General features: G+C 69.1%; 15 protein-coding genes and 1 tRNA gene. 7 read left to right on the top strand and 9 right to left on the bottom strand.

Annotated features, from left to right (window positions below):
• Window positions 1–1,281, bottom strand: a 1,281-nt coding sequence (locus D7V77_RS10675; RefSeq protein ID WP_233596800.1) for a gamma-glutamyl-gamma-aminobutyrate hydrolase family protein, incomplete at its 3' end; no start/stop codon positions are given.
• Window positions 1,282–1,436: 155 nt separating this feature from the next.
• Between D7V77_RS10675 and D7V77_RS10680 the strand changes: the two genes are divergently transcribed.
• Window positions 1,437–1,522 (top strand) — tRNA-Leu (locus tag D7V77_RS10680).
• A 1-nt stretch (window position 1,523) separates the two neighbouring features.
• Here the strand turns inward: D7V77_RS10680 and D7V77_RS10685 are convergent.
• From D7V77_RS10685 to D7V77_RS10700, 4 genes are read right to left on the bottom strand one after another with little or no spacing between them, the layout of a single operon-like run.
• Window positions 1,524–2,096, bottom strand: a complete 573-nt coding sequence (locus D7V77_RS10685; protein WP_120576163.1) for a hypothetical protein — start codon at window positions 2,094–2,096, stop codon at window positions 1,524–1,526.
• A 2-nt stretch (window positions 2,097–2,098) separates the two neighbouring features.
• Window positions 2,099–2,920 (bottom strand): hypothetical protein, encoded by an 822-nt coding sequence (locus D7V77_RS10690; protein WP_120576164.1) that lies wholly within the window; start codon window positions 2,918–2,920, stop codon window positions 2,099–2,101.
• 21 nt (window positions 2,921–2,941) lie between these two features.
• Window positions 2,942–5,674: an AAA family ATPase gene (locus D7V77_RS10695; RefSeq protein ID WP_120576165.1), complete on the bottom strand. Its 2,733-nt coding sequence runs from the start codon at window positions 5,672–5,674 to the stop codon at window positions 2,942–2,944.
• Complete coding sequence (locus D7V77_RS10700) at window positions 5,671–6,801, bottom strand: DNA repair exonuclease (protein ID WP_120576166.1); 1,131 nt, start codon at window positions 6,799–6,801, stop codon at window positions 5,671–5,673. The genes D7V77_RS10695 and D7V77_RS10700 overlap by 4 nt, the downstream gene beginning before the upstream one ends.
• A gap of 178 nt (window positions 6,802–6,979) precedes the next feature.
• On the opposite strand from D7V77_RS10700, the gene D7V77_RS10705 reads away from it, so the two are divergent.
• Window positions 6,980–7,285, top strand: coding sequence for a hypothetical protein (locus D7V77_RS10705; RefSeq protein ID WP_120576167.1), 306 nt, complete (start codon window positions 6,980–6,982; stop codon window positions 7,283–7,285).
• Window positions 7,286–7,288: 3 nt separating this feature from the next.
• On the opposite strand, the gene D7V77_RS10710 is transcribed toward D7V77_RS10705, so the two are convergent.
• Window positions 7,289–8,263 (bottom strand): NADP-dependent oxidoreductase, encoded by a 975-nt coding sequence (locus D7V77_RS10710; RefSeq protein ID WP_172810281.1) that lies wholly within the window; start codon window positions 8,261–8,263, stop codon window positions 7,289–7,291.
• A gap of 134 nt (window positions 8,264–8,397) precedes the next feature.
• Complete coding sequence (locus D7V77_RS10715) at window positions 8,398–11,394, bottom strand: DEAD/DEAH box helicase (protein WP_120576169.1); 2,997 nt, start codon at window positions 11,392–11,394, stop codon at window positions 8,398–8,400.
• A gap of 322 nt (window positions 11,395–11,716) precedes the next feature.
• Here D7V77_RS10715 and D7V77_RS10720 point away from each other — a divergent pair, with 322 nt between their 5' ends.
• The 5 genes from D7V77_RS10720 (at window position 11,717) to D7V77_RS10740 (ending at window position 17,663) form a co-directional block, all read left to right on the top strand.
• The gene (locus tag D7V77_RS10720) at window positions 11,717–12,505 is read left to right on the top strand and encodes a hypothetical protein (RefSeq protein WP_233596801.1); all 789 of its coding nucleotides are present in this window, start codon (window positions 11,717–11,719) and stop codon (window positions 12,503–12,505) included.
• 84 nt (window positions 12,506–12,589) lie between these two features.
• Entirely contained in the window at window positions 12,590–13,972 is a 1,383-nt protein-coding gene (locus D7V77_RS10725) for a di-heme oxidoredictase family protein (RefSeq protein WP_120576171.1), read from the top strand.
• A gap of 130 nt (window positions 13,973–14,102) precedes the next feature.
• Window positions 14,103–15,551: a UbiA family prenyltransferase gene (locus tag D7V77_RS10730; protein ID WP_120576172.1), complete on the top strand. Its 1,449-nt coding sequence runs from the start codon at window positions 14,103–14,105 to the stop codon at window positions 15,549–15,551.
• 13 nt (window positions 15,552–15,564) lie between these two features.
• A complete protein-coding gene (locus tag D7V77_RS10735; RefSeq protein ID WP_120576173.1) occupies window positions 15,565–16,929 on the top strand; it encodes an FAD-binding oxidoreductase in 1,365 nt (454 codons plus the stop codon).
• A complete protein-coding gene (locus D7V77_RS10740; protein ID WP_120576174.1) occupies window positions 16,926–17,663 on the top strand; it encodes an SDR family oxidoreductase in 738 nt (245 codons plus the stop codon). Before D7V77_RS10735 ends, D7V77_RS10740 begins: the two co-directional genes overlap by 4 nt.
• On the opposite strand, the gene D7V77_RS10745 is transcribed toward D7V77_RS10740, so the two are convergent.
• Window positions 17,660–18,583 (bottom strand): hypothetical protein, encoded by a 924-nt coding sequence (locus D7V77_RS10745; RefSeq protein ID WP_120576175.1) that lies wholly within the window; start codon window positions 18,581–18,583, stop codon window positions 17,660–17,662. The genes D7V77_RS10740 and D7V77_RS10745 overlap by 4 nt on opposite strands.
• A 61-nt stretch (window positions 18,584–18,644) precedes the next feature.
• Window positions 18,645–42,947 (bottom strand): non-ribosomal peptide synthase/polyketide synthase, encoded by a 24,303-nt coding sequence (locus D7V77_RS10750; protein WP_120576176.1) that lies wholly within the window; start codon window positions 42,945–42,947, stop codon window positions 18,645–18,647.
• Between the last annotated feature and the right edge of the window lie 2 nt (window positions 42,948–42,949).

Raw genomic sequence — 42,949 nt, forward strand, 5'->3', positions numbered from 1 at the left:
GTGCTGGATGTCGGCCAGGTAGGTCTCGCGGTCCCTGGCGAGGCGGACTGGGAAGGGGGCTCCGGAACGGGGCTCGAGGGGCGCCAGCGGGGGCAGGGCGCGCAGGCTGGATTCCGTGGCGTCGAACCAGGACTGGACCTCGGCCGCCTCGTGTTCGGGGGCGAGCGCGACGAGATACACCGTGCGTTCCAGGTGGTCCCATGCCAGCAGGCGGTCCGCCAGGATGAGGCTGGCGTCTGGATCCGGTGAGGCATGCGGGGTGCTCGCGCCGCAGTCGTGCTTCAGCTCGTAGCCGAGGGAGCCCACGAAACCGCCCTGGAAGTCGAAGGGCAGCCCGGACGGGGCCACTCGCAGCCGTGTCAGCTCCTGCTGGAGGAACTCGAACAGCTCGGTGGTGTGTTCCTCTGTTCCCTGACTCCGGCGCACGGTGAGCCGGCGTGGGTTCACCTGGTAGTGGATGACGGCGCTGTGTGGGCCGGTTGCGTCCCCCATGAAGGAGAAGCGTGACAGGCCGGCCTCGACGCGGCTGCTGTCCAACCAGAAGGCGTGGTCCCTGCCTCCGAGGAGCGCGACGAAGGCCTGCTCCGGGTCGGCATCGAGCCGCAGCTTCCGGTGATGGACCCGGAAGATTCCCGGCGGAGGGAGGGGCGCTCTCTCCTCGGTCGCTTCAGGGCGGCGACTGGGACGAGGGGTGTGATGCTCGCGGCTCAGGCGGACGAAGTTGGCGAGGAGCTGGCGGCCGTGGGTGGTGGCGATGGACTCCGGATGGAACTGGACGCCCCAGCGGGGGAGGGAAGCGTGGCGCAGGGCCATGAGGACGCCGTCGGGGGACCAGGCGGTCTCCACCAGGTCCTCGGGCAGTGGCCGGGCGAGGCAGAGCGAGTGGTAGCGCACCACCTGGAAGTCCTGCGGAAGGCCCTGGAAGAGGTCTGTCCCCGTGTGGCGCACCGGGCTCAGCCGTCCGTGCATGACTTCCGGTGCGTGCTGGATCCGTGCTCCGTGGACGTGGCCCAGGCCCTGGTGGCCCAGGCATACGCCGAGGATGGGGACGTCCGCTTCGAGGAGCGCGTCGCGGCAGACGCCGAAGTCCGCCGGATGGTCGGGACGCCCGGGGCCCGGGGAGATGACGATGTTGTCGAACGCGAGTTCGCGCAGCTCCCGCCACGGCCGCTCGTCGTTGCGCACGACGAGGGGCTCGGTCCCTCCGACCTCCGCCAGCAGCTGGAAGAGGTTGAACGTGAACGAGTCGTGGTTGTCGATGATGAGCGTCCGCTGCCGCACGGCGCGCACCTTACCGTGGGAGGCGCGACACGGAGACGGGTCGAGCACGGCTGCCGGGCGGCCGTACTTGGCGGTCCAAGGATGACGGTGCCGCGCGCCCTGGCGTGAGCGGATGCCTCGCTCGGGCTGCCGGGTCTGCTATCTTTCCTGCCATCGCACGAGTGGCGGAACTGGCAGACGCAGCGGACTTAAAATCCGCTGACTCGTAAGGGTCGTCCGGGTTCGATCCCCGGCTCGTGCATTCACCTGGATTGTGGGGATGCCCATTCGCGCAGTCGCGAGATGAGATGGTGCTCGAGGGCACTCTCATCCGTGATGTCTGTCAGGGGCCAGGACTTGAGCTTCAGCTCGTCCGCGAGGGGGAGGTGCCTGGGATGCTCCGCCCGCCCGCCTCGCCATTCGTTCGGACCAGGAGAAGGCTGGACCAGCAGGTCTTCCAGCCACTCTCCGTCGCGGTATTGCCGGGTGAGCGCTTGCGGTGTGGCTTCCCCGGAGGCTTCGGCGTAGGCGAGCACCAGCAGGGCGTGGGTCGCGCTTCGGGGGCGCAAATGAACCTCCACGGCGACGAAGGCTTTCAATCCCTTTCCGTCGGGCTGCCTTGGCACGTAGACGCGGCCCACAGCCCGTTGGCTCCAGGCCTCCACCGCGTAGAGGTTCCGGGCCCGGTGGAGCTCGACTTCATTTCCGTTGGCGGGCACGAGCCCGGCTCGATCGAAGGCGGCATCACAGGCCAGGAGGAGAATCTGCACCTGCTGGTAGATGTCGTTGATGAAGCATGACGCCTCGTAGATCTTCTCTCCCAGATTCTCTTCCACGTTCAGGCTCCTCGCTGCGGTGGGCTGTGCCAGAAGGTCTTGTCCGTCGGCAGGCTTGGGGCTGTCATTCCGGCAAGGAAGGTCCGCTTCCTGGTGGAGCGGAAGAATTGTTCCTGCGAGGGACGGCGCCACCGGGGCGCGGTGTCCGTCCAGCCCGTGAAGGTGGCGAGCTTCCGGCGCTTGAGCACCTGCCGGAGCTCCGCGAGCAGGCGTGGCAGGCCATGGGCCCGGTTGTCTTTGGGCAGCAGCGGCGTCAGCTCACGCCAGGGCAACCAATGGAGGTCGATGGCGGAGTGCTCGCGACGCGCCTTCAAGCTGGCTTCCAGGTCGTCTCGCGGCATCGTGGCGTGCGCCGTCAGGTAGAGCAGACTGCGACGGTGGACCTCCTCGGGCCTGTACGGGCTGGAAGGCAGGGCATCCGCCGCGAGCGCGTCCATGTAATAGGCGAGCTGGTCGCTGCTCCCCGCGGCGTCCTTCTCACCGTCTCCAGTGTCATCCTCAGGCCTGTTGCTCTTGTCCCATTCGTATTTGCATTCAACGCCAATGACATGCAGTCCCCGCGGTCCGCGCAGCAGGACCAGTACATCCAGTTCCCGGGTGCGGACACGTGGCCAGAAATGGATGTCGGCTGAATGGACGGGTCCGGTCACCAGGCGGCTGTCGCCATCGACGGCGGGACGTGACTCTCCAAGCCAGGTGACGAGCAGGTCCGGGGACTCCATGCAGCGCAGGAGTCCAAAGACATTGGATGTGAGGACGTCCTCCTTCCGGTCCTTGGCGTTCGTCCCGTCTCCCAGCTTTCCGTGAAGCTCCGCGGCGAGCATGTCGACTCCCAGGTTGTCTGTTCAGGATGCCTGTGCAAGGGCCTTCAAATCAAAAGACTTCATGTTCTGAAGGGTCCGGTAGCGCTCCGGGAAGGCGGTCAGGATGAGGACCTGCAGTTTCTCTCCCGCGGATTCAATCAGCTCCAGTGCCCGACGGTGCCGGCCCGCGTCCGTGTTGACCAGGGCATCATCCAGCACGACGAGCTGCGGCTCTGGCCTGGGGCCCTGTGTGGACAGCAGGTCGCCAATGGCCAGCCGGAGCGCGAACAGGGTCTGCTCCTGGGTGCCCCATGAGAAGGACTCGAGGGGTTTCGATCCGGTATCGGTCCGCATCTGCGCTTCCCCGAAATCGGCGTCCAGTTGGATGCGCCCGGGTGCGTCCTCCCCCCGGATGAACTTCAGCCGGTGATGGACCGCTTCCTCGATGGGGCTCACGAAGGAGTGGCTCACCTGTTCTTGCCAGGCGGTCGTCAGTGCCCGCAGCGCCTTGGCGGCCTCGGCTCGCTGGTGTGCCCGGTTGTACCGTTGCTGCTCCTGCTCCAGTTCCTCCTCGGCTACGCAGAGTTGCGTGTAGAGGTCCTCGTTCACCGCCTGTTCGATCATCGTCTCCGCGCGGGTGATCCGCGTCTGGGTGGCCTGCTCTTCGTCCTGGATGCGCCCGAGGGCCTGCTGGAGCTTGCCCCGCTGGGTCGTCGCGCGTTGTTCGGGGACGGGCAGCGCGGCCTCCAGCTTCCGGACCTTGGCCTCATGGCGCTGGACCTCGGCTTCCGCGCGTTCGACCTGGGTGTCGAACTCGTCGAGCGACCAGCCCATCCCTTCCAACTGGGATTGCAGGGTCTGCCGAAGGGTCCTCGCGCTCTGGCCCGCGCGCTCCTGTTCAAGGGTGAGGGTCCGGTGCTGCTGGTCCATCAGCCGGAACCGCGAGTCCGTCTCGTCCCGCATCTTCTCCCGGAGCTTCACCTCGCGCCGAGCCTGCTTCAGCGCTTCGGAGAGCGCTTCGATGTCGGCTGCCTGCTGGGGCGCGAGCGCCTCGACGGCGATGCCGAGCTGCGTTGCCAGGCTCCCCAGCTCTCCCGCCAACGTTCGCTGTCGCTCCCTCAATGCGTCGATGTCCGTGACACCCACCGTATCCAGGAAGGACTGGAGCGCTTCCTGATGGTGGAGGTGGACCTGGGCCGCGGCCCGCTGCTCCTCCCAGGCCTTTCGCAGGCCAGCAAGGTCCTTGGCGCCGTGCTCGTGCAGACGGCGCGCGAACTCCTTGCGGCACTTGTCGACATCCGATTGAAGCTTGCCCAGCTCGTCCGCGCCCGTGCGGACGTTCAAGGTTCCCACGCCCTTGATGCGCAGCTCTCCCGAGGTCACACCGGAGAAGCGCTTCTGCTCGGCCTTGGCGAGCTTGTGTTCGCGGGCCGTCCCGTGCTCCTCCCACTCGATGACCCGGGGGCTCTCCGCCGTGAAGCAGACTTCAATGGCCTGGGCGTCCAGCTTGCTCTGGGCCAGCAGCAGCTTCTTCTCCAGCTCCTCCGCGCGCTTCACGCTGGCTTCGGACAGCGTGCTTCCCGCGGTCTTCTTGAGACTGCCCTGAAGCGCGGCCTCCAGGCGCAGTCCCTGCTTGAGGTGTCCCTCCGCCTGGCTGTGCCCTTCGCGGACCTCCAGGGCCTTCTCCAGCAGGCGTCCTCGCTCCAGCCGCTGCTCGGCTTTGTCCGCGGCGGCCTGCGCTCCCCGAAGGTGCTCCCGGGCCGCTTGCGATGCGGCTTCCGCGGCCTTGAGCGCGTCCTGCGCCTGTTGGACGGCCGGCTGCTTCTGGGCCACGAGCGCTTCCTGCTTCACCGCCTTGCCCTGCATCTCCTGCAGGGCGCGCTGCTTCTGGTCCAGGTCCTGCCACCGCTGTCGGTGGCGCTCGACATCCTTGCGGCACAGGGAGAGGGCCTGCTCCTGCCGCTCCTCTTCCTGGATGCGTTCCTGGAGTTCGGTGAGCTGCTTCGCGTAGCCGTCCTTCTCCTCCAAGAGCCGCGTCTGTTGCAGGCGGTTTTCGGTGATGTCGTCCGCGTTGCGGCTGGTCTCCTCCTTGCGCTGCATCAGCCTGGTGACGGTCGCCTTCAGGTTCCTGATCTTCTCCTCGTGCTGGATGAGCTCGCTGCCCGCGACAGGCTTCTGGGTCTTCGGCGTGAAGAACTGGCCGTAGGTGGTCTCCACCGCCTTGATCAGGGCTTGCTCCTCGGTGCTCAGGGCCGCGACGCCCATGGTCTCCAGGAGCCGCGCCTTCAGGGATCCATCCAGGCCCGGCAGTTCGTGTCGCTCCGGAACCTGGTTCAGCCACAGGAGGCGTGCCACGCCCCAATGCCCGACCTTCGTGGCGCCGCTTCCCGGCCCGGTGGCGGTGAGGAAGCCGCGCACGCGGTCGTCCGCGTCTTGCGAGTCGGCGAGGTGCTCGAAACGGGTCCCGGTCCACTCGCTGAGCTGGCTGGAGGCGTTGCCCAGGAAGGACTTCTCCAACCGATAGCGCTTCCCTCCGGTTTCGAGCTCCAGCGTGACGCGAGGGGACAGCTCGGTCGACCAGGGCTGGAGTTGAATGATGGCCCGGTCCTTGGACGAGTAGCGATCGAAAAGCGCCCGGGCGATGGCCAGGATGAGACTGGACTTGCCGGTCTCGTTGGGGGCGTGGATGACATGGACGCCCAGCCCGAGGCCGGACAGCTCGATGGGATTGCGGAAGCAGCGGACGTTCTGGATGCGAAGGCGCCGGATGATCATTTCCAGACCTCCATGACGAGCTCGGACAGCAGCTGCCGGGCCGCGGGGTGAATGCCTTCGGGTGTGACGGACACCCCAGGCACGGGCGCCTTCGAGTTCAGGCGCTCCAGCAGGTCGGTGAGAAGGGCGCTGGACGGGGCCAACTCCGCCAGCCGTCCCTCCGCCGCGGCGCGAGGGATGTCCTGCCGGTCGAGCTCGATGTGGAGGAGTCCCTGCCCCTGGAGTTCGTCCATGAGAGCTCTCAGTGCGTTCGAGTCCTCTTCCGAGGACGTTCCCCGGGTGCGCAGGCGCAACAGCGTCTTCTCCGGGCTTGTCCACTCCGCCGCGGCGGTGCGTGCCCGCGCGAGCTCCAGCCCGCCTCCCAGGCTCAAATCCAGCTCCAGCGTCTTCCAGGTCAGCGTGCCCGTGGGGATGGTCGTCAACTGGGGCATTGCTCCGTGCGAGGCAATCTCCACCAGGAGGGCTTGTCCGGCGCCGTCCTCGCCGAATTTGGTGGCCTCGTGTGCCCCCGAATAGGCCGCGCGCTTCTGGTGGATGTACTGGCCATGCCAATGGCCCAGCGCCAGGTAGTCGAGGTTGCTGCGCGTCACGGCATCCAGGGCGATGGGGAAGTCGTCCGCGGAGTGCTTGCCTTCAATGCGAAGCGAGCCGTGCGCCACGCCAATCCGGATGTCTTTGCCCTCGACGCGCGGTCCCCAATCCGCGGTCGGGTCCTTCAGCCCCTTCTTCTGCCGCAGTGGTGCGGGGATGAGGAGGGCGCCGGTGCCGGGGACGGAGACTCCCTTGTCCGAATCCAGCATGTGGACATGGGCGGGACGCCCCTTCCACGACTGACGGAGGTAGATGGAGTCCGGGCTCAGCGGGTCGTGGTTGCCGGGGAGGACATAGACCGGCGCCCGGGAGGCCTTGAGGACCTTCAGCACCTCATGGACCTGAATCTCTCCGACGGTGTTGTCCTCGAAGATGTCGCCCGCGAGCACGACCGCGTCCACGCCTCGGGTGTTGGCCGTCTGGATGAGCTGGCGCGCGGCGTCCAATCGCGCGTCACGAACAGCGTCGGCGGCGCCCGCTACGTGTTTCGCTCGCAGGCCCATCTGCCAATCGGCGGAGTGCAGCAGCCGGATCATTGGGAACACCTTCCGACCGTGCCGGTTCTTCTCGCGGTGCCTGACGCGCCGCCCTTTCAAGTGGGCACGGACGCGACAACCCTACAGAGCGCCAGAAGCGCTCTGTATTCCCCATAGGAGGTACGTCACTGGCATTGACAAACCTGCGCCAGGTGCACTTCCTGCTATCCTTGTCGCCATGACGGGACCGCAAGCGAAGACCTGTGCAACCTGCGGACGCGTCATCGCCGCGCACGCCGTGTACTACCGCTTCAGTCTGGTTCTGGAAGGGGAGCAGGATCTCATCGACCCTTCGGATGACCTGGAGGGGAGTCCCGCGGAGGCGCTCGCGGAGATGGTCCGCCGCCTGGATGAAGGCTCCGTGGACCCCGGTGAACTGGAGGCGCAGGTGCACTGGGAGCGCACCGGGGTCGTCTGCTCGGAATGCCGCGCCGTGGCAATGCGGATGCTCAACACCGCCACGGGCGACTCTGGACCGCATTGAGCGTCACTGGATGCGCATCGCGTACTTGCCCAGGTGGTGCTTGAGCACCTCCTGCTGGGCCTTCGCGGCTTCCTCCAATGCGTAGAGACGGCCAATCTCCAGATGGAACGGCCCCGCCTCAATCAATTCATTGAGCCGCTTCATCACCTGGGGGTTGGGGATGCCGTCGTAGGCCTTGGTTTCGACGCCCTCCGGCCCCTTGGGCGCTGGCTCCACGCCGTTCGGGAAGGCGATGCGGCCTCCCTTGCGGATGTTGCGGAGCAGGGGCTCGGCGGCGTCTCCCCGGGCCAGCACCAGCGCTGCGTCGAAGCCGTCTGGCGCGAAGTCGCGGCAGACCTTTTCCAAGTCATCCTGATGCCCCTCCGCGACCGCGTCCGCTCCCAGCCTCCGTGCCAGCTCCACTCCGTCCTGCCCGGACGCGACCGCGAGCACCTTCGCTCCCAGCCTCTTCGCGAGCTGCAGTGCGATGTGCCCAATGCCTCCGCTGGCGCCGAAGATGAGCAGCTTCTGCCCTGACTTGAGCTGGAGGTGCTCCTCCAGGCCCAGGAGCCCCGTGAGTCCGTCCGCGGCGAGCACCGCCGCTTGCTCCACCTTCAACCCCTTGGGCACCTTCGCCGCCTGGTCTTCCTTCACGGCGACGTACTCCGCGTAGAAGCCTCCCTTGTTGCTCATGAACGCGGAGCCGTAGACCTGGTCGCCGACCTTGAAGTTCTTCACGTTCTTGCCCACCGCTGCGACTTCTCCCGCGCCGTCGGCTCCGGGCACGTAGGGGAATTTCGGGCCGCCTGGAATCATCTCGGCCATCTGGCCCTCGCGCTCCATCCAGTCCCAGGCACCGATTCCCGCCGCCGCGACGCGCACGAGCACTTCATCGTCGCCACAGGTGGGAACGGAGAGGGTCTTGATGCCCAGGACCTCCGGGCCGCCGAAGCGGTCGAGCGCCGCGGCCCTCATCTTTTCGGGAATGGATGCTGGCATGCTGTGACTCCCTCTCGGTTGATGTTTGTCCTCCGAGACGATGTGCATGCTTCGCGTGACGTTCAGCGTCACTGGCCCCACGCAGGCACGGCGGGGGAGCGGACTGCCGCTTTCCACCCCGCCGCGGAATGCCCTCAGTTCAAAAGCTGCATGAGGTCCGCTCGCGTGAGCGCGGCGCCTCCCGTGGCGCCTCCGAGCGCGGCCTCGAAGAGGGCTCGCTTCTTGTCCTGCAGGAGGAGGATCTTCTCCTCCACCGTCCCCTGGGACACCATCCGGTACACCATCACCGGGCGCTGCTGCCCGATTCGGTGCGCCCGGTCCGCCGCCTGCGCTTCCACCGACGGGTTCCACCACGGATCCACCAGGAAGACGTGGTCCGCCGCCGTCAGGTTGAGCCCCGTTGCTCCCGCCTTCAACGAGATGAGCATCACGGGCGCTCCCTTCTCGTCCTGGAAGGAGGACGCCACCGCGCCCCGGTTCGCCGTGCTTCCGTCCAGGCGGATGAAGCCGATGTCCGCCTCCTTCAGCGCGGGCTCGATGAGGTCCAACATCGACGTCCACTGCGAGAAGACCAGCGCCTTGTGCCCGTCCGCCACCGCCGTGCCGAGCGCCTCCACCAACGCCTGCACCTTCGAGGACGTCCTCGCCTGCTGCCCCGGCACCAGCGCCGGATGACAGGCCGCCTGCCTCAACCGCAGCAGCGCCTCCAGCGCCTTCAACACGCTGCCGCCCTCCTCGAGCTGCGACACCACCTCCTCGCGCGTCGCGGCGTGGACCGCGTCGTAGACGGCGCGCTCCTGCTCGGTGAGGGTGACGTGCCGCACGGCCTCCGTGCGCGGTGGCAACTCAGGCGCCACGTCGCGCTTGAGCCTGCGCAGCACGAAGGGGCGGATGCGCGCGCGCAGGGCCTCCGCGGCGCCCTTTTGATTCTCAGACACCGGCCGGGACCAGCGCTCCTCGAAGGCCTTGCGCCCGCCCAGCAGGCCCCGGTTGGTGAAGTGCATCAGGCTCCACAGCTCCTCGAGCCGGTTCTCGATGGGCGTGCCGCTGAGCGCGATGCGGAAGCCCGCGTCCAGTTCGTACGCCGCTCGCGCCACCTGGCTGTCTGGATTCTTGATGGCCTGCGCCTCGTCCAGCACCACCGTGTCCCATGTCTTCGCCGCCAGGATGGCCGCGTCCAGACGCAACAGCGCATACGTGGTGAGCGTCACGTCCGCGGACTCGTCCAGCGTGCGCCCCACGCCGTGATAGACAGACACCTTCAGCGATGGGCGGAAGCGCTTCACCTCCGCTTCCCAGTTGGGCAGCACGCTCGTGGGCGCCACCACCAGCGTTCCCCGGCCCAACGTGCAGATGGTCTGCAGCGTCTTGCCCAGACCCATGTCGTCCGCCAGCACGCCTCCCAGACCCGCCTGTCTCAGGAAGGTGAGCCAGCTCACGCCCTGCAACTGGTACGGGCGCAGCGTCGCGGTGAGGTCCTTGGGCAGCTGGGGCTCGGGGAGTTTCTCAAAGCCTTGCACCAGGGGCGCGAGCCGCTCCGTGACGGGTGGGGCGGGGTGCTCCAATGCCTCGCACAGGCCGGTGAGCTGGGGGATGGCGTGGTTCGCGAGTCGGCCGTCTCTCTCTCGCGCGGACAGCAGGTCCGTCACTCGCTGGCCGTGGGCCTTCAGCCAGCCCGTGGGCAGGGGCGCCCAGCCTCCGCCCTCCAGCGGCACCAGCCCCAGGCCTTCCTCCCAGGCCCGCATCACCGCGCCCGCGTCCACGGTGCGCTTCTCTCCGGGGCCCAGGCCCTCCACATGGAAGTCGAGCGAGAAGCCCACTCGCGGCACGCCCGCGTCGGTGGCGGACGTGTCCAACGTGAGCATCGGCCTGAGCTTCACGTCCGGGCTGACCACGCCCGCGGCGTTCCCGGTGAGGCCTCCGCGCCACTTGCGCAGCTTGTCCGCGAGCTGCACGGCCTCCTTGCCGTGGACCGTCACGCGCCGGCCCGGCGCCATGTTCAGCTCGTCCCTCAGCTGGTGGATGAGCTTCGTCTCCGTGGGCTCGTCGCGCACTGGCGCGGCGCCCTGGAGGTACACCAGCTTCCCGTTGTCGATGCGCGCGGTGGGCGGCGAGCCGTACACCAGCGTGGGCAGCACCGAGAGCCCCGCGTCGAGCTTGTCCAACTCCAGCGAGATGCGCGGCTTGAGCGTCCGGTCGATGGGCGGCAGCCGCTGGCTCTTCACGTCCACCGGCATGCGCCTGGCGAAGTCCGGCAGCACCTTGCTCGTCAGGTCCGCCAGCTGCTCCGGGGCGAAGACGCGCTCCTGGGGCAGGTTCTCCAGCCGCGCGCCGGTGAGTGACAACTCTCCCAACCGGCAGAGCGCGCCCGCGCACAGCGCGACGCCGGGGCTCACCAGTTCGTTGATGCGCGGATCCTTCTCCACCTTGAGCACGGTCTGCTCGCCCCGGTCCTCGACGGTGACTCGCGGGAGGAGCGGCTCGTTGGAGACGGAGACGAGCGCGCCGTCGAAGAGGACGGTGCGCGCCTTCTCCAGCACGTGCAGCAGCGCATCCAGCTTGCTCTGCGGAAGCGCTCCCCGGGCGGGCTGCGCGAGCAGCTTGTCCGCGAGCAGATCACATGGCTCCACCTGGATGCGTGCGGCCTCCGCGGGGTTCTGGAGCAGGGACGCGAGGCTGCGGGCCAGCAGCCTCGCGGTGTTGTCCGGCCGGACGACCAGCCGCTCCAACTGGAGGCCTCCGTCCGCGCGCTTGAAGCGGTACACCAGCCGTTCTGTCTTCGGCGGGCTGCCGGGACGCGGCGCCGCGGCGGCAGGGCCCGGACGGGCAGGGGAGGCCGCCGCCGTGGCCTTCCTTCCTTCCGCCTGCCGCAGGACGATGACCGCGGCGATGACGTGCTCGCAGGGGTTTACCTTCCCCCGGCAGTCGCACTCCCAGATGTCATCCTCGGGGTAGAGGGTCGTGGTGAGCGGGGTGGGGCGGCCGGGGATACGCACCCGCAGGACGACCTCTTCCTCGTCCACGGACTGCACCGACACGACCCCCGCGCGAGACAGGGCCTGTCCGGCGGACCACGTGGCCGGGCCTGACTCCTCCCGGATGGTTTCGAGCAGTTCCGCGAGCGCCGACATAGGAGGGGCGATTCCCTAGCCCCGCGCCGGGCCTGGCGCAAGCCACCGGGCGCGTGGCTGTGACACTGAGGGACACACGCTGCCGTGCTCCTGTAACTGGCGGCGCTACAGCGGCCACGACACCCGTGTCATCCGCAGCGAGGCCTTCCGAGGAAAGCGCAAAAATCTTGGGGTGTGGCGTGGCAGGTGCAAGGCGTCCTGTTCGGAACGCGCGTCGGTGCTTCCTTGGCTTCCGCCTGCTGGACCCTCAGCGTCTCCGTCCGTTGTGAGTGAAGCAGACAGTGTCCCCCACACAGTCGAGGTCCCACACATGCACCTGAAAATGACGAGTCGCCTCCTGGCGGCTGCGTTCCTGAGCCTGGTGGTTGGTTGCCAGGGTGAGCCGACGCAGTCCCCGGAAGGTTCGCAGTCCGCGGAGCTGTCCGCCAAGGCGGATTGCGTGCAGCGGTTCGATGGCATCACCACCTGCGCCAAGGGCAACGCGTCCCTGGCCGCCTCCGAGAAGGGCGTGCAGGTCAACGGGCTGAAGAGCCTCAAGACGGACGGCGTCTCCAGCACGTTCAACGACGCCATCACCTGGTCGCAGGACGCGCAGATTCGCATTGGCAGCGCCTCGGGCGGCCTCGCCCTGGCCGCGCGGGATGGTGACCAGGTGGTCAGCACCCTGCGCATCACCCCCGGGAAGGACCGCCAGGTGTCCGTGGAGCCGGGCTTCACCGGTTCGTCCTCCGGCGCGTTCCGGATGAACGTCTACAACAATGGCCGCCTCGTTGGGTCGAGCCCCCAGCCGCAGGCCATGATCATCACCTTCTACAGCTGGTGGGCCTTCCTCGATTGGTACTACTGGCACTGGGGCTTCTTCTCCTACCGCACCACCGCCACGGGCGGGAACGTGGGCATGGACGGCGCCTGCGGCTGGCGCCTGAACGTGGCCAACACGACCTTCAGCGTCAAGCTCGCTGACGGGAAGGACGTCGTCGGCGACACGGTGGAGTTCATCGAGGAGATTGGCGACGGTGCCTACCCGTACCGCCACTTCTCCGGCATCGACGTGAACGCCAGCGCCACGGACTTCCTCGTCACGGGCGAGTCCTTCGGCCAGGAGAAGTAAGCTGTTCCTCCACCGGGTGGGGGCGCATCGTTCCCGCCCGGTGGTGTTTGTCTGTCTGTGTCTTCCCATCGAGGAGTCGTGACGATGCGCGTGCCCTGGTCTCTCGCTGGCATCTCCGCCGGAGCGCTGCTCATCGGCGCCGCGTGGGCCACCGTCGTCCGCCGCCCCGAACCCCTGGTGCTGGGCGCGCTTCCCCCCGTCGTCCTGCCGCACGTGGAGCAGGCAGGCGGTGCCACCACGGTGACGGACACTGGCCGCAATGCCTTCGGGCGCGCGCCCATGAACATGCCGCGCTCGCGCTGGCCGGACTTCTACGCGGGCAAGGGCGTCTTCGACCGCGACTGGAGCGACTCGCGCCTGCGTGCCGCCGTGGCGGGGCCCTTCTTCAGCGCCACCGGCTGCATGACCTGCCACGTGAAGGACGGCCGGGGCCAGCCGCCCTCGAGCCCCACGGAGGCGCCCGTCTCGCTGGCGTTCCAGCTGAGCGCGCCCGACGGCGCCGGTCCCCACCCGCTGTACGGCATGCAGCTGGACGCGCACGCCGTGGAGGGCCAGGTCCCCGAGGGCCACGTCCGCGTCGACTTCGAGGAGACGCGCGGCACCTTCGCCACCGGTGAGCCGTACTCGCTGGTGCGCCCGCGCTACCAGTTCCAGGGGCTGGTCCACGGCCCCCTGGGCGACGGCGCCATGTTCTCCGCCCGCGTGTCGCCCGTGAACTTCGGCCTGGGCCTGCTGGAGGCGCTGCCCGAGGCCGACATCGTGGCCCGCGCCGACCCCGAGGACCGCGACCAGGACGGCATCTCCGGCCGGGTCAACCGGGTGCTCGACGTGGAGACGGGCGAGACGCGCCTGGGCCGCTTCGGGTGGAAGGCCAATCAGCCCACGCTGCGCCAGCAGGTGGCGCATGCGCTCGTCGCGGACATGGGCGTCACCACGACGCTCTACCGCCAGGAGCAGGGCCGGGACGCCCCGGGTGAACCGGAGGTGTCCCAGGACGACATGGACCTGCTGATGATCTACATGCGCCTCGTCGCCGTGCCCAAGCGGCGCGACTGGGAGGCGCCGGAGGTCCAGCGGGGCCATGCCGTCTTCCGCGCCATCGGCTGCGCGGCGTGCCACGTCGACACGCCCCAGGAGACGGGGACGGTGGAGGGCTTCGACGAGGTCTCCCGTCAGGTCATCTACCCCTACACGGACCTGCTGCTGCACGACCTGGGCGAGGGCCTGGCGGACGGACGTCCGGACGGGCTGGCCACGGGCAGCGAGTGGCGCACGCCGCCCCTGTGGGGCATCGGGTTGGTGGAGGCCGTCAACCGGCACACCCGCTTCCTGCATGACGGCCGGGCCCGCTCCCTGGAGGAGGCCGTCCTCTGGCATGGAGGGGAGGCGGCCCCCGCGCAGGCTCGCTATGTCCGGCTGCCCCGCGAGGACCGGGCCGCGCTGCTCGCCTTCCTGAAGTCGCTCTGAGGCACGGACGGGACGTCCTCCCGTCTGGGTCGCGGCCAGGAGGACCACCGCCTGGAGGGGCTTCGGCCTGGGTGGGCGCACGGAACATTGGGACGGCAGGGGCCCTTGGAGTACCCTGCGCGCCCCCTTCATGCAGCCTCAGACTCCCATTCTCGATGATGCCCCCGACGTCCCGCTCGCGGTCGACCTGGACGGGACGCTGGTGCGCACGGACACGCTGCACGAGAACCTGCTCGTGCTGCTCAAGAACGCGCCGTGGCTGCTGCTGCTGGTGCCGTTGTGGGTGCTCCGGGGCAAGGCCTTCTTCAAGGCGGAGGTGGCTCGCCGCGCGCGGCTGGACGTCACCTCGCTGCCGTACAACGCGGAGGTGGTGGCCTTCCTTCGCGAGGAGCACGCCCGGGGGCGGCGGCTGGTGCTGGCCACGGCCGCGGACCGGAGCATCGCCGACGCGGTGGCCGCCCACCTGGGCCTCTTCCACACGGTGGTCGCCAGTGAAGCCGGGGTGAACCTGTCCGGCGCGCGGAAGCTGGAGCGGCTGCGCGAATTGCTGGGCCCCTTCGACTACGCGGGCAACGACGCGGTGGACCTGCACCTGTGGCGTGGGTGCCGGCGGATCATCGTGGTGCATGCGCCGGCGGGCGTGTTGCGCCAGGCCCAGGGGCTGGGCCGTCCCGTGCACCGCGTCTTCGAGGCCCCTCCTGGCGGGGTGCGCCCCTGGGTGAAGGCGCTGCGGGTGCATCAGTGGGCGAAGAACGCGCTCGTCTTCGTGCCGCTGCTGGCGGCGCACAAGGCCACCCAGGGCGGCATGGCCCCGCGCGCGGTGCTGGCGTTCCTCGCCTTCAGCCTCTGCGCCTCCAGCGTGTACATCATCAACGACCTGCTGGACCTGGCGTCCGACCGGCGGCACCCGTCCAAGTCGCGACGGCCCTTCGCGTCCGGGGCCCTGCCGGTGCGCGCGGGCGTCGTGCTGGCGCCGCTGCTGCTGGTGGGCGCCGCGGCGCTGGCGCTGGCGACGCTGCCCCTGTCGTTCTCCGCGCTGCTGGCCGCGTACTTCGTGCTCACGCTTGCGTATTCGCTGCGGCTCAAGCAGGTGGTGATGCTGGACGTGCTGGTGCTGGCGGGCCTCTACACGGTGCGCATTTTTGGCGGCGCGCTGGCGGTGGGCGTGCCCACGTCGAGCTGGCTGCTCATGTTCAGCACCTTCCTCTTCCTGTCGCTGGCCCTGCTCAAGCGGCTGAGCGAGGTGCGGCGGCTGCGCCAGTCCAACGAGACGTCCGCTCACGGGCGCGGCTACCTGGCGCAGGACTACGAGCAGCTCGCGAGCCTGGGCGCGGCGGCGGGCCAGGTGTCGGTGATGGTGCTGGCCCTCTACATCACCAGCAAGGAAGTGACTGCGCTGTATGCCCACCCGGAGCGGCTGTGGATGCTGTGCCCGGTGATGCTGTACTGGGTGGGGCGCATCTGGTTGCTGGCGCACCGGGGGCTCGTGAACGAGGACCCGCTCGTCTTCGCGCTGAGGGACCGCGTCAGCTATGTCGTCGGCGTGGCCGCCGCGCTGGTGCTGTGGGTGGCGACGTGACGGGAGCATGGCGATGAGCACGTCGGATTCGTGGGGCCGTTTCCCCCGCGTGGAGCAGCAGACGCGCGCGCTGGCGTGGCGCTCGGACGCGGTGCCCCAGGTGGAGGGCTCCGTCCTGCCGCATGGCCTGGGCCGCAGCTACGGCGATTCCTGCCTCAACGGCGGGGGCACGGTGCTGCTCACCGCGGGCCTGGACCGGCTCATCGACTTCGACCCGACGACGGGCGTGGTGCGCTGCGAGTCAGGCGTGTCGTTGGACACGCTGCTGCGGCTGGCCGTGCCGCGCGGCTGGTTCCTGCCGGTGACGCCGGGCACGAAGTTCGTCACGGTGGGCGGCGCCATCGCCAATGACGTGCACGGCAAGAACCACCACCGGGCCGGGACGTTCGGCCGGCACGTGCGCCGCTTCGAGCTGGTGCGCTCGGACGGAAGCCGGCGGATGTGCGCGCCCGACGAGAACCCGGACTGGTTCGGCGCGACGATTGGCGGCCTGGGGCTCACGGGGCTTGTCACCTGGGCGGAGGTGCAGCTCAAGCCCATCCGCAACCCCTTCGTGATTCAGGAGACCGTCCCGTTCGAGAACCTGGACGGCTTCATCCGCGTGTCCGCGGAGTCCGAGGCGGACCACGACTTCACCATGTCGTGGGTGGACTGCCTGGCGCGCGGGCGCAAGCTGGGGCGCGGCCTGTTCTACCGGGGCAACTTCGCGCCCACGCAGTTCGAGCGGCTGCCCCTGTCGAAGAGCCACCTGTCGCATGGCAGCGGGCTCGCGGTGCCCATCGACCTGCCGGGCTTCTGCCTCAACCGGCTGTCGGTGTCCGCGTTCAACTTCCTGTACTACCACCGGGAGCGGATGAAGCCGTCTCCCCGGCTCGTGCATTACGATCCGTTCTTCTACCCGCTCGACAGCGTCTACGGCTGGAACCGCATCTACGGCCGCCGGGGCTTCCTCCAGTTCCAGTGCGTGGTGCCCCACGCCACCGCGCGCGACGCGCTGAGGGAGCTGCTGGAGCGCAGCGCCCGAGGTGGGCTGCCCAGCTTCCTGTCCGTGCTCAAGACGTTCGGCGACCTGCCGTCGCCCGGGTGGCTGTCCTTCCCGCGCCCCGGCTACACGCTGGCCCTGGACTTCGCCAACCAGGGTGAGAAGACGTGGAAGCTGGTGGAATCGCTGGACCGCGTGACGCGCGAGGCGGGCGGGGCGGTGTACCCGGCCAAGGACGCGCGCATGAGTCCGGAGAGCTTCGCCGCGTACTTCCCCAAGCGCGAGCAGTTCTCCGCGTACGTCGATCCCGCGTTCTCGTCCTCCTTCTGGCGCCGGGTGAACCCGGTGTCCTTGCCCTTGCCCTCGCTGGAAGACCGTCAGGTCGCCATCCCATGAAGAAAGTCATTGTCCTCGGCGCCACGAGCGCCATTGCCCAGGCCACGGTGCGGCTGCTCTCCGCGCGCGGGGCGTCGCTGTACCTGGTGGGCCGCAACGCCGCGAACCTGGAGGCGGTGGCCAAGGACGCGGCCACGCGCGGCGCGCAGAAGGTGGAGTTCCGCGCGCTGGATTTGAACGACTGCGAAGCGCACGCGAGCCTCGTGGAGAGAGCGTGGCAGGCCCTGGGCGGATTGGACGGGGTCGTGCTGGCGCATGGCGTGCTGGGAGACCAGGAGGAGAGCCAGCGTTCGTGGGCGGCGGCGGAGGTGGTGCTGCGCACGAACTTCCTCTCCGCCGCGTCGCTGCTGACGGAGCTGGCCAACCGCTTCGAGGCGCAGAAGGCCGGCACGCTGGTGGTGATTTCGTCGGTGGCGGGAGACCGTGGCCGGCAGAGCAACTACGTGTACGGCGCGTCCAAGGGCGCGCTGACCGTGTTCCTCCAGGGCCTGCGCAACCGGCTGGCGAAGTCCGGCGTGGCGGTGGTGACGGTGAAGCCCGGCTTCGTGGACACGCCGATGACGGCCCACGTGCCGAAGAACAAGCTCTTCGCGTCGCCGGAGCAGGTGGCGCGAGGCCTCTTGAAGGCCGCGGACGGGCGCAAGAACGAGGTCTACGTGCCCGGCTTCTGGGCGCTCATCATGCTCATCATCAAGAGCATCCCGGAGCCTGTGTTCAAGCGGCTGAAGCTCTAGGCTTCCGCTGTTGCCCGCGCGGGCAGCCGGTGGAGCGGGGCGCAGTGGGGCGCGTGCATCTGGAGGAACTGGCGCATCCGCTCCGCGCGTTCCAAGTCGTTCCGCTGGATGGCCGCGACCCGGAGTGCCCAGGCGCAGAGCAGGCGGACCACGATGAGAGGAGACTCCTCCTGGTGGTGCTCCAGCAGCCGCAGGCCCTCCGGCGTTGATTGGCCCGTGACGACTTCCGCGGAGTGGATGAGGACGTCGTAGAAGACGCGGCCCATCTTGGCTCCGGGAACGGCGGGGTTGATGTCGGCCAGGGCGAGGGCCTCGCGGGCGAGCCTCAGGGTCTGCTCAGGGTCGTCCTTGCAGATCAGCTGGAGGAGCGCGTCGCTGCTTCGCTCCATGGCCTGGAGCAGGGGCGCCTTGCTCCGCCAGTCCACCGCGTTCAATTCGTGGCGGGCCAGGGCGTCCTGCCCGTAGAGGATCCTCCCCAGGGCCCGTCTCTGCGCCCGGAAGACGTCCACGTCGGGGAAAGGGCTGCTCGGAGGAAGGAGCTCATCCGTGAGCCTGAAGTAGGCCTCCACGTCAGGGTGCTGGAGTGCCTCTGCCTCCCGCCTGCGCGCCTTGCGAACCTGGTACTGCCGCCAGGCCAGGCTCCCGCCCACGAGCACGAAGAAGAGGATGAGGAAGGGGAGCAACTGCTGGCCCAGCCCTGGAGGAACCTGGGGCCTGGGGGTGGGCCATTCGCCGTCTCCGGTGATGGGCGAGGGGTGGGTGAAGAAGGCATGGAAGCCGTACCAGAGCGGCAGCAGGACGGCCCAGATGAGCAGGAGCTTCCGGAACGGATGGCGACCCAGCCATCCCAGGACGGGCACCTTGCGGAGCTGCTTATCGGCGACTCCGCGGAGATAGCGATTGTTCTCTTCGCGCGACATGCGCGTACCGTAACCCCTTCCACTCCGTGCCTGAAAGACAGACACGGAGTGGAGGTTGTCTTCAACTGCCGGTGGCGTCGTTGGACGTAACGGCGGCCAGGGCGGAGCGCAGATGCTCGACGACAGACCCGAGGTGCGGGTCCTGCATCAGCTCGTGGTGGCCACCGGGGACGTCGTGCACTTTCAGTTCGCCTCGCACGAGGGGCTCCCACCCGCGGTGACGAGGAATTGCTTCGGCGACGCCACTGGCGCTGAGCAGCAGGGCGGTGCCGTCGTACGGCTGGGGCACGTACTTCTCATGGGCGAAGAGGTTGGCCCGGAAGACGTTGAAGAGGGCACGCAGCTGGGCCGGGCCGGACTGCGCGTCGAGGATGCGCGCCCGGAGTCCTTCCTGCAGCAGGTGGTCCAGCATCACGTCGTCGCCCTGTGCCAGGGCTTCGTCCGAAGCGGAGAGCTCCTGGCCGAAGGCGGTGGCGGTGGCATGGGCGAAGGCGAGCCTTGCGCGGGCCTCGGAGTCGAGGTGCGTGGCTTCCTGAGTGGGCTTCGTCAGGCCGTGGACGTGGGCATCGATGAGGGCGAGCAGGTCCACGGCTTCACCGGCCTCGCGCAGGCGACGGGCCATCTCGTAGGCGATGACGCCGCCGAGAGACCAGCCTCCCAGTTGGTAGGGGCCGTGCGGCTGCACCGTGCGGATGGCGTCGATGTAGAGGGTGGCCATCTCCTCGATGGACTCGGCGACGGGCCGTCCGTCGAGGCCACGCGACTGGAGGCCGTAGACGGGCAGCGAGGGCCCCAGGCGGCGCGCCAGTTCCGAGTAGGCGAGGACGTTGCCGCCGCCCGGGTGGACAAGGAAGAGCGGCCGCTGGCCGGGCTCGCCGCGCTCCAGCGGGACGAGGGGCGTCCAGTCCTGTGAGTCGTCGCGGAGCACCTGGGCGAGCTGCTCGATGGTGGGCTGCTGGAAGAGGACGGAGAGAGGGAGGCTCAGGCCGAGACGCTCACGGATGGACGCGAGCATGCGCACGGCGAGCAGGGAGTGGCCGCCCAGTTCGAAGAAGCTGGAGCGGACGCCGACGGAGCGGACGCCGAGGAGGTCTTCCCAGATGCGAGCGAGCTGCATTTCGAGCGCGTCGCTGGGAGCGACGAAGTCCCGGGCCTCGACGGCGTGGGCGCCGGGCTCCGGCAGAGCCTTGCGGTCCACCTTGCCGTTGGCGTTGAGGGGCAGAGCGTCCAGCACGACGAGCGCGGAGGGGACCATGTACTCGGGCAGCCGCTGCTTGAGGCTTGCCTTGAGGGTGTCCGCGTCCAGCGGGTGGCCTTCGCTCGCGGTGACGTAGCCGATGAGGCGCTTGTCCGCATCCGCGCCCCGAGCCACGACGATGGCCTCGTTGACGCCGGTGGCGGAGCGCAGGGCGGCTTCGACTTCACCCAACTCGATGCGGAAGCCACGCACCTTCACCTGGAAGTCGACGCGGCCCAGGAAGTCGATGGTGCCGTCCTCCCTCCAACGGGCCTGGTCGCCCGTGCGGTAGAGGCGCTCACCCGGCGTGGACGCGAAGGGGTGGGGGAAGAAGCGTTCCGCGGTCAGCTCGGGGCGATTCAGGTAGCCCCAGGCCAGGCCCTGGCCGCCCACGTACACCTCACCCGCGGCGCCCACGGGCACCGGGTGCAGGTGCGCGTCGAGCACGTAGACGGTGGAGTTGGAGAGCGGCCGGCCAATGGGGATGGCCCCTTCCATGCGCGTGCTGTGCTGCATGGAGAAGGTGGTGGAGAAAGTGGTGTTCTCCGTGGGGCCGTAGCCGTTGATGAACGTCGCACCGTCCGGAAGACGCGCGAGGTGTTCGCGCACACGGGCGGCGGGCAGCACATCGCCACCGGCGAGGACCTGGCGCACTCCCGCGAGCGCTTCACCCTGATGCAGGGCCATCTGCTCGAAGAGGGCGGCGGTGAGCCACAGGGACGTCACGCGGTGGTGGCGCAGCTGGGCGGCCAGTTCCTCCAGCGACAGGGAGTGCGGCGGAGCGAGGACGAGCTTCGCGCCGTGCAGCAGTGCGCCCCAGATTTCGAGCGTGGACGCATCGAAGGCCACGGGTGCGAACTGGAGCCAGACTTCGTCGGGCCCGAAGCGCATGAAGGTGCTGCCGAGCACCAGGCGGGTGATGCCCCGGTGCGGCACACAGACGCCCTTGGGACGCCCCGTGGAGCCCGAGGTGAACATGACGTAGGCGAGAGACTCGCTATCCACGGAGACGTCGGGCGCATGCATGGGCCGCGAAGCGATCTCCGCGGACTGGGCATCCATCCAGACGCGAGCGCCGGTGGCGGGGAGCAACGAAGCGAAGGGCTGGTGCGTGACCACCACTCCGACGTCCGCGTCCTCCAGCAGCATCGCGATGCGTTCCACGGGGGCATTGCGGTCCACGGGGACGAAGGCCGCGCCCACCTTGAGGATGGCGAGGAGCGCGGTCACCAACTCGAAGGAGCGCTCGACGGCAAGGCCCACACGCGCACCCGGGACGATGCCCAGGGCACGCAGGTGCCACGCCAGTTGGTTCGCGCGCTCGTCCAGTTGGGCGTACGTCAGCGAATCATCCCCCAGCACGAGGGCGACAGCGTGAGGCGTGCTCTGGGCCTGCCGGGCGAAGTGGACGTGGACCGGAATCTCCGTCGGGCTGGTGACGCCCGTGTCGTTCCACTCCACAAGGACGCGCTGGCGCTCGTCGTTGGAGAGGAGCGGCAGGTGGGCCATGGGCTGCTCGGGCTTCGCGGCCACGGCCTCCAGCAGCGTGCGCAGGTGGCGGGCCATCCGCTCCATCGTGCTCCGCTCGAAGAGGGCGGTGCTGTACTCCAGCGTGCCTCGCAGTCCTTCGGACGTCTCCGTGAAGAAGACGCTCACGTCGAACTTCGAAGTCGACTGGGTGGCTTCCAGTCCGCGGAGACGGAGCTCTGGCAGACGCACGTCCTCCGTGGGCACGTTCTGGAGCGCGAGCAGCGTCTGGAAGAGAGGCGTGTGGCTGAGGCTGCGCGTCGGCTGCAGGATCTCCACCAGCTTTTCGAACGGCACCTCCTGGTGCTCGTACGCGTCCAGCACCGTGGCGCGCACCTGCTGGAGCAGCGCCTGGAAGGACTGGCCCTCGTCCACCTTCGCGCGCAGGACGAGCGTGTTGACGAAGAAGCCGATGAGGCCCTCCGTCTCCGCACGCGTGCGGCCGGCAATGGGCGAGCCCACGCTGATGTCCTGCAGGCCCGTGTAGCGCGACAGCAGGCCCTGCCATGCCGCGAGCAGCACCATGAAGAGCGAACCGCCTTCACGGTGGCCCAGGCTCCGCAGGGCTTCCGTCAACTCACGCGACAGAGTGAAGCCGAGGGTTGCACCCGAAGTGCTCCGGACCGCAGGACGCGGCCGGTCCGTGGGCAGCTCCAGCACGGCCGGAGCGCCGGAGAGCTTCCCCTCCCAGTAGGCCATTTCCTGCCGCAGCGTCTCACCCGAAAGCGTGCGGCGCTGCCAGTCCGCGTAGTCCGCGTACTGAACGGGAAGGGCCGGAAGGGGCGACGGCTGTCCCGCGGAGAAGGCCGCGTAGAGGGCAGTGACTTCCCGCACGAGCACACCCAGCGACCAGCCGTCGGAGACGATGTGGTGCAGGGTGACGACGAGCACGTGCTCGTGTTCGGCCAGCTTGAAGAGCAGTGTGCGGACGAGCGGACCGGTGCGCAGGTCGAAGGGTCGGCGCATCTCCTGTTCCACCTGGAACCGCGCTTCGGGTTCGCGTTGCGTCTCCGGCAGGTCCGAGAGGTCCACGAGTCCCAGGGGCACCGGACTGTCGGGGTGGATGCGCTGGACCGGCTCTCCGTCCACCTGGGTGAAGGTGGTGCGCAGGGCGTCGTGTCGGCGCACGACTTCCTGCAGGGCACGTTCCAGTACATCCGTGCGCAGGTGGCCTTCCAGTCGTACGGCGACGGGCACGTTGTAGAGGGGGCTGCCCGGTTCGAGCTGATCAATGAGCCACAGCCGCTGCTGCGCGAAGGACAGCGGCAGCGGGCCATCATGCGAAACACGGGTGAGCGGCGAGGTGCTCGTGCGCGTCAGCCCCGTAAGACGAACCGCGAGTGCTTCCACGGTGGGGGACTCGAAGAGCGCGCGCAGGGGGAGTTCCACGTTGAACTCCGCGCGGACGCGCGACACCACCTGGGTGGCCAGCAGTGAGTGCCCGCCCAGCTCGAAGAAGGAGTCCTTCACGCCCACCTGGGGCAGGCGGAGGACTTCCGCCCAGATGGAGGCCAGCTTCGCTTCGGCTTCCGTGCGAGGCGCTTCGTAGGTCTTGCCGGACTGAGGTGCCTCCGGCTCCGGCAGGGCCTTGCGGTCGACCTTGCCGTTGGAGTTGAGGGGCAGGGCGTCGAGCACCACGAAGGTGGAGGGCACCATGTACTCAGGGAGGCCCTGACGCAGATGCGCCTTGAGGGTCTCCACTTCCAGGGAGGCCCCGGCCTTGGGAGTAACGTAGGCGACGAGGCGCTTGTCGGCGGCTTCACCCTTCGCGACGACGACGGCGTCCTTGAGTCCTGGAGCGCGACGAAGGGCTGCTTCGATTTCGCCCAGCTCGATGCGGAAGCCGCGCACCTTCACCTGGAAGTCGATGCGGCCGAGGTACTCCAGGCGCCCGTCGAGGCGGTAACGGACGCGGTCGCCCGTGCGGTACATGCGGCCACCAGGAGGACCGAAGGGCTCGGGGACGAAGCGCTCCGCGGTGAGCTCTGGACGCAGCAGGTAGCCACGCGCCTGGCCTTCGCCCGCGAGGTACAGCTCACCTGCGACACCCACGGGCACCGGCTGCAGCGAAGCATCCAGCACGTAGGCACGCGTCGCGGGCAGGGGCCTGCCGATGAGGGGCACCTCGTCACGACCGACGAGGGAGGCGGTGGAGTAGGTGGTGTCTTCGGAAGGCCCGTAGAGGTTGAAGAGCTTCTGCACCGTGGGGACGGCGTAGACCTGCTTCGCCAACGTCTCCGGCAGTGCCTCACCGGCGAGGTTGATGACACGCACGGAGGGCGGCACCGCGCCCAGGCGCAGCAGCTGCGCCATGGCGGAGGGCACGGTGTTGACGAGGGTGACGTGAGAGGCCGTAGGCAGCTCCGCCAGATGCAATGCGTTGCGGGCCACGACCACCGCACCACCACTGGAGAGCGGTGCGAAGAGTTCGAAGACGGAGAGGTCGAAGTTGAGGCTCGTCGCGGCGAGGGTGCCCTTCATTTCCTCCGGCGAGAATGTAGTCAGGGCCCAGTGGAGGAAGGAGACAGCGTTGCCATGGGAGATGGCGACGCCCTTGGGACGGCCGGTGCTGCCGGAGGTGTAGATGAGGTAGGCGAGGTGGCCGGAGTGGATGCCTACCTCAGGCTTCGTGGTGGGCTGCTTCGCCAGCTCCACGTCCGAGTCGAGGCACACCGGCGTGGCGGATGTCTCCGGTAGCGCTGAGAGCAGATGGGAGTGCGCCACGAGCGCAGGACCCTGCGCATCCTCGAGCAGCCAGCCCAAGCGCTCACGCGGATAGCTGGGGTCCAGCGGCACGTAGGCGCCACCCGCCTTGAGGATGCCGAGGGCACCAATGACGAGGTCTTCGGTGCGCTCGACACACAGGCCGACGCGGACTTCAGGCCCGACACCCAGGCCGCGCAGGCGGTGCGCGAGTTGATTGGCCTTCGCGTCCAGCTCCCGGTACGTCAGCTGCCGCTCGGGCGTGATGATGGCCAGGTCATCCGGAGTGCGGTGCACCTGCGCCTCCACCATCGCGGGGATGCTGGACTCCTGCGCCACCTGCGAGGCAGGCGGATTCCACTCGACGAGGAGTTGCTGGCGCTCAGCGTCCGTGAGCAGAGGCAGGTCACCCAGTCGGGTGTCCGGCTTTGTCGCAATGGCCTCCAGCAACACGCCGAAGTGCCCAGCCATGCGCTGGATGGTCTCGGCATCGAACAGGTCCGTCGCGTACTCCAGCGTGCCGACGAATCCGTCCCGGCCTTCACGTAGACCGAGCGAGAGATCGAACTTCGCGAAGTGGGCGTCCAACGGCAGGGCCTGGAAGGACAGTCCCGGCAGACGCAGCGCCTCATTCGGTGTGTTCTGCAGGACGAACATGGCCTGGAAGAGCGGACTGCGGCTCAGGTCGCGCGTGGGCTGCACGGCTTCCACCAGCTTCTCGAACGGCAGGTGCTGATGTTCGAAGGCCGCGAAGGTCGTGCCGCGCACTTGAGTCAGCAGCTCACGGAACGTTGCACGCGAATCCATCTGGGCGCGCAGGACCAGGGTGTTGATGAAGAAGCCGATGAGGCCTTCGGTCTCCGCCTGGGTGCGGCCGGCGATGGGCGTACCGACGCTGACGTCGTCCTGTGCCGAGTAGCGCGACAGGAGCACCTGGAACGCCGCCAGCAACGTCATGAACGGCGTGGCACCTTCCCGTTGTGCCAGGGCCTTGAGCGCGTGAGAGACCTCCGAGGGGATGCGCACGTCCACCGTTGCGCCTCGGTGCGACTGCACGGGCGGTCGCGGGCGGTCCGTGGGCAGCTCCAACGCCGCGGGTGCTCCGGAGAGCTGCTGCTTCCAGTAGTGGATCTGCGCGTCCAGCGCTTCACCCTGGAGCCAGTTCCGCTGCCAGGCGGCGAAGTCCGCGTACTGCACGGGCAGCGGCGCGAAAGCGGGCGTGCTGCTCGTGGAGAAGGCCTCGTAGAAGGCCACCATCTCCCGGACGAGGACGCCCATGGACCAGCCGTCGGAGACGATGTGGTGCATCGTCACGAGCAACAGATGCGAGTCTTCTGCCAGCCGCACCAACGTGCTGCGCAGCAGCGGTCCCCTGGCGAGGTCGAACGGCTTCCGCGCTTCCTCGTTGGCCAGTCGCCGCGCCTCTTCTTCCCGCAGCGTCTCAGGCCGGGTTGAGAGGTCCACGAGCGGAAGGGTCCAACCACTGGGCGCGTGGACCGTCTGGATGGGCTGGTCCTGGTGCTCGTGGAAGGTGGTGCGCAGGGCGTCGTGACGGGCGACGAGCGCCTCGAAGGCACGGCGCAGGGCCTCGACGTCCAAGTGCCCCGAGAGCTGGAGGGCAGTAGGGATGTTGTACGACGCGTCGCCGGGCTGGAGCTGATCCAACAGCCATAGCCGTTGCTGAGCGAAGGACAGCGGCAGCGGACCGTCATGCGAGACGCGGGTGAGCTTCGGAGCCTGGGAGGTGGCGCTTCCGTGCAGCCGCCCGGCGAGCGCCTCCACGGTGGGGGACTCGAAGAGCGCGCGCAGGGGGAGTTCCACGTTGAACTCCGCGCGGACGCGCGACACCACCTGGGTGGCCAGCAGTGAGTGCCCGCCCAGCTCGAAGAAGGAGTCCTTCACGCCCACCTGGGGCAGACGCAGGACTTCCGCCCAGATGGAGGCCAGCTTCGCTTCGACTTCCGTGCGAGGCGCTTCGTAGGTGTTGCCGGACTGGGGCGCCTCCGGCTCCGGCAGGGCCTTGCGGTCCACCTTGCCGTTGGAGTTGAGGGGCAGGGCGTCCATCACCACGAAGGTGGAGGGCACCATGTACTCGGGGAGGCCCTGACGCAGATGGGCCTTGAGGGCCTCCACTTCCAGGGAGGTCTCAGCCTTGGGCGTGACGTAGGCGACGAGGCGCTTGTCGGCGGCCTCACCCTTGGCGACGACGACGGCGTCCTTGAGTCCCGGGGCGCGGCGGAGCGCGGCTTCGATTTCGCCCAACTCGATGCGGAAGCCGCGCACCTTCACCTGGAAGTCGATGCGGCCGAGGTACTCCAGGCGCCCGTCGAGGCGGTAACGGACGCGGTCGCCCGTGCGGTACATGCGGCCGCCGGGAGGACCGTAGGGCTCCGGTACGAAGCGCTCCGCTGTGAGCTCCGGGCGAAGCAGGTAGCCACGAGCCTGGCCTTCACCCGCGAGGTACAGCTCACCTGCGACACCCACGGGCACCGGCTGGAGAGACGCGTCCAACACGTAGGCACGCGTCGCGGGCAGGGGCCTGCCGATGAGGGGCACCTCGTCCCGACCGACGAGGGAGGCGGTGGAGTAGGTGGTGTCCTCGGAAGGCCCGTAGAGGTTGAAGAGCTTCTGCACCGTGGGGACGGCGTAGACCTGCTTCGCCAACGTCTCCGGCAGGGCCTCACCGGCGAGGTTGATGACACGCACGGAGGGCGGCACCGCACCCAGGCGCAGCAGTTGCGCCATGGCGGAGGGCACGGTGTTGACGAGGGTGACGTGAGAGGCCGTAGGCAGCTCCGCCAGGTGCAAGGCGTTGCGGGCCACGACCACCGCACCACCACTGGAGAGCGGCGCGAAGAGTTCGAAGACGGAGAGGTCGAAGTTGAGGCTCGTCGCGGCGAGGGTGCCCTTCAACTCCTCCGGCGAGAAGGTCTCCAGGGCCCAGTGGAGGAAGGAGACAGCGTTGCCATGGGAGATGGCGACGCCCTTGGGACGGCCGGTACTGCCGGAGGTGTAGATGAGGTAGGCGAGGTGTCCGGCGTGGATGTCCACGAGCGGAGACGTCGTCGGCTGCTTCGCCAGCTCCACGTCCGAGTCGAGGCACACCGGCGTGGCGCTGGTTTCAGGCAGCGCCGAGAGCAGATGGGAGTGCGCCACGAGCGCAGGACCCTGGGCGTCCTCCAGCAGCCAGCCCAGGCGCTCACGCGGGTAGCTGGGGTCCAGCGGCACGTAGGCGCCACCGGCCTTGAGGATGCCGAGAGCGCCGATGACGAGGTCCTCGGTGCGCTCGACGCACAGGCCGACGCGGACTTCGGGCCCGACGCCAAGTCCGCGCAGACGGTGCGCGAGCTGGTTCGCCTTCGCGTCCAGCTCCCGGTACGTCAGCTGCCGCTCGGGCGTGATGACGGCGAGCGCATCCGGCGTGCGGCGCACCTGGGCCTCCACCATCGCTGGGATGCTGGACTCCTGCGGCACCTGCGATGCGGGGGGATTCCAATCGACGAGGATCTGTTTGCGCTCGGAGTCAGTGAGCAGCGGCAGGTCACCCAATCGGGTGTCCGGCTTCGTCGCGAGGGCCTCCAGCAACACCTCGAAGTGTCCAGCCAGACGCTGGATGGTCGCCACGTCGAACAGGTCGGTCGCGAAGTCGAATGAACCGACGAATCCGTCCCGGCCTTCACGCAGACCCAGGGAGAGGTCGAACTTGGCGAAGTGTGATTCCAGCGGCAGGGCCTGGAAGGACAAGCCCGGCAGGCGCAGCGCCTCGGTGGGCGTGTTCTGCAGGACGAACATGGCCTGGAACAGCGGGCTGCGGCTCAGGTCGCGCGTGGGCTGCACGGCCTCCACGAGCTTCTCGAACGGCAGGTGCTGATGGTCGTAGGCCGCGAGCGTCGTGTCTCGCACCTGGGCCAGCAGTTCACGGAACGTCGCCCGAGGATTCAGCTGGGCTCTCAGGACGAGCGTGTTGATGAAGAAGCCGATGAGGCCTTCGGTCTCCGCCTGGGTGCGGCCGGCAATGGGTGAACCCACGCTGACATCGTCTTGCGCGGAGTAGCGCGACAGCAGCACCTGGAACGCCGCCAGCAACGTCATGAACGGCGTGGCGCCTTCTCTCTGTGAGAGCGCCTTGAGGGCATCCGCGATGTGCTTGGGAATGCGCACTTCCACCGAGTCACCCCGGTGCGACTGCACGGGCGGGCGCGGGTGGTCCGTGGGCAGCTCCAACGCCGCGGGTGCTCCGGAGAGCTGCTGCTTCCAGTAGCGGATCTGCGCGTCCAGGGCCTCTCCCTGGAGCCAGTTCCGCTGCCACGCCGCGAAGTCCGCGTACTGCACGGGCAGCGGCGGGAGCGAGGGCGACTGGCCCGTGGAGAAGGCCGCGTAGAAGGTCGCCACTTCCCGGACGAGGACCCCCATGGACCAGCCGTCGGAGACGATGTGGTGCATCGTCACGAGCAACAGGTGTGAGTCCTGTCCCAGCCGCACCAGCGTGCTGCGCAGCAGCGGACCCCTGGCGAGGTCGAACGGCTTCCGTGCTTCCTCGTTGGCCATCCGCCGCGCCTCTTCTTCCCGGAGTGCTTCAGGCCGGGCGGAGAGGTCCACGAGCGGCAGAGTCCAACCGCCGGGAGCGTGGATGTTCTGGATGGGCTGGTCCTGGTGCTCGTGGAAGGTGGTGCGCAGGGCCTCGTGGCGCTGGATGAGCGCTTCGAAGGCGCGGCGCAGGGCTTCCACGTCCAACTGCCCAGAGAGCTGGAGCGCGGTGGGGATGTTGTACGACGCGTCCCCGGGCTGGAGCTGATCCAACAGCCACAGCCGCTGCTGAGCGAAGGACAACGGCCGCGGGCCGTCCGCGTGCGTCTGGGTGGGCGCGGGCAGATGGAGGTTCGGCGTGGCCGTCTGGAGCCGCTCCGCGAGCGCGGCCACGGTGGGCGCTTCGAAGAGGGCCCGTAGCGGCAGCTCCACGCGGAACGTGGAGCGCACGCGCGAGACGAGCTGGGTCGCCAGCAGCGAATGACCGCCGAGCGCGAAGAAGTCGTCGTGTACGCCCACGCGCTCGACACGCAGCACCTGAATGAAGAGGGCCGCGAGCTGCTCCTCGGTGGCGGTGCGCGGCGCGACGTAGGTGGACCCGAGCGCCGTGCCCTGGGGGGCGGGCAGTGCCTTGCGGTCCACCTTGCCGTTGGTGTTGAGCGGCAGGGCCTCCAGCACGAGGAACGCGGAGGGCACCATGTACTCGGGCAGGTTCTGCTTGAGGAAGGTGCGCAGCTCGGTGGAGTCCAGGGACTCTCCCGCCTCGGGGACGAGATAGGCGACGAGCCGCTTGTCTCCGGGCACGTCCTCGCGGGCGAGGACAACGGCTTGATGCACGGCGGGATGTCCCAGCAGGCAGGACTCGATTTCACCCAGTTCGATGCGGAAGCCGCGGATCTTCACCTGGAAGTCAGCACGGCCCAGGTAGTCGAGCATCCCGTCCGCACGCCAGCGAACCACGTCGCCGGTGCGGTAGAGGCGGGCACCGGGCGTAGAGGAGAAAGCATCCGGGATGAAGCGGTCCGCCGTCAGCTCCGGCCGATTGAGGTAGCCGCGCGCGACGCCCTCACCACCGATGAAGAGTTCCCCCGCGACGCCCACGGGCACGGGGCGCAACGTGCGGTCGAGCACATAGACGCGGACGTTGGGCAGGGGCCTGCCGATGGTGGGAGTCGGAGACGCATCGAAGGCGCAGGCGGTGGCGTCGACGGTGCACTCGGTGGGGCCGTAGACGTTGAAGACGCGCGGGCGCGGAGCCTGGGCCAGGTGACGCCAGGTGGCGGGGTCCACAGCTTCACCACCCACGAGGACGCGATGAGGGATGGCCTTGCGCTCCAGCAGGCCTTCGTCCACCAGCAGGCGCAGGTGCGCGGGAGAGCAGTCGAGGACGTCGAGGGCGTCCTGGGCAATCCGGTTGACGAGTTCGCCGACGTCAGCGCGGGCCTCGTCGGGGACGATGCAGAGGGTGTGGCCGTCGAGCACCTGGATGAGCTGCTTGACGGAGGCGTCGAAGGACAGCGGCGCATTGACGCTGACACGCTCTCCCGGCCGCGCGTCCGCGTGCACGGTGGTGGCGAGGGCGACGCGAAGATTGAGCACGGAGCGGTGCTGAATCATCACGCCCTTGGGGCGGCCGGTGCTGCCAGAGGTGTAGATGATGTACGCCAGATGTTCCGGCGTGACCGACGTCACCGGAGCGTCCTGGGACTCAAGAGCGAATTCCGCGGAGTCGGAGTCCAGGCAGAGGGTGTGGGCGGAGTGCGGAGGAAGAGAGTCGCGCAGGCGCTGCTGGGTGAGGACGACGGGAGCGCCGGTGTCCTGGAGGACGTGGGCGAGCCAGTCACGCGGGTAGCTGGGGTCGATGGGGACGTAGGCGCCACCGGCCTTGAGAGTGCCGAGGATGCCGACGAGGGCCTCCACGGAGCGCTCCACGCAGAGCACGACGCGCACGTCGGGGCCGACGCCCAGCTTCACCATCCGGTGCGCGAGCTGATTGGCGCGCGTGTCCAGCTCACGGAAGGTGAGCTGCTCCTCGCGGCAGATGACGGCCAGCGCGTCGGGCGTGCGAAGGGCCTGGGCGCTGAAGGCGTCATGGAGGCAGAGGTCGCGAGGGAACTCGGCGCTGGGGCCATTCCAGTCCACGAGGAGCCGCTGCCGCTCTGGCGCGGTGAGCAGGGGCAGGCCCGCGAGCGTCGCGTCCGGCTGGGCGGCGATGGCCTCCAGCAGCACGCCCAGGTGTCCGGACATTCGCTGGACCGTCGAAACATCGAAGAGGTCCGTCGCGTACGTCAGCAGCCCGACGAAGCCCTGGGGTGACTCGCCGAGGGTGAGCGTGAGGTCGAACTTGGAGGACCGGGTGTCCACCGGGACGCTCTGGAAGGACAGCCCGGACACGCGGAGCGCTTCGGTGGGCGTGTTCTGCAGGGAGAACATCGCCTGGAAGAGCGCGCTGCGGCTCAGGTCTCGCGAGGGCTGGAGGACCTCCACCAGCTTCTCGAAGGGCAGGTGCTGGTGCTCATAGGCCGCGAGCGTCGTGCGGCGCACCTGCGCGAGGAACTCACGGAAGGTCGCCTGCGGCTGCACGTGGGCGCGCAGCACGAGCGTGTTGACGAAGAAGCCGATGAGGCCCTCGGTCTCCGCCTGGGTGCGGCCCGCGATGGGCGTGCCCACGCTGATGTCGTCCTGCGTGGAGTAGCGCGACAGGAGCAGCTGCCAGGCCGCGAGCAGCAGCATGAAGGGCGTGGCGCCTTCATCCTGGGCCAGGGCCTTCAAGGACTGGGAGACCTCCAACGGGATGCGCACGTCCACCGTGGCGCCTCGGCGTGACTGCACCGGCGGACGCGGGCGGTCCGTGGGCAGGTCCAGCGCGGAAGGTGCCCCCCCGAGCTGCTTCTTCCAGTAGCCCAGCTGCGCGTCCAGGGCCTCACCCTGGAGCCAGCCTCGCTGCCACATCGAGAAGTCCGCGTACTGCACGGGCAGCGGCGGGAGCGAGGGCCACTGGCCCGCGACGAAGGCTTCGTAGAAGGCCGCCACTTCCCGGACGAGCACGCCCATGGACCAGCCGTCGGAGACGATGTGGTGCATCGTCACCAGCAACAGGTGCGAATCCTGTCCCAGCCGCACCAGCGTGCTGCGCAGCAACGGGCCCGTGGAGAGGTTGAAGGCACGCCGGGCTTCCGTGGCCGCCGCGCGCTGGGCCTCCTCCTCCCGCTGCGTCTCAGGCAGGGACGTCAGGTCGATGAGGGGCAGCTCCCAGCTGGAGGGCTCCTGGATGCATTGCGACGGCTCCTCCTGCGACGTGGAGAGCGTGGTGCGCAGCGATTCGTGGCGCTCCACCAGCGCTTCGAAGGCGCGGCGCAACGACTCCAGGTCCACCGGGCCCGTCAGTCGCAGGGCGGTGGGGATGTTGTACGAGATGTCTCCCGGCTGGAGCTGATCCAGTAGCCACAGGCGCTGCTGCGCGAAGGACAGCGGAATGGCGCCTTCTCGTGGCATGGGCCGCAGCGGCGGTGCGCGGAGCCCGGTGGTCTGGGCCTCCTCGAGCTTCGGCGCGAGGCGTTCGACGGTGGGCGCCTCGAAGAGGGCCCGCAGCGGCAGCTCCACACGGAAGGTGGAGCGCACGCGCGAGACGAGCTGGGTGGCCAACAGCGAGTGGCCTCCCATGGCGAAGAAGTCGTCCCGCACGCCGATGCGCTCCACGCGGAGGACCTCGGCGAAGAGGGTGGCCAGCTGCTCCTCGGTGGCGGTGCGCGGCGCGACGAAGACGGTGCTCCGAGGCGTGTTCCCCGGCTCCGGCAGGGCCTTGCGGTCCACCTTGCCGTTGGCGTTGATGGGCAGCGCGTCCAGCACCATGAAGGCAGACGGCACCATGTACTCGGGCAGCCGCTGCTTGAGGCCTGCCCGGAGCGTGTCCGGGGTCGGCGCATGGCCCGCGCGCGCGGTGACGTAGCCGATGAGGCGCTTGTCCGCGCCGGTGCCCCGCGCCACGACGACCGCTTCGTTGACGCTGGCGGCGGAGCGCAGCGCGGTCTCGATTTCGCCCAGCTCGATGCGGAAGCCACGTACCTTCACCTGGAGGTCGACACGGCCCAGGAAGTCGAGCGTGCCGTCCTCCCTCCAGCGGGCCTGGTCTCCCGTGCGGTAGAGGCGCTCGCCCGGACTGGAGGCGAAGGGGTGGGGGATGAAGCGCTCCGCGGTCAGGTCCGGGCGGTGCAGGTAGCCCCAGGCCAGGCCCTGGCCGCCGACGTACACCTCGCCGGCAATGCCCACGGGCACCGGGTGCAGGTTCGCGTCGAACACGTAGACCGTGGAGTTGGAGGGCGGCCGGCCGACGGGGATGGCTCCTTCCACGTGCGAGCCATGCCCCATGGCGAAGGTGGTGGCGAGGGTGGTGCTCTCCGTGGGGCCGTAGGCGTTGTGGAAGCTGGCGCCTTCGGGGATGCGGGCCAGGTGCTCGCGCACGCGGTCCGCGGGCAGCACGTCGCCACCGGAGAGAATCTGGCGCACGCCCGCGAGCGCTTCGCCCTGGTGCAGGGCCATCTGCTCGAAGAGCGCGGTCGTCAGGAACAGCGTCGTCACGCCGTGGTGGCGCAACAGCGCGGCCAGCTCCTCCAACGACAGCGAGTGGGGCGGCGCGAGGACGAGCTTCGAACCATTCAGCAGCGCGCCCCAGATTTCGAGCGTGGAGGCGTCGAAGGCGATGGGGGCGACATGCAGCCAGACCTCGTCCGCGCCGAGGCGCATGAAGGTGCTGCCGACCACCATTCGCGTGATGCCCCGGTGCGGAATGCAGACGCCCTTGGGACGGCCGGTGCTCCCGGAGGTGAACATCACATAGGCCATGGCCTCGCCGTCCACGCGGACATCGGGGGCGTGGGTGGGCCGGGTGGCGATGACGTCGCGCTGCGCATCCAGCCAGACGCGGGTGCCGGTGGCGGGCAGCAGTGACGCGAAGGGCTGGTGGGTGACGACGAAGTGGACGTCCGCGTCTTCCAGCAGGGACGCGATGCGCTCCACGGGCGCATTGCGGTCCACGGGGACGTAGGTGGCACCCACCTTGAGGATGGCGAGGAGCGCCGCGACCAGCTCGAAGGACCGCTCGACGGCGAGACCGACACGCGCACCCGGAACGATGCCGAGGTCGCGCAGGTGGTGGGCCAGTTGGTTCGCGCGCGCGTCCAGCTGCGCATACGTCAGCGAGGCCTCCCCCATGACGAGGGCGATGGCCTCGGGCGCGCGCTGCGCCTGCCGCGCGAAGTGGACGTGGACGGGAATGTCCGTGGGACTGGCGACGGCGGTGTCGTTCCACTCCACGAGGATGCGCTGCCGCTCCTCGCTGGAGAGGAGGGACAGTCCGGACACGGACTGCTCGGGACTGGCGGTCACGGCCTCCAGCAGCGTGAGCAGCTGGCGGGCCATCCGCTCCACGGTGCCGCGCTTGAAGAGAGCGGTGCTGTACTCCAGCGAACCCACGAAGCCCTGGGGCGAGTCCTGCATCGCCAGGTTGAGGTCGAACTTCGCGGAGCGCCCTTCGGTGATGACCTGCTGGAAGGTGAGTCCGCGAACGCGCAGGTCTCCCACCGGGGCGTTCTGGAGGGCGAACATCACCTGGAACAACGGGCTGCGGCTCGCGTCCCGCACGGGCTGGAGGACCTCCACCAGCTTCTCGAAGGGCAGGTGCTGGTGCTCGTAGGCCGCGAGCGTCGTGCCGCGCACCTGGGCGAGCAGCGTCCGGAAGGAGTCCTCCGGCGCCACGCGCGTGCGCAGGACGAGCGTGTTGACGAAGAAGCCGATGAGGCCCTCGGTCTCCGCCTGCGTGCGGCCCGCGATGGGCGAGCCCACGGTGATGTCGTCCTGCGCGGCGTAGCGCGACAGGAGCACCTGGAAGGCCGCCAGCAGCACCATGAAGGGCGTGGCGCCTTCACGCTGGGCCAGCGCCTTGAGCGCGTCGGACGTCGCCTGGGGAATCCGGACGGAGACGGCCGCGCCCTGGTGGGACTGGATGGCCGGACGCGGATGGTCGGTGGGAAGCTCCAGCGCGAACGCCGCGCCCGCGAGCTGCTGCTTCCAGTAACCCAGCTGCGCGTCCAACGCCTCTCCCTGGAGCCACTGGCGCTGCCGTTCCGCGAAGTCCGCGTACTGCACCGGCAGCGGGGCCAGCGTGGGCGTCTGGCCGGAGGTGAAGGCCTCGTAGAAGGTGATCAGCTCGCGGACGAGCACGCCCATGGACCAGCCGTCGGAGACGATGTGGTGCATCGTCACGAGCAGGAGGTGGTCCTCCTCCGCCAGCCGTACCAGCGTCGTGCGCAGGAGCGGTCCGCGCTCCAGGTGGAAGGGCTGGTTCGCCTCCTTCGCGATGCGGCGCTGGGCCTCGGCTTCGCGCTGCGCGTCGGGCAGCGAGGACAGGTCCACGAGCGGCAGTGCCCACGCGTCCGGCAGGTGGATGTGCTGCGTGGCCTGGCCTTCATGCTCATGGAAGGTGGTGCGCAGGGATTCGTGACGCGCGACCAGGGACTCGAAAGCGCGGCGCAGCGACGCCACGTCCACCGGCCCCTGCAGCCGGAGCGCGGACGGAATGTTGTACGACGCATCCCCCGGCGTGAGCTGATCCAGGAACCAGAGGCGTTGCTGGGCGAAGGAGAGCGGAATGGCTCCCTTGCGTGAGGTGGGCCGGAGCGGAAGAGCCCCTCGGGCCGCGGCGGGCCGCGCGTCCGCGAGCTTCAGCGCGAGAGCGGCGACGGTCGGCGCATCGAAGAGGGCCCGCAGGGGCAGCTCCAACCCGAGCGTGGTCCGCACGCGCGAGACGAGCTGGGTGGCCAGCAGCGAGTGGCCTCCCAACGCGAAGAAGTCATCGTGGAGGCCCACCTGCTCCACCCGGAGGACTTCGGCGAAGAGGGCCGCCAGCTGCTTCTCCGTGGCGGTGCGCGGTGCGACGTAGGCGACGGCGCGCGCGGTCTCCTCCGGCTCTGGCAGGGCCTTGCGGTCCACCTTGCCGTTGGCGTTGAGAGGCAGCGCGGTCAGCACCACGAAGGCCGCCGGCACCATGTACTCCGGCAGGCTCCGCCGGAGCTGGGCCTTGAGCGCGTCCGAGTCCAGCGAGTGGCCTTCGCTCGCGCTGACGTAGCCGATGAGGCGCTTGTCCGCGTCCGCGCCCCGGGCCACGACGACGGCCTCGTTGACGCCCGAGAAGGCGCGCAGCACGGCTTCGATTTCACCCAGCTCGATGCGGAAGCCCCGCACCTTCACCTGGAAGTCGACGCGACCCAGGAAGTCGAGCGTGCCGTCCGCCTTCCAGCGGGCCTTGTCGCCCGTGCGGTAGAGGCGCTCGCCCGGCGTGGACGCGAAGGGATGGGCGACGAAGCGTTCCGCGGTCAGGTCGGGGCGGTTCAGGTAGCCCCAGGCCAGACCCTGGCCTCCGACGTACACCTCACCCGCGACGCCCTCGGGCACCGGGCGCAGGTTCGCGTCGAGCACGTAGACCGTGGAGTTGGAGAGCGGCCGGCCGATGGACACCGAACCGCCCACCACCGAGTCGCGATGCATGGCGAAGGTGGTGGAGAAGGTCGTGTTCTCCGTGGGGCCGTAGCCGTTGATGAAAGTGGTGCCTTCCGGCAGGCGGGCCAGGTGCTCGCGAACGCGGGAGGCGGGCAGCACGTCGCCACCCGCGAGGACCTGGCGCACGCCCGCGAGCGCTTCGCCCTGGTGCAGGGCCATCTGCTCGAAGAGGGCGGCGGTGAGCCAGAGCGACGTCACGCGGTGGTGGCGCAGTTGCGCGGCCAGTTCCTCCAGCGACAGGGAATGCGGCGGAGCGAGGACGAGCTTTGCGCCGTGCAGCAGCGCGCCCCAGATTTCGAGCGTGGACGCATCGAAGGCAACAGGGGCGGCCTGGAGCCAGACTTCATCCGGCCCGAAGCGCATGAAGGTGTTGCCGAGCACCAGGCGCGTGATGCCCCGGTGTGGCGCGCAGACGCCCTTGGGGCGGCCCGTGGAGCCCGAGGTGAACATCACGTAGGCCAGGGCTTCACCGTCCACGCGGACGTCCGGCGCATGCGTGGGGCGCGCGGCGATCTCCGTGGCCTGGGTATCCAACCAGACGCGGGTGCCGGAAGCGGGCAGCAGTGACGCGAAGGGCTGGTGCGCGATCGTCACGCTGACGTCCGCATCCTCCAGCAGTGCGGCGATGCGCTCCACGGGCGCATTGCGGTCCACGGGGACGAAGGCCGCGCCCACCTTGAGGATGGCGAGGAGCGCGGTCACCAACTCGAAGGACCGCTCGATGGCGAGGCCGATGCGTGCACCGGGGACGATGCCCAGGGCCCGCAGGTGATGGGCCAGTTGGTTCGCGCGTGAATCCAACTGGGCATACGTCAGCGAGTCATCCCCCAGCACCAGGGCCACCGCGTCGGGCGTGCTCTGGGCCTGCTGGGCGAAGTGGACGTGGACTGGCACGTCCGTCGGGCTGACGGCGGCCGTGTCATTCCACTCCACGAGGACGCGCTGATGCTCTTCGCTGGAGAGGAGGGACAGCCCGGCCATGGGCTGCTCGGGCTTCGCGGCCACGGCCTCCAGCAGCGTGCGCAGATGGTTGCCCATCCGCTCGAGGGTGCTCCGCTCGAAGAGCGCGGTGCTGTACTCCATCCAGCCGGTGAAGCCCTGCGGTGAGTCCTGCAACGTCAGGGTGAGATCGAACTTGGCGGAGTGGCCCTCGGCGACGACCTGCCGGAAGGTGAGGCCCGGAACGCGCAGCGCTTCTCCCGGGGCGTTCTGGAGGACGAACATCGCCTGGAAGAGGGGGCTGCGGCTCGTGTCCCGCACGGGCTGGAGCACCTCCACCAGCTTCTCGAAGGGCACGTGCTGATGCTCGTACGCAGCGAGCGTCGTGCCGCGCACCTGGGCGAGCAACTGGCGGAAGGAACTCTCCGGCGTCACGCGCGTACGCAGGACGAGCGTGTTGACGAAGAAGCCGATGAGTCCTTCGGTTTCCGCCTGGGTCCGGCCCGCGATGGGCGAACCCACGGTGATGTCGTCCTGGCCTGCGTAGCGAGACAGGAGCACCTGCCAGGCCGCGAGCAGCACCATGAAGGGCGTGGCACCTTCGCGCTGGGCCAGGGCCTTGAGCGCGTCGGACGCAGCCTGGGGAATCCTCACGGCGTGGGTCGCGCCCGCGTGGGACTGGATGGCCGGGCGGGGATGATCCGTGGGCAGCTCCAGCGTGGCCTGAGCCCCTCCGAGCTGCTGCTTCCAGTAGCCCAGCTGCGCGTCGAGCGTCTCGCCCTGGAGCCAGTCGCGCTGCCACGCCGCGAAGTCCGTGTACTGCACCGGCAGCGGAGCCAGCGCGGGCGCCTGACCGGTACTGAAGGCTTCATAGAAGGCCACCAGCTCGCGGACGAGCACGCTCATGGACCAGCCGTCGGAGACGATGTGGTGCATCGTCACGAGCAACAGGTGTTCTTCCGCCGCCAGCCGCACGAGCGCGGTGCGCAGCAGCGGACCGTTCCGCAGGTCGAACGGCTGACGTGCGTCCGCTTCGACCTTCCGCTGTGCTTCGTCTTCGCGCCGCGCCTCGGGCAGCGTGGAGAGGTCGGTGAACGGCAACGCCCACGTGCCGGGCGTGTGGATGTGCTGGGTGGCCTGCCCCTCGCTGTCGCGGAAGGTGGTGCGCAGGGCGTCGTGACGAGCGACCAGCGCTTCAAACGCGCGGCGCAGCGACTCCACGTCCACCTGACCCGTCAGCCGGAGCGCCGTGGGGATGTTGTAGGACGCATCGCCCGGCGTGAGTTGATCCAGGAACCAGAGCCGCTGCTGGGCGAAGGACAGGGGCTGAGGCCCGTCCACCTCGGTCCGGGTGAGCGGCGGGAGGCGGAGGCTCGGCGTCTGGGATTGGAGGCGCTCGGCGAGCGTGGCCACGGTGGGCGCTTCGAAGAGGGCCCGCAGCGGCAGCTCCGCGCGGAAGGTGGCGCGGATGCGAGAGACGAGCTGGGTGGCCAGCAGGGAGTGGCCTCCGAGCGCGAAGAAGTCGTCGTGGATGCCCACGCGCTCCACGCGCAGCACCTGCGTGAAGAGGGTGGCGAGTTGCTCTTCTGTGGGGGTGCGCGGCGCGACGTAGGTGGAGGCGAGCGAGGTGCCCTGGGGCGCGGGCAGGGCCTTGCGATCCACCTTGCCGTTGGTGTTGAGCGGCAGCGCTTCCAGCACGAGGAGCGCCGAGGGGCGCATGTGCTCGGGCAGGAACTGCTTGAGCCAGTCCTTGAGGACCTCGGGCGTGGGCGCGGACTCAGTGCCTTCTGGAGGCACCACGTAGGCCACGAGCCGCTTGTCGCCGGGCACATCCTCGCGCGCCAGCACCACTGCTGCGTGCACCTGGGGGTGCTTGAGGAGCGCGGCTTCGACTTCACCCAGTTCGATGCGGAAGCCGCGGATCTTCACCTGGAAGTCGGCGCGGCCCAGGTAGTCGAGCATCCCATCCGTGCGCCAGCGCACCACGTCGCCCGTGCGGTAGAGGCGGGCACCGGGCGTGGAGGAGAAGGCATCCGGGATGAAGCGGTCCGCGGTCAGCTCCGGCCGATTGAGGTAGCCGCGCGCGACGCCCTCACCGCCGATGAAGAGCTCACCGGCGACGCCCACGGGCACGGGGCGCAACGTGCGGTCGAGCACATAGACGCGGACGTTGGGCAGGGGCCTTCCGATGGTGGGAGTCGGAGACGCATCGAAGGCGCAGGCGGTGGCGTCGACGGTGCACTCGGTGGGGCCGTAGACGTTGAAGACGCGCGGGCGAGGGGCCTGGGCGAGGTGGCGCCAGGTGGCGGGGTCCACGGCTTCGCCACCCACGAGGACGCGACTGGGGATGGCCTTGCGCTCCAGCAGGCCTTCATCCACCAGCAGGCGCAGGTGGGCCGGAGAGCAGTCGAGGACGTCGAGGGCGTCCTGGGCAATCCGGTTGACGAGCTCTCCGACGTCGGCGCGGGCCTCGTCGGGGACGATGCAGAGGGTGTGGCCGTCGAGCACCTGGATGAGCTGCTTGACGGAGGCATCGAAGGACAGCGGCGCGTTGACGCTGACGCGCTCCCCAGGCTGAGCATCCGCGTGCACGGTGGCGGCAAGGGCGACGCGAAGATTGAGCACGGAGCGGTGCTGAATCATCACGCCCTTGGGGCGGCCGGTGCTGCCGGAGGTGTAGATGATGTAGGCGAGGTGCTCCGGCGTGACATGCGTCACAGGCGCGTGCGCGGGCTCACGTGAGAGGTCCGCGGAGTCGGAGTCCAGGCAGAGGGTGTGCGCGGAGTGCGGAGGAAGCGAGTCGCGCAGGCGCTGCTGGGTGAGGACGACGGGAGCGCCGGTGTCCTGGAGGACGTGGGCGAGCCAGTCGCGCGGGTAGCTGGGGTCGATGGGGACGTAGGCGCCACCGGCCTTGAGAGTGCCGAGGATGCCGACGAGGGCCTCCACGGAGCGCTCCACGCAGAGCACGACGCGTTCATCGGGGCCGACGCCCAACTTCACCAGCCGGTGCGCGAGCTGATTGGCGCGCGTGTCCAGCTCACGGAAGGTGAGCTGCTCCTCGCGGCAGATGACGGCCAGCGCGTCGGGCGTGCGAAGAGCCTGAGCGCTGAAGGCGTCATGGAGGCAGAGGTCGCGAGGGAACTCGGCGCTGGGGCCATTCCAGTCCACGAGAAGCCGCTGCCGCTCCGGAGCGGTGAGTAGCGGCAGGCTCGCGAGCGTCGCGTCCGGCTGCGTAGCGATGGCCTCCAGCAACACGCCCAGGTGGCCCACCAGGCGCTGCATGGTCGAGGCATCGAAGAGGTCGCTGCTGTACTCCAGGACGCCCACGAAGCCCTGGGGCGAGTCCTGCATCGTCAGCGTCAGGTCGAACTTCGCGGAGTTCGATTCGAGCGGAAGCTGCTCGAACAACAGGCCCGGCACGCGCAGCGCTTCCATGGGCGTGTTCTGCAAGGAGAACATCGCCTGGAAGAGCGCGCTGCGGCTCAGGTCGCGAACGGGCTGGAGGGTCTCCACCAGCTTCTCGAACGGCACGTGCTGGTGCTCGTAGGCCGCGAGCGTCGTTCCACGCACCTGGGCCAGCAACTGGCGGAAGGTCGCCTGTGGCTGCACGTGGGCACGCAGCACCAGCGTGTTGACGAAGAAGCCGATGAGGCCCTCGGTCTCCGCTTGGGTGCGGCCGGCGATGGGCGTACCGACGCTGATGTCGTCCTGCGTGGAGTAGCGCGACAGGAGCAGCTGCCATGCCGCGAGCAGCAGCATGAAGGGCGTGGCGCCTTCACGCTGGGCCAGGGTCTTGAGGGCGTCGGAGAGTTGCGCGGGGACGCGCATGTCCACCGCGGCGCCCCGATGCGACTGCACGGGCGGACGCGGACGGTCCGTGGGCAGGTCCAGCGCGGCGGGTGCTCCCGCGAGCTTCTCCTTCCAGTAGGCGAGCTGGGTCTCCAGCGTTTCGCCCTGGAGCCATGATCGCTGCCAGACGGAGAAGTCCGCGTACTGCACGGGCAGCGGCGCGAGGGTGGGCAGGTGATCCGTGTGGAACGCCGCATAGAGCGCGGTGAGCTCACGGACGAGGACGCTCATGGACCAGCCGTCGGAGACGATGTGGTGCATCGTCACCAGCAGCAGGTGCTCCGCGTCGCCCAGGCGCACCAGCGACGTGCGGAGGAGCGGGCCGGCTTCCAGGTCGAAGGGACGCCGGGCCTCCAGGTTCGCGAGGCGCCGCGCCTCTTCCTCCCGCCGGGCCTCGGGCACCGAGGACACGTCGAGCAGGGACAGCGTCCACGTCCCAGGCGAGTGGATGCGCTGCGCGGGCTCGCCCTGGTGCTGGAAGAAGGTGGTGCGCAGCGTTTCATGCCGTGCGACCAGCGTCTCGAAGGCACGGCGCAGGGACTCCACGTCCACCTGGCCCTTCAGGCGAAGGGCCGCGGGGATGTTGTACGCGGCGCTGCCTGGCTGGAGCTGATCCAACAGCCACAGCCGCTGCTGCGCGAAGGACAGGGGCGGCGGGCCCTCGTGGGTGGCGACAGGGAGTGGCGGGAGTCGGGAGCCAGCGGCGGAGGTGCGCAGGCGCTCGGCGAAGGCGGCGACGGTGGGGGCCTCGAAGAGGGCTCGAAGCGGCAGCTCCGCACCGAAGGCCGCGCGGACGCGGGAGACGAGCTGGGTGGCCAGGAGGGAGTGGCCACCGAGCGCGAAGAAGTCATCGTGGACGCCCACGCGCTCCACGCGCAGGATCTGGGCGAAGACGTCCGCGAGCTTCTCTTCGGTGGCGTCGCGAGGAGCGACGAAGTCCGCGAGCGGTGAAGCGTCAGGGACGGGCAGTGCTTTCCTATCCACCTTGCCATTGGGGCTGAGGGGAAGGGCCTCCATGACGACGAAGGCGGCGGGTACCATGTACTCGGGCAGCCGCTCCTTGAGGAACGTGCGCACCGCCGAGGTGTCCAGTTGCTGGCCCGAAGCGGGCGCGACGTAGGCGACGAGGCGCTTGTCCCCGGGGACGTCCTCACGAGCGAGGACGGCGGCTTCGTGCACGGAAGCGTGCGCGAGGAGGGAGGCCTCGATTTCGCCCAGCTCGATGCGGAAGCCGCGGACCTTCACCTGGAAGTCGAGCCGCTGGAGGTAGTCCAGCTGGCCGTCGGCGCGCCAGCGCACGACGTCGCCGGTGCGGTAGAGGCGGGCACCCGGTGTGGAGGAGAAGGGGTGCGGGATGAAGCGCTCGGCACTCAGGGCCGGCTGGCCGAGGTAGCCCCAGGCGAGGCCTTCACTGGCGAGGAAGAGCTCACCGGGGACACCCACGGGCACCGGCTGGAGGTGGGCGTCGAGGACGTAGGTGCGGGTGTTGGCGATGGGGCGACCGATGGGAGGCCGCGTGCCGTCGTCGCGCGAGGAGGCAGCGACGGGGGTGAAGGTGGCGACGACGGTGCTCTCAGTGGGCCCGTAGTGGTTGAAGAGGGCGGCGGGGAATGAAGGAGGCGGCCCGTGGTGGAGGGCGTCTCCGCCCGTCAGCAGGGCACGCAGGGCGATGGGGCGAGGCCACTCCTCACGCAGCACGGCCTCGGCCAGGGGCGTCGGCATGAAGCAGGTGGTGATGGCTTCGCGTGCCAGCCATTGCAGCAGTTGGGATGGCTCCGCACGCACGGCGTCGGGAGGGACGACGAGGCTGGCGCCAGAGGCGAGGGAAGGCCACACCTCCCAGGTGGAGGCGTCGAAGGCGACGCCCGCGGTGAGGGCGGTGGAGTCCTGGGGAGACAGCGAATAGGTGCGCTGGTGCCAGGAGACGAGGTTCATCAACGCGCGGTGGTGGACAGCGACGCCCTTGGGCCGTCCGGTGCTGCCGGAGGTGTAGATGACGTAGGCCAAATCCTCCGGGCCCACGGGCATCA

This window comes from Corallococcus sp. CA041A (assembly GCF_003612075.1).
Taxonomy (GTDB): Bacteria; Myxococcota; Myxococcia; order Myxococcales; family Myxococcaceae; genus Corallococcus; species Corallococcus exiguus.

Bases quoted from the DNA above. Each gene is read 5' to 3' on its own strand.
- D7V77_RS10690 (WP_120576164.1), bottom strand. From the start codon at position 2,920: ATGCTCGCCGCGGAGCTTCACGGAAAGCTGGGAGACGGGACGAACGCC.
- D7V77_RS10695 (WP_120576165.1), bottom strand. From the start codon at position 5,674: ATGATCATCCGGCGCCTTCGCATCCAGAACGTCCGCTGCTTCCGCAAT.
- D7V77_RS10700 (WP_120576166.1), bottom strand. From the start codon at position 6,801: ATGATCCGGCTGCTGCACTCCGCCGATTGGCAGATGGGCCTGCGAGCG.
- D7V77_RS10705 (WP_120576167.1), top strand. From the start codon at position 6,980: ATGACGGGACCGCAAGCGAAGACCTGTGCAACCTGCGGACGCGTCATC.
- D7V77_RS10710 (WP_172810281.1), bottom strand. From the start codon at position 8,263: ATGCCAGCATCCATTCCCGAAAAGATGAGGGCCGCGGCGCTCGACCGC.
- D7V77_RS10715 (WP_120576169.1), bottom strand. From the start codon at position 11,394: ATGTCGGCGCTCGCGGAACTGCTCGAAACCATCCGGGAGGAGTCAGGC.
- D7V77_RS10720 (WP_233596801.1), top strand. From the start codon at position 11,717: ATGACGAGTCGCCTCCTGGCGGCTGCGTTCCTGAGCCTGGTGGTTGGT.
- D7V77_RS10725 (WP_120576171.1), top strand. From the start codon at position 12,590: ATGCGCGTGCCCTGGTCTCTCGCTGGCATCTCCGCCGGAGCGCTGCTC.
- D7V77_RS10730 (WP_120576172.1), top strand. From the start codon at position 14,103: ATGCAGCCTCAGACTCCCATTCTCGATGATGCCCCCGACGTCCCGCTC.
- D7V77_RS10735 (WP_120576173.1), top strand. From the start codon at position 15,565: ATGAGCACGTCGGATTCGTGGGGCCGTTTCCCCCGCGTGGAGCAGCAG.
- D7V77_RS10740 (WP_120576174.1), top strand. From the start codon at position 16,926: ATGAAGAAAGTCATTGTCCTCGGCGCCACGAGCGCCATTGCCCAGGCC.
- D7V77_RS10745 (WP_120576175.1), bottom strand. From the start codon at position 18,583: ATGTCGCGCGAAGAGAACAATCGCTATCTCCGCGGAGTCGCCGATAAG.
- D7V77_RS10750 (WP_120576176.1), bottom strand. From the start codon at position 42,947: ATGCCCGTGGGCCCGGAGGATTTGGCCTACGTCATCTACACCTCCGGC.